This window comes from Micromonospora sp. ATCC 39149 (assembly GCF_000158815.1).
Taxonomy (GTDB): domain Bacteria; phylum Actinomycetota; class Actinomycetes; order Mycobacteriales; family Micromonosporaceae; genus Micromonospora.
Genome location: NZ_GG657738.1, coordinates 2,577,349 through 2,618,117 on the forward strand (window position 1 = coordinate 2,577,349; position 40,769 = coordinate 2,618,117).

Consider the following 40,769-nt stretch of genomic DNA (forward strand, 5'->3'; position numbering starts at 1 on the left):
GGCCTCCGGGACGACCGCCGCCGCCAGGCCCATCGGCGCGGTCGGGACGGGCGGGGCCACCGACGCGACCGCGACCGGCGGCGTCACCACAACGATCGAGGCCGGCGGGCCCACGGGAGCCGGCGGGGTGGCCCGCGCCGGCGACGTGAACTCCCCGGACGACGCGGCCACCACCGCCGGTTCCCGCGCCGCCGACGGCGGGGGCCCTACGGATCCGGCCGCCGTCGCCGAAGCGGCGGGCACGCCGGACCCGGCGGGCTCCACCACCGAAGTGCCCACTCCCGCGCGCACGAAGGCGACCGGTGCGACAGGTGCCACGGAGAAGACCGCTGCGGCGGACGCCACGACGGCACCGGATGCTGCGGATCGCGCCGAGGCACCGACCGCCGCGCCGCCCCCTGGCCGGCCCGGCCCGCTGCCCAGCGACGCAACCCACCCGGTTGGCGACGTGACGCAGCCCGACGGGCCGACGTCGGCCCCGGCGGGCGGCCCCGCGTGGGACTGGTCCCTGCCACCCGCGGGCGACGTGACGCAGCCCGACCGGCCGACGTCGGCCCCGGCGGGCGGCCCCGCGTGGGACTGGTCCCTGCCACCCGCGCCGGACGGCCAGCCGAACGCCGGGACGGCACCGCGCCCCCGCCCCCGGTTGTCCCTGCCCGATCTCGACCGGGCGTCGAGCTGGGACGCGTTCGGCAACGCCACCCGGCGGGCCGTCTCCCCGGCTTCGGAGCGCCGCGCACCGGGCGGGACACGACCCGTGTACGGCGAGCCGCAGGCCCCGGGCGACGCGCAGGCCCCGGGCGACGCGCAGACCCCCGGCGACGCGCAGGCCCCCCTGGGCAAGACGCAGACGCCCGCCGAGACGCCGGCTCCGCACGGCGGGCCGGGCGGGCCGCGGACGACCGGCGACGGTGCGGGCGGCGACGGTGCGGCCGACGACACCCCCCGCGCGCCCGGTGCCGCCCCGGAAGGTGCCGGTACCGGGCCGGAGGAGCCCGCCGCCGGCCGGTCCCGGCTGCTGCGGACCCTGTTCCGGCGCAACCGGACGCGGACGGCCGAAAAGACCGCCACGGCGGCGGAGTGGGACGACCGCCGGGAGCAGGAACCGCTGCCGGCGCAGGACGAGGAGTACGTCGACTGGGTCACCGGCCTCGCCCGCCCCGTGCCGGGCGAGGACGGTGGGTCGGGGGACGCCGAGCGGCACTCGCTGCGGCCCTCCGGCCGTCACCACCGGGACTGACCGCCCCGGTGGTGTCCCGCCATGTCGGCGACGTGGCGGCATCGATCCCGTAGGACGCTGCCAGGTCGCCGACATGGCCTGCCGTCGACCTGCCGCCAGCCGGGCCAGACCGAGCCGCCCCCGGCCGGTCAGGCCAGGGGCAGGTCAGGCCCCCAGTCGGTCAGGCCAGCGCAAGGTCAGGCCAGCGGTAGGTACACCCGGCCGCCGGAGGAGACGAATTCCTCCGACTTGTCCCGCATGCCGCGCGCCGCGTACTCCTTCAGCTCCTGGGTGATCTTCATGGAGCAGAACTTCGGGCCGCACATCGAGCAGAAGTGCGCCGTCTTCGCCGGCTCCGCCGGCAGGGTCGCGTCGTGGTACGACCGCGCCGTCTCCGGGTCCAGCGAGAGGTTGAACTGGTCCTCCCAGCGGAACTCGAACCGCGCCTTCGACAGCGCGTCGTCCCAGGTCTGTGCCCCGGGGTGGCCTTTGGCCAGGTCCGCCGCGTGGGCCGCGATCTTGTACGCGATCACCCCGGCCTTCACGTCGTCCCGGTCCGGCAGCCCCAGGTGCTCCTTGGGGGTGACGTAGCAGAGCATCGCGGTGCCGAACATGCCGATCATGGCAGCGCCGATCGCCGACGTGATGTGGTCGTACGCGGGCGCGATGTCGGTGGTCAGCGGGCCGAGGGTGTAGAACGGGGCCTCGTGGCACCACTCCTGCTGGAGGTCCACGTTCTCCTTGATTTTGTGCATCGGCACGTGGCCGGGGCCCTCGATCATCACCTGCACGTCGTACTCCCAGGCGATCTTCGTCAACTCGCCGAGAGTGCGCAGCTCGGCGAACTGGGCCTCGTCGTTGGCGTCGGCGATGGACCCCGGGCGCAGCCCGTCGCCGAGGGAGAACGTCACGTCGTAGCGGGCGAGGATCGCGCACAGCTCGCGGAAGTTGGTGTACAGGAAGTTCTCCTCGTGGTGCGCCAGGCACCAGGCCGCCATGATCGAGCCGCCCCGGGACACGATGCCGGTCACCCGGTCCACGGCCAGCGGCACGTACGGCAGCAGCACCCCGGCGTGCACCGTCATGTAGTCGACGCCCTGCTCGGCCTGCTCGATCACCGTCTCGCGGAACACCTCCCAGCTCAGCTTCACCGGGTCGCCGCCGACCTTCTCCAGGGCCTGGTAGATGGGCACGGTCCCGATCGGCACCGGCGAGTTGCGCACGATCGCCTCGCGGGTTTCGTGGATCCGCTTGCCGGTGGACAGGTCCATCACGGTGTCCGCGCCCCACCGGGTGGCCCAGGTCAGCTTCTCCACCTCCTCGGCGACGGAGGAGGTGACGGCCGAGGTGCCGATGTTGGCGTTCACCTTCACCAGGAACGCCTTGCCGATGATCGCCGGCTCGCACTCCGGGTGGTTGACGTTGAGCGGCAGCACCGCCCGCCCGGCCGCGATCTCGTCCCGGACCAGCTCCGGGGCCACGCCCTCCCGGATCGCCACGAACTCCATCTCCGGAGTGACGACCCCGGCCCGCGCGTACGCGAGCTGCGTCGGCCGCTTGCCGTCCACGCCCGCGAGGGGGGTGCCCGCCCCCCGGGCCGGTGCCACGTCTCCCCGGGCGGCGATCCACGGCCCGCGCAGCGGGGGCAGCCCCACCTCCGGGTCGGAACCCGGGCCGGAGGTGTCGTAGAGCCGGACCGGCGGATTGTCGCCGGCCAGGTCGACCTCGGCGAACGGCACCCGGATGTCCGGCCGGGACCCCTCGACGTAGACCTTGCGTCGTGCCTGCATGACTGCCTCCCAGATGGTGGTCAGGACCAGCCGAAGTGGTCCAGCGGACCGCGTCCGGCGCCCAGTTCCCAGTCCCGCGCGCCGGTCAGCGCGCGGGTGACGTACTCCTTGGCGGCCCCGACGGCCGCCGGCACCGCGTCCCCGGCCGCCAGCCGGACGGCGATCGCCGCCGAGAACGAGCAGCCGGTGCCGTGGCTGTGCCGGGTCCGCACCCGGGGGGCACGCAGCAGGGTGACGGTCCCCCCGCCGGCCAGCACGTCGACCGACTCGCCCGCCGCGTCCACGTCGCCGCCGGTGACCACCACGTGCGCCGGGCCGCCGGCGACGAGGGCCTCGGCGGCGGCGACCATCTCCTCCACCGTGGTCACCGGACGCCCGGTGAGGGCCGCGGCCTCCGCGCAGTTCGGCGTCGCCACCTCGGCGTACGGCAGCAGCCGCTCGACCGCCTCGACCACGCCGAGCCGGTGCCCGCTGGTGGCGACGAGCACCGGGTCGACGACGAGGTGTGGCAGTCGCCCCGCCCGCGCCGCGTCGGCGACCGCGTCGGCGACGGCCGGGGTGCCGAGCATGCCGGTCTTCACTGCCCGCACCCGGAAGTCGCCGAGCACGCTGTCGAGCTGCTCGGTGACCGTGCGCGGCGGAAGCGGCAGTACGGCGTCCACGCCCCGGGTGTTCTGTGCGGTGACGGCGGTGAGCACACTGGTGCCGTACGCGCCGAGCGCCGCGAAGACCTTGAGGTCGGCCTGGATGCCGGCTCCCCCGCCGGAGTCGGACCCGGCGATAGTGAGCACGGTCGTGGGGGTCACCGGTCGCCTGCCGTGGCGGTCGCTCGGTCTTCGGGGGTTGCGGTCGCGGGCCGCGGCGGAAGGATCTCCTCGTAGGCCGCCGTCAGGGTGGCGGCTGCCTCGGCCGGGTCCCCGGCGCGCATGATCGCGCCGAGGACCGCCACGCCCACGGCGCCCGCGTCGACGCAGGCGCGCACCTGGGCGGGAGTCTCGACGCCGCCGAGGGCGAGGACCGGCACGGTGCTGGCCCGGATCAGTTCGCCGAGTCCCTGCGGCCCCAGGTGCGGGCCGTAGCCGGGCTTCGACCTGCTCGGGTACACCGGGGAGAGGGTCACGTAGTCCTCGGTGGTCAGTCGCGCCAGCTCGGCCGCGTCGTGGCAGGACCGGCCGACGAGGCTGCGGCGGGGTGGCGGCGGGTACGGGCCGGCGGCCGGCAGGTGCACGGCGTCGCCGCCGAGCGGGTCGGGGCCGGCGACGACCAGGGTGCCGCCGGCCTCGGCGAGGATCGGGCGCAGGTCGGCGGCGAGCGCGGCCCGCTCGGCGCGAGGCAGGTCCTTCTCCCGCAGCACCACCCAGCGCACTCCCCCGGCCACGGGCACCTTCCACCACCTTGCGCGAGGGCCCCCCGGGCCGCCCACCGATCGGTCAGCACCACCACTCCGGCCCGGGGTCACAGGTCCGGCCTGCCCTCGTCGGGGGTGGAGGCGAGGGCGTGGAACCGGCGGGGGATGCGGCCCGCGCCGGCCGCGAGGCGCCCGGCCGCGACCGCGTACCGCATGGCGGTGGCCATCGCGACCGGGTCGGCGGCCCGGGTGACGGCGCTGGCCAGCAGCACCGCGTCGCAGCCCAGCTCCATGGCGAGCGCCGCGTCGGAGGCGGTGCCGATCCCCGCGTCGAGGATCACCGGCACGTCGACGCCCTGCCGGATCAGGCGGATGTGGTGGGGGTTGTTCACGCCGAGGCCGGAGCCGATCGGCGCGCCGGCCGGCATCACCGCCGCGCACCCGACGTCGGCGAGCCGCCGGGCCAGGATCGGGTCGTCCGACGTGTACGGCAGCACGGTGAACCCGTCCGCGACCAGCGTCTCGGCGGCGCGCAGCAGCTCCACCCCGTCGGGCAGCAGCGTGCGCTCGTCGCCGATCACCTCCAGCTTCACCCAGTCCGTGTCGAACGCCTCGCGGGCCAGGTGGGCCACCTTCACCGCCTCGCCGGCCGTGTAGCAGCCGGCCGTGTTCGGCAACAGCCGCACCCCGCACCGCTCCAGCAGGTCGAGCAGCCCGCCACCCATGCCGGGGGCGGTGTCGACGCGGCGTAGTGCGAGGGTGACCAGTTCGGTGCCGGACGCTCGGATCGCCTGCTCCAGCGCGTGCAGACTGGCCGCGCCCCCGGTGCCGAGAATCAGCCGGGACTCGAACGTCACACCGCCCAGCTCGAACGGGGAACCGTCATGGGACATGCCGGTCACCCGCCCTGGGCGGCGCTGAGCACCTCGACGCGGTCGCCGTCGCGCAGCAGCGTCGCCGGCCACCCGCCGCGCGGCACCACCTCGCCGTTGACCGCGACGGCGAGGCCGCGCCGCTGGTCGGTGACCAGGCCGACCAGGTCGGCCACGGTCGCGCCGGCGGGCAGCGTACGCCCGGCGCCGTTCACCGTCAGTTCCATGTGTGCTCCTCCTCGGACGCGACCGGGACGCGGTCGTCAGCCGTACGGGACGGGTCAGCCGTGCCGGCGGCGGCGCGCCGGGCCGGCGCTGGCCGCGAACCGCTCGGGGGTGAAGGGGGCGAGCAGCGGGTCCGCCGCTCCGGAGACGATCAGCTCGGTGACCAGGTCGGCGGTGACCGGGGTGAGCACGATGCCGTGCCGGTGGTGGCCGGTGGCGGCGAGCACGCCGGGCCGGCCCGGCAGCGGCCCGAGGATCGGAGCGTTGTCGGGGGTGCCGGGACGCAGCCCGGCGGTCGCCTCGACCAGGTCGTACTCGGCCAGCTCGGGGACGAGGTCGACGGCGGCGCGGAGCAGCCGCAGCACCGCACCGGCGGTGACGTCGGTGTCGGCGCGCTCCTCGACGGTCGCACCGACCACCACCTCGCCGCTGTCGCGGGGCACCAGGTAGACGGGCTCGCCGTCGGCGTACCCCCGGATCACGTGCCGGAAGCCCGGCGGACCGCCGTCGGGCGCGCGGAGCCGGAGGACCTGGCCCTTGACCGGCCGGACCGGTAGCCCGGTGAGCGCGGCGGCCCCGCAGCCGGCGGCGACGACGGTGACCCGGGCGTCCAGCTCGGACAGCGCCCGCACCGAACCGGTGACCAAGGTCGCGCCGGCCCGTTCGGCGGCGGTCCGCAGCGCGGTCACCAGCCGCCGTGGATCGACCTGGTGGTCGCCGGGGGCGACCGCGCCGCCGCGCACCCTGGGGGCGAGCGCCGGCTCGCGGTCGCGCAGCTCCGACGGACGCAGCGGGGTGATGGGCAGCCCCAGCTCCCGCTGGTACGACCACAGCCGCCGCGCCTCGGCGAGGTCGTCGCCGGTGAGCCCGACGACGAGGGTGCCCTCGGTGCGGTACCCGAAGCCGGTGCCGGCGGCCTCGGTCAGCTCGGCGGCGAACGCGGGCCAGCGGGCGGCGGAGGCGGCGAGCAGCCCGGTCAGCTCGTGCTCGCCGAAGTACGCCTCGGCGACCGGCGACAGCATCCCGGCGGCGACGCGTGACGCGCCCGACCCGGGGGCCGGATCGTGCACGACGACGCGCAGCCCACGCGCCGCGCACCGCCACGCCACCGCTAGCCCGACGACCCCGCCTCCCACCACCGCCACATCGGTAAGGAAGGGCCCCCTGTTAACGCTTTCGGTAGAGGAAGGGCCCCCTGTTAACACGTCAGCGCCCCGAGCAGCTCGGCGGTGACCCGCGCCGGGTCGACGGCGGCGGAGAGCGCCCCGACCACCGCCACCCCGTACGCCCCGGCGGCGCGCAGCGCCGGGACGCCTGCGGCGGTCACCCCGCCGATGGCGATCACCGGCACCGCCACGGCCCGGGCCACGGCGCGTACCCCGGCGGGGCCGATCGGGTCCGGCAGGCCGGCCTTCGTGTCGGTGGCGTGGCAGGGGCCGACGCCGAGGTAGCTGGCTCCGGCGGCCTCCGCCTCGGCGGCCGGCCCCGGCGCGCGGGCGGTCGCGCCGAGCACGGCGGTGGGGCCGAGGACCCGGCGGGCCGCCGCGACCGGCAGGTCGTCCGCGCCGACGTGCCCGCCGGCGGCGCCGACCGCGAGCGCCACGTGCAGCCGGTCGTTGACCAGGCACGTCGCCCCGTACGGGGCGCACAGCGCGACCACCCGGCCGGCCAGGTCGTACGCCTCGCGGTCGGTGGCGTCGTCGGTGACGCGGACCTGGACGACCAGCTCGGCGCGGGCCACCGGCAGGGCGGCACGCAGTACGGCGAGCGGGTCCCGCCCCGGTCGGGTGTCGGTGATCAGATGCAGTCGCCCAAGGGAAGGCACGGCAACTCTCCTCCCTGCGCCGGCATTACCCGGATCAGGTTCGACGGTCGGGGGCTCCAGCCCCCCTCTCAGCCCGGTACACCGGGCTCCCGTGGGTTACGTCCGTGTCACCGTACGACGGATCGGTCGGTTCGCCAAGGGGCCCAGCGGTGGCCCGGACCACGGGTCCGCCGGCCCGTTGCGCCACTCGTCCCATTCCTCCACTTCCGCCGGATAGGCCAATCACCGATATCGAATCGTTACACGTCGACGCCTTGCCGGAAACGAACCTAGCGGCGCTAATTTGTTTATTCGATCGACATAATTTGATGCGCGGCCTCGGCGTGGCCCGGCACCGATCCGACCGGGCGCGGTCTGCGGCGAAGTCGCCCCTGCCCACCACTGTCCAGCTCGGACAAAGGAGCATTGAGTGTCTCCGTCCCGCCGCCGCCGCAAACCTCGCGGCATCCTCAGCACCGCCCTCCTCACCCTGTCCCTCGTCGCCACCGGCCTGGTCGCCGGCACCGCCGCCCAGGCCGCACCGGTCGCGGCAGCACCGGTCGCGGCAGCAGCGCCCGCCCAGGCAGCCGCAGCCGATCCGTTCTCGGTGCTCGTCTTCTCCAAGACCGCCGGGTTCCGGCACGACTCCATCCCCGCCGGCATCGCCGCCATCCAGAAGCTCGGCGCCGACAACGGCTTCACCGTCGACGCCACCGAGGACGGCGGGGCGTTCACCGACGCCAACCTCGCGAAGTACCGCGCCGTGATCTGGCTGTCGACCACCGGGGACGTCCTCGCCGCCGATCAGCAGGCCGCGTTCGAGCGCTACATCCAGGGCGGCGGCGGGTACGTGGGCATCCACGCCGCCTCCGACACCGAGTACAGCTGGTCCTGGTACGGCGACCTGGTCGGCGCGTACTTCGCCAGCCACCCCACCAACCAGCAGGCCACCATCAAGGTGGAGGACCACGCGCACCCGTCCACCGCCACGCTGCCGGACAAGTGGTCCCGCTACGACGAGTGGTACAACTTCCAGTCCAACCCGCGCGGCGACGTGCACGTGCTGGCCAGCCTCGACGAGACCAGCTACACCCCGGGCTCCGGCGCGATGGGTGCCGACCACCCGACCGCCTGGTGCCACGACTTCGACGGCGGCCGGGCCTGGTACACCGGCGGCGGCCACACGCAGCAGTCGTTCGCGGAACCGGAGTTCCTCGCCCACCTGCTCGGCGGCATCCGCACGGCGGCCGGCGTCGAGCGGGCCGACTGCGGCGCCTCGAAGACGTCGAGCTTCGAGAAGGTGACGCTGGACAGCAACACCAACAACCCGATGGAGCTGGACATCGCTCCGGACGGCCGGGTCTTCTACGCCGAGCGCGACGGCCGGGTGCAGATCATCAAGCCGAACACCGGCAACACGGTCACCGCGACCCGGCTGGACGTCTTCACCGGCAACGAGGACGGCCTGATCGGTCTCCGCCTCGACCCGGACTTCGCCACCAACAAGTGGATCTACCTGTACTACGCGCCGGCCAGTGGCGGCCCCCGCAACTACCTGTCCCGGTTCACCGTCACCGGTGACACCATCGACAAGGCCAGCGAGAAGGTCGTCCTCCAGGTCGACACGCAGCGCAACACCTGCTGCCACGCGGGCGGCAGCATGACCTTCGACTCTGCCGGCAACCTGTACCTGGCCACCGGTGACAACACCAACCCGTTCGAGTCCGACGCGTACACCCCGATCGACGAGCGGCCCGGTCGGCAGGACTACGACGCGCAGCGCACCGCCGGCAACACCAACGACCTGCGCGGCAAGGTGATCCGGATCCACCCGGAGGACGACGGGACGTACACCATCCCGGCGGGGAACCTGTTCGCGCCGGGCACCGCGAAGACCCGGCCGGAGATCTACGGCATGGGTTTCCGCAACCCCTTCCGCATCGGCGTCGACCCGAAGACCGACGTGCTCTACGTCGCCGACTACGGGCCGGACGCGGGCGCGAACAACCCGAACCGGGGCCCCGAGGGCACGGTCGAGTGGAACATCGTCGACCGGCCGGGCAACTACGGCTGGCCGTACTGCGCCGGGGCGAACTACGCGTACAACGACTACCAGTTCCCGTCGGGCCCGTCCGGGGCGAAGTTCGACTGCGCCGCGCCGGTCAACAACTCCCCCAACAACACCGGCCTGACCAACCTGCCCCCGGCGATTCCCGCCACGGTCGACTACGACTACTCGGGCAACCCGCGCTTCCCCGAGATCGGTGGCGGCGGCGCCCCGATGGGCGGCCCGGTCTACCGGTACGACGCCGACAACCCGTCGAAGACCAAGTGGCCGGCGTACTACGACGGCAAGGCGATGGTCGGCGAGTGGAACCAGTCGAAGATGTACACGATGCAGGTCAGCGCGGACGGCAAGTCGCTGATCGACATCAACCAGGTGCTGACCGGGATGGGCATGGTCCGCCCGATGGACTTCGAGTTCGGGCCCGACGGCGCGCTGTACCTGATCGAGTGGGGCAGCGGCTTCGGCGGCAACAACGACAACTCCGGGGTCTACCGGATCGACTACACCGCCGGTGACCGGGCCCCGATCGCCGAGGCCAGCGCGACGCCCACCTCCGGGCCCGCGCCACTGACCGTGAGCTTCTCCAGCGCCGGCTCCCGCGACCCGGACGGCGGCGTCCTCACGTACTTCTGGGACTTCGGCGACGGGCACACCTCCGCCGAGAAGAACCCCACCCACACGTACGACGAACCGGGCAACTACACCGCCCAACTCACCGTCACCAACCCCGCCGGCCGTACCGCCGTGGCGAACGTGCCGATCACGGTCGGCAACACCGCCCCGACGGTGACCATCGAGTTCCCGCCGAACGGCGGCTTCTTCGAGTGGGGCGACCAGGTCAAGTACGCGATCGAGGTGACCGACCCGGAGGACGACGAGATCGACTGTAACCGGGTCCGGCTCCAGGTGCTGCTCGGCCACGACGAGCACGCCCACCCGCTGGAGCAGCACACCGGCTGCACCGGCATCGTGCAGACCTCGCTGGCGTCCGGGCACGGCGCGGAGGCCAACGTCTTCGCGGTCTTCGAGGCGACGTACACCGACGACGGCGGTGTCGGCGGTGCCGGCGCGCTGACCGGCCGGGCGATCGAGCAGTTGCAGCCCAAGCGCAAGCAGGCCGAGTACTTCGCCGCCACCGGCCGGGCCCCCGGCAGCACCGGCGGCGGCGACCCGGGCGTGCAGAAGGAGACGGGCTCCGACACCGCCGGCGGCGGCCAGAACATCGGCTTCGTCGAGGACGGCGACTGGTGGTCGATCGCCCCGGCCAGCCTGACCGGGATCGACTCGATCCGGTTCCGGGCGGCCTCGTCCGTCCAGGGCGGGCGGATCGAGGTCCGCGCGGGCACCGTCGACGGCCCGCTGGTCGCGTCCGCGAACGTGCCCGGCACCGGCGGCTGGCAGCAGTACGTCGACGTGACCGCTCCGGTCACCGGAACGGCTGAGGGCACGCTGTACTTCCTCGCGAAGGACCCGGCCGGCGGCACCGGCTCGCTGTTCAACGTCAACTGGATGGACTTCCTCGGCCGCGGCGTCACCGAAAACGCGCCGCCGCAGGTCAGCGCCACGGCGACGCCGACCACCGGCACCGCGCCGGTCACCGTCGCCTTCGACGGGACAGCCACCGACGCCGAGGGCGACACCCCGCTGACGTACGCCTGGGACTTCGGCGACGGCGGGACGGCGTCGACCCTCGACGCCACCCACACGTACACCGTGCCGGGCAACTTCACCGCCACCCTGACGGTGACCGACGCCCGGGGCGCGAAGGCGTACGTGAACGTCCCGGTGAAAATCGAGGCGCCGAACACGTCCTGCTTCGGGGCGCGCTCGGACGACTTCCTCGGCACCAGCCTCGACAAGAGCCGCTGGGCCGTGGTCCGGGAGAACCAGCTCTACTCGATCGCCGGCGGGTCGCTGCGGCTGCCCACCTCTCCCGGTGACCTGTACGGCACCCGTAACGACGCCACCAACCTGGTCCTCCAGCCCGCGCCCAGCGGGGCCTGGCAGGCCACCACGAAGGTCACCGTGCCTGTCACCGCCGACTACCAGCAGGCCGGCCTGATGGTGTACGGCGACGACGACAACTACGCCAAGCTGGACCTGGTGTACGGCGGCAACCGCAAGGTGGAGTTCCTTCGGGAGACGGCCGGTTCGCCGCGCAACGAGGCGGCCGACAGCGCCGCCGCGCCCGCTGGCGACACCATCTGGCTGCGGGTGACCAGCGACGGGACGAACCTGACGGCGGAGTTCTCCGCCAACGGGTCGACGTTCACCCCGGTCGGCCGGTCCGCCGCGCTCGCCGGGATCACCAACCCCCGGATCGGGCTGTTCGCCCTCAACGGCGGCACCACCGCCCCCGTGGTGAACGCGGTGTTCGACTGGTTCCAGGTTGCGCCGGACGCCCCGGCCGAGCCGGTCGACCCGTCGGACGAGTTCAACGGCACCACGCTGGACAAGTGCCGGTGGAACGCGGTGCTGCGGGAGGACCCGGCCGCGTACCGGGTTACCGGCGGCGAGTTGCGGATCGACGTGCCGTCCGGTGACATCTACGGCACCGGCAACACCGGGCCGACGAACTTCATCCTCCAGACCGCGCCGGCCGGCGACTGGACCCTGGAGACGAAGGTCGACGGCAGCCTGCTGGCCGAGCAGTACCAACAGGCCGGTCTGATCGTCCACGCCGACGACGACAACTACGTCAAGTTCGACTTCATCGTGGACAACCAGGCCGGTCAGGCGATCTCCCGGCGGATCGAGTTCCGCAGCGAGGTCGGCGGGGCCATACAGGACCCACAGCCGCAGGTCACCAACCTGACCTCGGCGGTGTGGCACCTGCGGGTGGCGCGCACCGGGAACGAGTTCACCGCGTCGTACTCGGCCGACGGGCAGAAGTGGACGACACTCGGGACGGTGAGCAACACCGTCGTCGGGGCCACCCCGAAGGTGGGTCTGTTCACCCTCGGGGGGAACGCGGCCACCTCGAAGACCGCGTCGTTCGACTACTTCCGGCTCGGCACCGCAGCGGTCGACACGACCGCGCCGGTGACGACGGCGACGGTCTCCGGCACCCCGACCGAGGGCTGGCACACCGCGCCGGTCACCGTCACGCTCGCGGCGGCCGACGAGGCCGACGGCAGTGGGGTGGCGACCACCGAGTACCAGCTCGACGGGGCCACCGCGTGGACCGCGTACACGTCGCCGGTGCAGGTCAGCGGTGACGGGGCGCACGAGTTGCGGTTCCGGTCGACCGACTCCGCCGGCAACGTGGAGGCCACCAAGACGGTCGCTGTGAAGATCGACGCCACGGCGCCGGTCAGCTCGGCGGCGTTCGCCCCGGCGAACGACGACGGCTGGCACGCCGGCACGGTTCCGGTGGTGCTCACCTCCACCGACGCCGGTTCCGGGGTGAAGCTGCTGGAGTTCTCGCTCGACGGCGGGGCGTGGACGGCGTACACCGCGCCGGTCGAGGTGACCGGGAACGGCAGCCACGAGCTGCTCTACCGGGCCACCGACACCGCCGGCAACGCCGAGGCGCTGAAGTCGGCGGTGGTGAAGATCGACGGTGAGAAGCCGACGCTGCTGGTCTCCGGCGTCGCCGACGGCCAGCTCTACGGCGACAGCCAGGACGTGCGGATCTCCTGGGAGGCGGTCGACCCGACCTCCGGCGTCAAGACGACGACCGGCAAGTTGGACGGCAAGTCGTACGCCAACCAGACCCTGCAGGCCATGTACGAGCTGCCGCTCGGCATGCACGAGCTGACCGTGACCGCGACCGACAAGGCGGGCAACTCCACCACCTCGACGGTCCGGTTCTTCGTCACCACCTCGTTCCGGGACATGCAGAACCTGCTGGACCGGTTCAAGGCGACCGGGCGGCTGTCGACGAAGGCGCACAAGGATCTGTCGAGCAAGCTGTCCGCGGCCCGGCAGGCCGAGGCGGCCGGCAACGACGCGAAGGCGATCAAGCTGCTGAAGGAGTTCCGCACGCTCGTGGCGAAGCCGGGCCTGATCGGTGAGGCGGAGGTCCGTGACGTCCTCACCCGGGACGCCGACTCCATGATCGTCCGGCTCGGCGGCACGGCCAGCAAGGCCGGGGTCAAGGCCAACGGCGGCACGTCGCTCAAGGGCACGGGCCGGCTCGGCGACGATCCCACCCGGATCAGCCGGGGTCGCTCCCTGTAACGGAAGCGGGGCCGCTCCCGCCGTCCACGACGGCGGGAGCGGCCCCACCCGAACCGAACGAGTGGAGCACGTGCGATGCGTACCCTCAGGATTCTCACCGCCACGCTCGTCGCGGCGTGCCTGGTGGCGCTGCCGACGGCCCCGGCGGCGGCGCACAACGGAAAACTCAAGCTGACGGTGGCCGGCGACGGGGCCGGCGGGGTCACCGTGCAGGCCACCCACGCCGACGGCCACCGGCTCGACCAGCCGGTGCGGTTGGTCCTCACCGCCGAGGGTGAGGGCGACCGGAAGGCCGGGCCGCTGCAACTCGAACCGGCCGCGGAGGGGCAGGGCTTCTACTCCAGCGGCCCGGTGCTCTCCCCCGGCCGCTGGCGGGTGACGGTCACCGCGCCCGCCCCGTACAAGACGTCGGCGATGGCGACCGTGCAGGCCCGGCCCGCCCAGTCGCCGCCCGCGCCACGGCCCGTCGCCGTGCAGGCCGGCCCGGACGAGCGGGACCGGTCGGGCGTCGGGTGGTGGACGTACGCGGCCGGCGGGCTCGTCGCCGGCGCGCTGCTGGCGGCGGTGCCGCTGCTGCTCGTGCGGCGACGCCGGCCGGCCGGCCCCGGGGAGCCGACGGCCTGACCGGCCGAGAGTCGGACGAGGGACGTCGGGGGCGGGCTGCCCCGGCGTCCCTCGTCGTTCGGCTGTGGCAGGGTATCGACGCGTTCGTCGAGCCGGGTGAGCGCCGCCTCGAGGTGGGCGGGCCATGGCACCTCAGAGGACGGCGTCGAGCGCGTCCAGGTCGTCGTCGCCGGGCTGCCACGTGCCGGCCTCGGCGTTGGCGCGCACCTGCTCCGGGGTGGTGGCCCCGGCAATGACCGAGGCCACCGCGGGCCGGGCGGCCAGCCCGCCGATCGCCACCTGGAGCATGGTGAGTCCCCGCTCGGCGGCGTACGCTTCGACCGCCTCGATGGTGTCCCACGGCGCGGCAGCGAGGCGTTCGGCGTACCGGCCACCGCCGGAGAGCCGGCTGCCGGTCGGGGCGGCCTCGCCACGCTTGTACTTGCCGGTGAGCAGGCCGTTCGCGAGCGGGAAGAACGGCAGCATACCCAGGCCGAAGCGCTCGCAGGCGGGAATGACCTCGGCCTCGACGCCCCGCTCCAGCAGCGAGTAGTGGTTCTGTGCGCTGACGAACCGGGCCCGACCGCTGGACGAGGAGACCCAGTCGGCGTCGGCGATCTGCCACCCGGCGAAGTTGGAGTTGCCCAGGTAGCGCACCTTACCGGCGCGCACCAGGTCGTCGAGGGCGGCGAGGGTCTCGTCGATCGGGGTGCTCGGGTCGGGCTCGTGCATCTGGTACAGGTCGATGTGGTCGGTGCCGAGCCGCCGCAGCGACGCCTCGACCGCGCGGGCGATGTAGCGCCGGGAGCCCCGGGCCCCGAAGTCCGCCCCGTTGAGCCCGTGCATGTCCATGCCGAACTTGGTAGCCAGCACCACCTCGTCCCGGCGGCCCTTGAGCGCCTGGCCGAGCAACTCCTCGGAGGTGCCCTGCGGCTCGCCGTAGATGTCGGCGGTGTCGAACAGGGTGATGCCGGCGTCGAGCGCCGCGTCGACCACCGCCCGGGTGCCGTCGAGGTCGAGCTTGCGGCCGAAGTTGTTGCAGCCGACGCCGACCACGGACACCACGAGCCCGGAATCGCCCAACCGGCGGTACGTCATCTCAGTCACGCGATCAACCCTATGCCAGGCGTTAGGAGGGGCCCCTGTACAACGCTGTTCGTTAACAGGGGCCCCTCCTTACACGTCCCAGACCGGCTCGGGGGTCTCGACGACCTCGCCGTCCTTGCCGAACAGCAGGAAGCGGTCGAAGGATCGGGTGAACCAGCGGTCGTGGGTCACCGCGATCACCGTGCCCGAGAACGCCGCGAGGCCGGCCTCCAGCGCCTCCGCGCTGGCCAGGTCCAGGTTGTCGGTCGGCTCGTCGAGCAGCAGCAGCGTCGCCCCGGACAGCTCCAGCAGCAGGACCAGGAAGCGGGCCTGCTGGCCGCCGGAGAGGGTGCCGAAGCGCTGGTCGCCCTGCCCGGCCAACTCGTACCGGCTCAGTGCGGCCATCGCCGCGTGCCGGTCCATCCCGGCCCGGTGGTCGTCCCCGCGCCACAGGACCTCGACCAGCGTCTTGGCCATCAGCTCGGGCCGGTCGTGGGTCTGCGAGAAGTGGCCGGGGCGTACCCGCGCGCCGAGCCGGACCACCCCGTCGTGCGCCACCGGGGCCAGCGCGGCGGCCCCGTCGACCGGGCCGTTGGCCGGGTCCGGGTCGGTGCCGCCCCGGGCCAGCAGTCGCAGGAAGTGCGATTTGCCGGTGCCGTTGGCCCCGAGCACCGCGAGCCGATCGCCGTACCAGATCTCCAGGTCGAACGGGTAGGTCAGGCCGTCGAGCTCAAGCTGCTCGGCGATCACCGCGCGCTTGCCGGTGCGCCCGCCGGTCAGGCGCATCCGAATGTCCTGGTCCTTCGGTGGTACGGGCGGCGGCCCGGCCTCCTCGAACTTGCGCAGCCGGGTCTGCGCGGCCTGGTACCGCGACGCCAGCCCGTCGTTGTACGCGGCCTTCTGCTTGTACATCAGCACCAGCTCGCGCAGCTTCTGGTGCTCCTCGTCCCAGCGGCGGCGCAGTTCGTCGAGGCGGGCGTGCCGGGCCACCCGCGCGTCGTGCCAGCTCGCGAAGCCCCCCGGGTGCACCCAGGCGCTGCCACCCTCCACGGCGACCACCCGGTCGGCGGTGCGGGCCAGCAGCTCCCGGTCGTGCGAGACGTAGAGCACCGACTTCGACGACTCGCGCAGCCGGTCCTCCAGCCACCGCTTGCCCGGCACGTCGAGGAAGTTGTCCGGCTCGTCGAGCAGCAGCACCTCGTCGGGGCCGCGCAGCAGCAGTTCGAGGGCGAAGCGCTTCTGCTGGCCGCCGGAGAGGGTACGCACCGGGCGGTCCCGGGCGGTGTCCCAGGGCAGGTGGAGCACGGTCGTGGCGACGGTGTCAAAAAGGACCTCGGCGTCGTAACCGCCGCTCTCGCCCCAGGCGGCGAGCGCGTCAGCGTAAGCGAGCTGCGCCTTGGCGGCGGCGTTGCCGTACTTGCCGCGCACCTCGGCCGCACGCATGGCCGCTTCGGTCTCGGCGAGTCGGCGGCCGGCCTCGCGCAGCGCCGGCGGCCCGAGCGACAGGGCCAGGTCGGCGAGGGTGGTGTCGTCGCCGATCATGCCGATGAACTGGCGCATCACGCCGAGGCCACCGGACCGGGCGATTCCGCCCGAGCGCACCGGCAGATCGCCGGCGACCATCCGCAACAGCGTCGTCTTGCCCGCGCCGTTCGGCCCGACCAGGGCGACCTTGGTGCCCTCACCGACCCGGAACGACACATCGGCGAAGAGCTCCCGACCGTCAGGGAGAATGTGCCCGACGGCTCCCACGTCCACGTATCCCACGCCGGCATCCTGCCCGAGCGGGCCGGGCGGGCGACACCCGATTACCGGGGCGATCGCTCGACCATCGGGCCGCCCCCGATCAGCGGGTGACCCGCAGCACCCGGTAGCCCTTCTGGCTGGCGTGCCGCCGCACCTGCCAACCCCGCTCCACCAGCCAGCGGTGCAGCGAGTCGCCGCCGAGGTGGCGGGCGACCACCAGCCAGGCCACGCCGTCCGGGGCGAGCCGGGGCAGCCAGCGCAGCAGCAGCTCGTGCAGGCCCTCCTTGCCGATCCGGATCGGCGGGTTGGACCAGAGCTGGGCGAACGTCACATCGGCCGGCACGTCGTCCGGGGCGGCGACCCGGATCCGGTCGGCGGCGCCGACCCGCTCGGCGTTGGCCGCGGCGAGCGCCCGGGCCCGTTCGTTAACGTCGACGGCCCAGACGATGGCCGCCGGGGCGCTGCCGGCCAGCACGCAGGCGATCGGGCCGAAGCCGCACCCCAGGTCCAGCAGGGGGCCGGCGGCGTCGGGTGCCGGCAGGTCCGCCTTGCGCAGGAGGACGGCGGTGCCCGGGTCGAGGCGGTCGGCGGAGAAGACCCCGCCGGCCGAGGTCAGCGTGTAGTCGCGCCCGGCAGCGGTGAACTCGACCTCCCGGGGGCGGGCGGCGGTTCCGGGTTCAGCGGAGAAGTAGTGGTCGCCGGTCACGCCCGGCATTCTCGCACTGACGGGCGGACAGCCCGGCGCGGCCCGGACAGCCGGCCCGCGCCGGGCTCGCCGCAGGCGGGGCGGGCCGCGCCGCAGTTTCGGGGTATTACCCCCTAAAGGGATAATAGCCCCTACTCTGGGTGACATGGTGTATCGGTACGAGTCCGATGAGGACGCTTTCGAGGGGCACCCCCGCCCCGGGTCGGACCTGTCGGTGGCCTGGGGCCACCCGCCCGCCCGCACCGGGCCCGCGCCGTCCCGGTTCCCGACGCCGTCGCTGCCCCGGACCAGCCGGATCGCGCTGCCCGCGTCCGCTCCGCCCCCGCCGCCGGCCACCGCGCCGCCGCCGGCCGCCCCCCGCCCCGCCCCGTCGGCGGGGTACGCCACCATGCAGCCGCTGCACCTGCCCCGGTCCCGACGGGCCCCGGACAACCGCAACGGCGGCCGGCTCTGGCAGGTGATGTTCGGCGGCGCGGCGGTCCTGGCGTTGTTCGCCCTCTGCGGGCTCGGCGGTGCCGCGCTGCTGGCCGACCGGGCCTCCGAACCCCAGGTCGCGCCGAGCCCGCCGGCCGCCGCCCCGTCGCCATCGACGACCGTACGGCAGGACATCGACTCCCGGGACACCGACGCGGCGCCGCTGACGGCCAAGGAGGTCTTCCCCGGCCAGAACGTCACGGTCGGCGACGGCGAGGAGCCGTACGAGGTGCTCAAGAGCCAGTCCAGCGGAAGCTGCGTGGTCGCCGCCGCCGGCGAGGTCGCGGACCTGCTCGTCCGGCTCGGCTGCAACCAGGTGGTCCGGGCGAGCCTACGCTCCCCCGACGGCGACCACCTGCTCACCGCCGGGCTGTTCAACCTGACCGACAAGGCCACCGCCCAGCGCGTCCGGGACCGCCTCCGGCAACTGCTCGACGAGCGGCAGGGCCGGTTCCGTGGCCTACCGGCCGGCGACGGCACCGAGGCGCTGACCGAGGCACCGGCCCGGGTCGGCTGGCAGGTACGCGGCCACTACCTCGCGTACTGCCTCGTGGTCCGCGCCGACGGCGAACCGGTGAAGGCCGCCGACCCGAAGGTGCGCGAGATCCTCTTCGACCTGATCGAGCTGCACCTCACCAAGGGCGTGCTGGAACGCCGGGCAACCGGTGGCACCGCCGGCCAGCCGACGACCAGCCCCAACGACCGCGAAGAGGGCGACGCCGAGAACGACTGACGGGCGCGGCGCTGGGCCCTCCCGTGAGGAGCCCGCGTTCAGCCCCCGGTGGGGACGCGGAGCCGGCGGGTCAGGTCGGCGCGGCGGGCGTACTCGGCGGGGTCGTCGGGATAGCCGACGGCGACCAGCGTGAGCCCGTGCGCCGGGGCCACCGTCACCTCGCTGGACCGCTCCCGCCGGGTGAGCAGGCTGCCCGGCCAGTCCACCGGGCGTCGCCCGTCCCCCGCCACCAACATCGCACCGACCAGGCTGCGCACCATTGCCTGACAGAACGCGTCGGCTTGCACGGTGGCGACCAGGAGGCCGCCCGGGTCGCGCCGCCAGTCCAGCCGGGTCACCTCCCTCAGCGTGGTGGCGTTCTCCTTCCGCCGGCAGTACGCGGCGAAGTCGTGCTCCCCCACCAGCCCCGCCGCGGCGGCGTTGAGCAGGGCCGGGTCGAGCGGCTTCGGCCAGGCCAGCACCTCGTGCCGGCGCAGCGGCTCGGCGCCGAAGGGTGCGTCGGTCACCCGATACTCGTAGCGGCGGAAGGTGGCCGAGAACCGGGCGTCGAAGTCCGCCGGCACCTCGGTCATCGCCCGCACCCGCACGTCGGTGGGGAGCAGCCGGGCCAGCCGGCGCAGCAGCCGGCCCTCGTGCTCGCGCCACACGGCGGCGGGCAGGTCGAGGTGGCAGACCTGACCGGTGGCATGCACCCCGGCGTCGGTCCGCCCGGCCACGGTCAGCCCGGTCGCCACCCCCGCACCGAGGACCAGATCAAGTGTCCCGGTGAGCACGCCGGCCACCGTCCGCCGGGCCGGCTGGGCCGCCCAGCCGGAGAAATTGGTGCCGTCGTATGCGACGGTCAGCCGCAGCCTGACCCGCTCGTCCACCTCGTACCTCCTCACGGTTCGGGCCCGGCACCCCAGGAAGGGATGCCGGGCCCGACGATGCTGCCGCTGCTCAGGCCTTGTTCTCGGTGCCTTCGGCGGCCTCGTCGCTGTCCTCGCGGGCAGCGGCGGTGTCACCGGACGCCGACACCGGCGCCTCGGAGTCCTGGTCGGCCTGGGCCGGCTCCGGAGTCTCCTCGGCCGGTGCCAGCGCCTCGACCTTGTCCTGCTGCGCGGCCTTGCGGGCGGCGGTCTTCTTGTTCGCCTTCGGCTCGGCGACCTGAAGCTCCTCGACCAGCTCGATGATCGCCATCGGAGCGGCGTCACCCTTGCGCGGACCGGTCTTCACGATCCGGGTGTAGCCGCCCGGCCGGTTGGCGTACCGGGGCGCGATCTGGTCGAACAGGGTGTAGACCACGTCCTTGTCCTTGACGACGCCCAGCACCCGGCGGCGGGAGGCGAGGTCGCCCCGCTTGGCCTTGGTGATGAGCTGCTCGGCCAGCGGACGCAGCCGCCGGGCCTTCGTCTCGGTGGTCTGGATCTTGCCGTGCTGGAACAGCGCGGTGGCCAGGTTGGCCAGCATCAGCCGCTCGTGCGCGGGGCTGCCGCCGAGGCGGGGGCCCTTGGTGGGCGTGGGCATGCTTGGTGCTCCTCAGGTGTGGCGGCAGCGGGGACTAGAGCTGCTCGGTCTCGCGGTAGTCGTCGGTGTCGTAGTCGGCCTCACCGAAGGCGTCCACGACGTGCGCCGGGTCGAAGTTCGGGGCCGAGTCCTTCAGCCCCAGACCCATCCCGGCCAGCTTCATCTTGACCTCGTCGATCGACTTCTGGCCGAAGTTGCGGATGTCGAGGAGGTCGGCCTCGGTGCGCCCGATCAGCTCACCGACGGAGTTGATGCCCTCGCGCTTGAGGCAGTTGTAGGAGCGGACGGTGAGGTCCAGCTCCTCGATCGGCAGGGCCAGGTCCGCCGCCAGCTGGGCGTCCTGCGGGGAAGGCCCGATGTCGATGCCCTCGGCGGTCTCGTCCAGCTCCCGGGCCAGCCCGAAGAGCTCCACAAGCGTCGAACCGGCAGAGGCCAGCGCGGTGCGCGGGCCCATCGACGGCTTGGTCTCGACGTCGATGATCAGCCGGTCGAAGTCGGTCCGCTGCTCGACCCGGGTCGCCTCGACGCGGTACGTCACCTTCAGCACCGGCGAGTAGATCGAGTCGACCGGAATCCGGCCGATCTCGGCGCCGGCCTGCTTGTTCTGCGCCGCCGTCACGTAGCCGCGACCCCGCTCGACGGTCAGCTCCATGTCGAGCCGGCCCTTGCCGTTGAGGGTGGCGAGCTTCAGGTCCGGGTTGTGCACCGAAACGCCGGCCGGGGGCTGGATGTCGCCCGCGGTCACGTCGCCCGGGCCCTGCTTGCGCAGGTACATGCTGACCGGCTCGTCGTGCTCGGAGCTGACGCACAGCTCCTTGATGTTCATGACGAGCTCGACCACGTCCTCCTTGACGCCGGGGATCGTGGTGAACTCGTGCAGCACGCCGTCGATCTTGATGGAGGTGACCGCCGCACCCGGGATCGACGACAGCAGCGTGCGCCGCAGCGAGTTGCCCAGGGTGTACCCGAAGCCCGGCTCCAGCGGCTCGATGGTGAACCGGGAGCGGGTCTCGTTGATCGACTCTTCGGACAGAGACGGTCGCTGGCTGATGAGCATGTCTTCTCTTCTCTTCCGGGACGCCCGCTATTTGACGTCCACGACACAAACCGTTCCGGTGGTCCGCCCCGCAGGGCGGACCACCGCAACGAGCCCGACTACTTGGAGTAGAGCTCGACGATCAGCTGCTCCTGGACCTGGGTGTCGATCACCTGGCGAGCCGGGAGCGAGTGCACGAGCACCTTCATCTGGCTCGGGATGGCCTCCAGCCACGCCGGAACCGTCCTGGAGCCGGCCTCGGCCTGCGCCACGATGAACGGGGTGAGCTCCTTGCTCTTGCCCCGGACCTCGATGATGTCGTGCTCCTTGACGCGGTACGACGGGATGTCGACCTTCTTGCCGTTCACCGTGAAGTGACCGTGCTTGACCAGCTGGCGCGCCATGTCCCGGGACTTGGCGTAGCCGGCCCGGTAGACCACGTTGTCCAGCCGCGACTCGAGGATCTGCAGGAGGACCTCACCGGTCTTGGCCTGCTTGGCCACGGCCTCCTCGTAGTAGCCGCGGAACTGCTTCTCCAGCACGCCGTACACGCGGCGAGCCTTCTGCTTCTCACGGAGCTGGAGCAGGTACTCCGTCTCCTTCGTGCGGCCGCGGCCGTGCTGCCCGGGCGGGAACGGCCGGGACTCGAACGGGCACTTCGGGCCATCGCACTTGCTGCCCTTGAGGAACAGCTTCATCTTCTCCCGCCGGCAACGGCGGCAGTCAGCACCGGTGTAACGAGCCATCTCTCTCTAACCTCTCAGACCCGGCGACGCTTCGGCGGACGGCACCCGTTGTGCGGCTGCGGTGTCACGTCGGAGATCTGACCGACCTCCAGCCCGACGGCCTGCAGCGAACGGATGGCGGTCTCCCGGCCGGAGCCGGGGCCCTTGACGAACACGTCGACCTTGCGCATGCCGTGCTCCATCGCCCGACGCGCGGCGGCCTCGGCGGCCAACTGCGCGGCGAACGGGGTCGACTTGCGGGAGCCCTTGAAGCCCACCTGGCCGGCGGAGGCCCAGGAGATGACCGCACCGGTCGGGTCCGTGATGGACACGATGGTGTTGTTGAAGGTGCTCTTGATGTGCGCCTGCCCGTGGGCGACGTTCTTGCGTTCCTTGCGCCGGACCTTCTTGACGGCGGCTCCGGCACGAGCCTTCGGTGGCATAAGTCTGTGCGCTCCTGTATTGGTTCTCGATCGGCTGCTGGTCTTCGCCCGTTGATTACGTAGACACCGGTTCCGGTTGGAGCCTGGCCTACCTCGGCGGCGAACGACCAGAATTCCGGTTTAAGAACTACTTCTTGCCGGGCTTCTTCTTGCCGGCGACGGTCCGCTTCGGGCCCTTGCGGGTGCGGGCGTTGGTCCGCGTCCGCTGGCCACGCACCGGGAGACCACGGCGGTGGCGGATACCGGCGTAGCAGCCGATCTCGACCTTGCGGCGGATGTCAGCGGCGACCTCGCGGCGCAGGTCGCCTTCAACCTTGTAGTTGGCCTCGATGTGATCGCGGAGCTGAACCAGCTCCTCGTCCGTGAGGTCCCGAGCGCGCTTGTCCGGCGAGATGCCGGTGGCGGCGAGCGTCTCCAGGGCACGGGTGCGGCCGACCCCGAAGATGTAGGTGAGCGCGATCTCCATCCGCTTCTCGCGGGGGAGGTCCACGCCGACTAGACGAGCCATGTGCGGGCGTACTCCTTGTGGTGTTCTGGCGGAGGTCTGCACCCGTCCCACCCCACTCCGGTCGCCCGACCGGCGCCGTGGCGCCGGGAGGTTCGACCGCTGCCCGAGCGGGCCCCGGCCTCCGACCGGGGGTCAACCACGCAGGGGTACGCGACGCGCACCGCTCGCGGCTGGGACGAGCTGATGATGTGTTGGGTGGATCTGCGGTGCCGGGACCGGACCGACCGGCCGTGGATCACGGTCGGCCGGGCTGGATCAGCCCTGGCGCTGCTTGTGGCGCGGGTCGCTACAGATGACCATGACCCGGCCGTGCCGGCGGATAACCCGGCACTTGTTGCAGATCCTCTTGACGCTCGGGTTGACCTTCACGGTTGCCTTACTTCCCATCTGGCCCAGGGGCGCGACGACGCGCGACGCCGGACGTCGAAGACGGACACGGGACTATCCGGCCGTCGTCAGGTCGCTTACTTGTAGCGGTAGACGATGCGCCCGCGGGTCAGGTCGTACGGCGAGAGTTCGACGACGACGCGGTCCTCCGGCAGGATGCGGATGTAGTGCTGACGCATCTTGCCACTGATGTGAGCCAGCACCTTGTGACCGTTCGCGAGCTCCACCCGGAACATGGCGTTCGGCAGGGGCTCGATGACCCGACCCTCGATCTCGATGGCTCCGTCTTTTTTCGGCATGTCCTCCGCTGTCCTGACTTCGGTTACTCCGGACGGCCCACAACGTCTTACACGGGCTCCCGACGTTGATCGGGTGCCCGCGCCAGCCGCGGCTCCGGCCCCACCGAAGCGCGGGTGGGCATGCCGGAGTGGACGCTGTGCGCCGATCAGAAAGTCTACGCCCGCCTGCGTGCCGTCGCCAAACCGGCCACCCACGCAGTCACCCGACCGGAGTATTTCCCACCCCGCCCACCGCTCGGAGTGACCCAGATCACCCGTTGGGCCGCGCGCATCCCGCCCCGCACCCAGGCACCCCACCGCCGGCCGTCAGCCGCCCGTACGAGGGCATTCGAGCCCCGCCGGTGCGCGCCCCGGCCCCGCGCGGACGATCCCGCCGGGTGACACCCCGAGGCGGTCGGCGGTCAGGCCGCCGGGGAGCCGGCGGGCTGGCGGGCGGTGACCAGGTCACCCAGACGCGCCCGACCGCCGTCGAACGCGGTCAGCACCCAGACCCCGTCCGGCAGCAGCGCCATCGAGTGCTCGACGTGCACCGCCATCGAGCCGTCCCGGGTGACGACGGTCCAGCCGTCGGCGAGCTCGACCGTGCGCGGCGAGCCCATGGTGATCATCGGCTCGATGGCCAGCGCCAGGCCCGGCACGAGCCGAGGTCCCTTGCCGGGCCGGCCATGGTTGAGCACGTGCGGGTCCTGGTGCATCTCGGTGCCGATGCCGTGCCCGCCGTATCCGTCGACGATGCCGTACCGGCCCCCCTTGCGGACCGCGTTCTCCACCGCGTGCGAGATGTCGGTGAGCCGTCCCCGACCGTTGGCCGCCCCGCGCGCCGCCGCGGCGATCCCGGCCCACATCGCGTCCTCGGCCACGGCGGCCATCTTCAGCAAGGCCGGGTCGACCTCTCCCACGCCGACGGTGATCGCCGCGTCGCCGTGCCAGCCGTCGAGCACCGCGCCGCAGTCGATCGAGATCAGGTCACCCTCCCGGAGCACCTGGCCCGGCGAGGGGATCGCGTGCACCACCTGCTCGTTGACCGAGGAGCAGATCGAGGCCGGGAAGCCGTGGTAGCCCTTGAACGACGGGGCGGCCCCCGCCTCCCGGATCGTCGACTCGGCGATCGCGTCCAGGTCGGCGGTGCTGACCCCGGGGGCCACCGCCTCCCGCATCCGACGCAGCGCCTCGGCCACCACGAGGCCGGCGGCGCGCATCTTCTCGATCTGGTCGGGGGTCTTCAGCTGGATGTCCAGCTGGGGACGACGCATGGAGCCGTTACCTTTCGTCGCGCGGAGCGGCGGGGCACGTCGGACGTGCCCCGCTGCTCGCACTCTATCCGCCGGAGCCCCGGCGTTCGTCAGCCGCCGTACGAGCGGAGGGCGTCGATGGCGCGGACGGTCACGTCCTCCACCGGGCCGGTGGCGTCGATCCCCACCAGCTTGCCCTGGGCGCCGTAGTAGTCGACCAGCGGCGCGGTCTTCTCGGCGTACTCCCGCAGCCGGGCGGCGATGGTCTCCGGCTTGTCGTCATCGCGCTGGAACAGGTCGGCGCCGCAGCGGTCGCAGATGCCGTCCCGGGTGGTCGCGTCGAACTCGACGTGCCAGATCTTGCCGCAGCCCCGGCAGGTGCGCCGGCCCGACAGCCGCCGGATCACCTCGTCGTCGTCGACGACCAGCTCCAGTACCAGGTCCAGGGCGGTGCCCAGGTCGGCGAGGAGCTTGTCCAACGCGGCGGCCTGCGGCGTGGTGCGGGGGAACCCGTCGAGCAGGAAGCCCTCCGAGGCATCCGGCTCGGCGAGCCGATCCCGGACCATGTTGATGGTCACCTCGTCCGGGACCAGCTTGCCCGCGTCCATGTAGCGCTTCGCCTCGACACCCAACGGCGTGCCCTGGGAGACGTTCGCCCGGAAGATGTCACCGGTCGAGATCTTCGGCACCGAGAGGTGAGCAGCGATGAACTCCGCCTGTGTGCCCTTGCCCGCCCCCGGCGGGCCAACCAGAACGAGTCGCATCTACCGCAGGAACCCTTCGTAGTTCCGCTGCATGAGTTGGCTCTCGATCTGCTTCACGGTCTCCAGACCGACGCCGACCATGATGAGCACAGCGGTGCCGCCGAACGGGAAGTTCTGGAACTGCTCACTGTTGAGCCAGATGAAGAAGAAGTTCGGCAGGACCGAGACGATGCCCAGGTAGAGCGCGCCCGGCAGGGTGATCCGGCTGAGGATGAAGTCGAGGTAGTCGGCGGTCGGCTTGCCGGGGCGGATGCCCGGCACGAAGCCGCCGTACTTCTTCATGTTGTCCGCGACCTCGGTCGGGTTGAACGTGATCGACACGTAGAAGTACGTGAAGAAAATGATCAGCAGGAAGTAGATCGCGATGTGCAGCGGGCTCGACGGGTCGACCACGTTGTTCTGGATCCAGGCCTGGGTCTTGCCCGGGTTCGTCTGGTCGAAGAACTGGAGCGCCAGCTGCGGCAGGTAGAGCAGCGACGAGCCGAAGATGACCGGGATGACACCCGCCTGGTTGACCTTCAGCGGGATGTAGGTCGACGTGCCGCCGTACATCCGCCGGCCGATCATCCGCTTGGCGTACTGCACCGGGATCCGACGCTGCGCCTGCTCGATGAAGGTGACCGCGGTGATGACCACCAGGACCAGCGCCAGCACCAGGAAGAACTTGCCCCAACCCTGCTGGGTCTTGATCCGCCAGCCCTCGCTGGGGAGGCGGGCCGCGATCGAGGTGAAGATCAGCACCGACATGCCGTTGCCGACGCCCCGGTCGGTGATCAGCTCGCCGAGCCACATCACCATGCCGGTGCCGGCGGTCATCGTCATCACCAGGATGGTCAGCGTCAGCCAGTCCGGGATACCGGTGCCCTCGGGGACGATCGGGAACTGGTCGCACTGGTTGTTGAAGAGCTGCCCGGAGCGGGCCAGCGCCACGAACGCCGACGACTGGAGGATGCCCAGGCCGAGGGTGAGGTAGCGGGTGTACTGGGTGATCTTCGCCTGGCCGGCCTGGCCCTCCTTGCGGAGCTGCTCCAGCCGCGGGATGACCACAGTGAGCAGTTGCAGGATGATCGACGCCGTGATGTAGGGCATGATGCCCAGCGCGAAGACCGAGAGCTGCAGCAGCGCCCCGCCGGAGAAGAGGTCCAGCAGGTTCAGCACCCCGGTGTTCGCGCCCTGGATGGTGTCGAGGCACTTCTGGACGTTGCCGTACGAGACACCGGGACTGGGCAGGGTGGCGCCGAGCCGGTAGACCGCGATGATGCCTACCGTGAACAGCAGCTTCTTGCGCAGGTCAGGCGTACGGAACGCACTGAGAAAGGCGGACAGCAACTTCTTCCTCCTGCGCGAGGCGGGCCGCCGGTGGTGGTCCCTGGCGGATCGGGGTGGGTGCCGGGCGAGCGCCCGATATCCATAGCTGGGATGGGAGCCTAACAGCCCCGTCCCGGTCCGGGCAGGTGTGCCCGGCTACATAAATCGAATCCGATATTACCCGGCACGCACGTCCGGGGTAGACCGAGACGCCCGCCCAGCCACGAAGAACTGAGCGGGCGCCACGGGTACGGCCTACAGCTCGGTGACGGAGCCACCCGCAGCGGCGATCTTCTCCTTGGCCGACGCGCTGAACGCGTGCGCCGACACCTGGAGGGACACCCCGCTCAGGTCACCGGTGCCGAGCACCTTGACCGGGTGGCCCTTGCGGACCGCGCCGGCCTCGACCAGCTCCTGCGGGCCGACCTGGCCGCCGTTCGGGAACAGCTCGGCAAGCCGGTCCAGGTTGACCACCTGGAAGACCACCTTGAACTTGTTCTTGAAGCCCTTCATCTTCGGCAGGCGCATGTGGATGGGCATCTGCCCGCCCTCGAACGCCGCCGAGATGTTCTTGCGGGCCTTCGAGCCCTTGGTACCGCGGCCGGCGGTCTTGCCCTTGGAGCCCTCACCGCGACCCACGCGGGTCTTCGCGGTCTTGGCACCGGGCGCCGGGCGCAGGTGGTGAACCTTGATCGTCATTACTCGACCTCCTCGACCTTCACGAGGTGGTTGACCGCGAAGATCATGCCGCGAATCTCCGGCCGGTCCTCCTTGACCACCACGTCGTTGATCCGCTTGAGACCGAGCGAACGCAGCGAGTCACGCTGGTTCTGCTTGGTCCCGATCTCGGACCGGACCTGGGTGACCTTCAGGCGAGCCATCAGGACGCCACCCCCGCCCGCGACGCGAGCATCGCGGCCGGCGCGACGTCCTCGACCGGCAGGCCACGACGGGCCGCGACGGCCTCCGGGGACTCCAGCCCCTTCAGCGCCGCCACCGTGGCGTGCACGATGTTGATCGGGTTGGACGAGCCGAGGCTCTTGGAGAGCACGTCGTGGATGCCCGCGCACTCCAGCACGGCACGCACCGGACCCCCGGCGATGACACCCGTACCGGCGGAGGCCGGCTTGAGCAGCACCACGCCGGCGGCGGCCTCACCCGTCACCGGGTGCGGGATCGAGGAAGCGATCCGCGGCACCTTGAAGAAGTGCTTCTTGGCCTCCTCGACGCCCTTGGCGATCGCCGCGGGCACCTCCTTGGCCTTTCCGTAGCCCACACCGACGGTGCCGTCGCCGTCGCCCACGATCACCAGGGCGGTGAAGCTGAAGCGACGACCACCCTTCACGACCTTGGCGACGCGGTTGATCGCGACGACCCGCTCGAGGTGCGGGGTCTTCTCGACGGGCGCGTTTCCGCGGCCGCCCTCACGGCGGTTGTCGCGGCGACCACCCTCGTTGCCACCGGACCCGCCGCCACGGCGCTGTTGACCTGGCATCAGCAGCCTTCCTTCTCTCTCGTGACGGGGTTTCTAGAACTCGAGCCCGGCTTCGCGGGCGGCGTCGGCAAGCGCGGCGACCCGCCCCGCGTACCGGTTGCCACCGCGGTCGAAGACGACCTTCGAGACGCCGGCGGCCTTGGCCCGCTCGGCGAGCAGGGCGCCGACCTTGCCGGCCAGGGCGCTCTTGTCGCCCTCGGTGCCGCGCAGCGACGCGTCCAGGGTCGAGGCCGACGCCAGGGTGTGACCCTTGGTGTCGTCCACCACCTGAGCGACGATGTGGCGCAGCGACCGGGTGACGACCAGGCGGGGACGCTCGGCGGTGCCGCTGACGTTCTTGCGGACCCGGAAGTGTCGACGCGCACGGCCGACGGCGCGCTTGGCGGCGACGCCGCGGCGACGCTTGAGCAGCGTGGCGCTCACTTCTTACCTGCCTTTCTCACGGCCTCGCGGCCGGCGGATGACCTCGCCCTGGTGCTGACGGCCGCGATCACTTCTTGCCCGCCTTACCGGCCTTGCGGCGGATGACCTCGCCCTGGTACTTGACGCCCTTGCCCTTGTAGGGCTCCGGCGGGCGGATCTTCCGGATGTTCGCGGCGACCTCACCGACGAGCTGCTTGTCGATGCCGGCCACGTGGAACACGGTCGGCTTCTCCACCGTGAAGGTGATGCCGTCCGGCGCGGGAACCAGCACCGGGTGCGAGAACCCGAGCGCGAACTCCAGGTCCTTGCCCTTGGCCGTGACCCGGTAACCGGTGCCGGCGATCTCCAGGCTCTTGCGGTGGCCCTCGGTCACGCCGACGATCATGTTGGCGACCAGGGTCCGGCTCAGGCCGTGCAGCTCCTTGGCCTTGCGCTCGTCGTTCGGCCGGTTCACCTGGAGCTGGCCGTCCTCGGCCCGCTCGGCGGTGATCGGCTCGGCGAGCGTCAGCGTGAGCTCGCCCTTCGGGCCCTTGACCTTGACGGTCTGGCCGTCGATCGTGATGTCGACGCCGGCGGGCACCGGGATCGACTTACGTCCAATACGCGACATTTCTACCTGTCTCCCGTTACCAGACGAAGGCGAGGACTTCCCCGCCAACGCTCCGCTTGCGGGCCTGCCGGTCGGTGAGCAGCCCCTGGGACGTCGAAATGATCGCCACGCCCAGCCCGCCGAGCACCCGCGGGAGCCCGTCCGACTTGGCGTACACCCGGAGACCGGGCTTGGACACGCGCTTGATGCCGGCCAGGCTCCGCTCGCGGTTCTGGCCGTACTTCAGCTCGACGACCAGTCGCTTGCCGACGGCGCCCTCCTCGGGCTCCTCGACCGACCAGGTGGCGATGTAGCCCTCGGTCTTCAGGACCTCGGCGATGTTCGCCTTGATCTTGGAGTAGGGCATCGTCACCCGGTCGTGGTACGCCTGGTTGGCGTTACGCAGACGCGTGAGCATGTCTGCGATCGGGTCGGTCATCGTCATGGATTTCGTCAGCCTTTCTCGCCGGGGTTCCCGGGGCGGTCAGCCCCGGGCCTACGGCGAAGAGCAATACGTAGTCGGTGCAAGGGGGCCCCGGCCGGTAGCCGGGGCGCGGTCGCCCTTACCAGGAAGCCTTGGACACGCCCGGCAGCTCACCGCGGTGGGCCATCTCCCGGATGCAGACCCGGCAGAGACCGAACTTGCGGTAGACCGCCTTGGGACGCCCGCACCGCTGGCAGCGGGTGTACGCGCGAACCGAGAACTTCGGCTTCGCGGCCGCCTTGAGGATCAGCGCCTTCTTGGCCATCTCAGTTCTCCTTGAACGGGAAGCCCAGGAGCTTGAGCAGCGCCCGGCCCTCGTCGTCGGTCGTGGCGGTCGTGACCACCGTGATGTCCATGCCCCGCTGGCGATCGATCTTGTCCTGGTCGATCTCGTGGAACACCGACTGCTCGGTCAGGCCGAACGTGTAGTTGCCATGCCCGTCGAGCTTGCGCCCGTCCAGACCGCGGAAGTCACGGATACGCGGCAGCGCGATGGAGAGCAGCCGGTCCAGGAACTCCCACATCCGGTCGCCGCGCAGGGTGACCTTCGCGCCGATCGGCATGCCCTCGCGGAGCTTGAACTGCGCGATGGACTTGGTCGCCCGCCGCACCTGCGGCTTCTGGCCGGTGATGGTGGCCAGGTCCCGGACGGCGCCGTCGATCAGCTTGGCGTCCCGGGCAGCCTCGCCGACACCCATGTTCACGACGATCTTGACCAGCCGCGGCACCTGCATGGGGTTGCCGTAGCTGTGCTGCTCCTGCAGCTTGGCCACGATCTCGTTGCGGTACCGCTCCTTGAGGCGCGGCATGGTCTTGGTTTCGGTAGCCGTGGTCATCACAGGTCCTTACCGGTGCTACGCGCGATGCGGACCTTCTGGCCGTTGTCGTCGATGCGGTATCCGACGCGGGTCGGGTTCCCGTCGGAGTCCACGACCATCACGTTGGAGACGTGGATCGGGGCTTCCTGGGTGACGATGCCGCCGGTCTTGGCGCCACGCTGGGTGGTGCTGATGCGGGTGTGCTTCTTGACCCGGTTCACGCCCTCGACCAGGACCTTGTCCTGCCTCGGGTAGGCCGCGATGACCTTGCCCTTGGCACCCTTGTCCTTGCCGGCGATGACGACGACCGTGTCGCCCTTCTTGACCTTCACGGTCACAACACCTCCGGCGCGAGGGAAATGATCTTCATGAACCGCTTGTCCCGCAGCTCCCGACCCACCGGGCCGAAGATACGGGTACCGCGCGGGTCCCCACCGTCCTTGATGATGACGGCGGCGTTCTCGTCGAAGCGGATGTACGAGCCGTCCGGCCGCCGCTTCTCCTTGGCCGTGCGGACGACGACGGCCTTGACGACGTCGCCCTTCTTCACACCGGCACCCGGGATCGCGTCCTTGACCGTGGCCACGATGACGTCGCCGATGCTCGCGTAGCGCCGACCGGAGCCACCGAGAACCCGGATGCACAGGATCTCCCGGGCACCCGTGTTGTCGGCGACGCGCAGTCGCGACTCCTGCTGAATCACGTCTATCTCCTATGTCTGCCGGTTCTCCGGCCGCCTGCCGCAGCCGGAGCCTGGCGGAACCTGCGCCCGACTGACGCCGGGCGAGCTCGAGCCTTCGCTACTTGGCCTTTTCCAGGATCTCCACGAGCCGCCACCGCTTGGTGGCGGACAGCGGCCGGGTCTCCATGATCAGGACCCGGTCGCCGATGCCGGCGGCGTTCTGCTCGTCGTGCACCTTCAGCTTGCTGGTCCGGCGCATGATCTTGCCGTACAGCGCGTGCTTGACCCGGTCCTCGACCTCGACGACGACGGTCTTGTCCATCTTGTCGCTGACGACGAGCCCCTCACGCACCTTCCGGCGGGCCCGCGCTTCGGCGGTGGTGGTCGCGTTCTCGCTCATGATGCAGTCACCTCAGTCGGCGCGGCCGAGAGACCCAGCTCGCGCTCACGCATGATCGTGTAGATCCGGGCGATCTCCCGACGGATGACCTGCAGCCGCCGGTTGTTGTCCAGCTGCCCGGTTGCGGCCTGCACGCGGAGGTTGAACAGCTCCGCCTTGGCCTCGCGCAGCTTCGTGACCAGCTCCTCCTCGGAGAGCTCACGCAGCTCGGAGGCCTTAACGCCCGCTGCCATCAGGATTCACCCACTTCGCGCGTAACAATGCGGCACTTCATCGGGAGCTTGTGGATCGCGCGACGCATCGCTTCTCGCGCGATCGGCTCGTTGGGGAAGGACATCTCGAACAGGATCCGCCCCGGCTTGACGTTGGCGACCCACCACTCGGGCGAGCCCTTGCCGGAACCCATCCGGGTCTCGGCCGGCTTCTTGGTCAGGGCCTGGTCCGGGAAGATCGAGATCCAGACCTTGCCGCCACGCTTGATGTGGCGGGTCATCGCGATACGCGCCGACTCGATCTGCCGGTTGGTCACGTACGCCGGCTCGAGAGCCTGGATCCCGAACTCGCCGAACACCACGCGGTTGCCACCCTTGGACGCACCGTGGCGGTCCGGGTGGTGCGGCTTGCGGAAGCCCTTCGGGGGCTTGCGCGGCATCAGCATCTGTCAGCCCTCCTGCTGCGTTTCTGCCGGAGTCGAAGCGGCCGACGCGACCGCACCAGCATCGATCGGCTCGCCACTCGGCGTCTCGGCCTGCTGCGCGATCGTGGTCGCGGCAGCCCGACCGGCCTCGGTGCCACCGGCGGTCGTGCCGGACGAGCCGGACCGACCACGGCGCGGCCGCTCGGGGCGGTCGCCGCGCTCACGGCGCGGGCGCGACGGAGCCTCGGCCGGGGTTTCCCGACCCGGCACCGCGTCGCCCTTGTAGATCCAGACCTTCACGCCGATTCGGCCGAAGGTGGTACGGGCCTCGAAGAAGCCGTACTCGATGTTGGCCCGCAGCGTGTGCAGCGGGACCCGACCCTCGCGGTAGAACTCGGTGCGGCTCATCTCGGCACCGCCGAGGCGACCCGAGACCTGAACCCGGATGCCCTTGCAGACCGGGTTCTTCATCGCCGACTGCATCGCCTTGCGCATCGCCCGACGGAAGCTGACCCGGCTGGAAAGCTGCTCGGCGACACCCTGGGCGACCAGCTGAGCATCCGACTCGGGGTTCTTCACCTCGATGATGTTCAGCTGAACCTGCTTGCCGGTGAGCTTCTCCAGCTCGCCGCGGATCCGGTCGGCCTCCGCGCCCTTGCGGCCGATGACGATGCCCGGCCGCGCGGTGTGGATGTCGACGCGGACCCGGTCCCGGGTGCGCTCGATGTCGACCTTGGAGATGCCGGCCCGCTCAAGACCCTTGGACATCATCCGGCGAATCTTGACGTCCTCGCCGATGTAGTCCTTGTAGAGCTTGTCCGCGAACCAGCGGGACTTCCAGTCGGTCGAGATGCCGAGCCGGAACCCAGTGGGGTGAACCTTCTGACCCATTACTCGGCGCCCTCCGTCTTGCTCTCCGTCTCGGCAGCCGCGGCCTGCTGCGCCGGGGCGGCCTTCTTCGCCGCCGGCTTCTTCGGCGCGGCCGGCGCGACCGCCTCGACCGCCACCGTGATGTGGCAGGTCCGCTTGCGGATCCGGTACGCCCGGCCCTGCGCCCGCGGCCGGAACCGCTTCATGGTCGGGCCCTCGTCGACGAACGCCTCGCTGACGAGCAGCGCATCGGGGTCCAGCCGCTCGTTGTTCTCCGCGTTGGCGATCGCGCTAGCGAGCACCTTGTACACCTGCTCGCTCGCAGCCTGCGGCGCGAACTGCAGCACCGTGAGCGCCTCCTTCGCGGGCAGGCCGCGGACGAGGTTGACCACCCGGCGCGCCTTCATCGGCGAGATGCGCACATGCCGCGCAACCGCCCGCGCGCCCGGAAGCACCGGAGCGTCGCCCTTTCCTGGCATCGCTGTAACCCCTTGTTCCTCTATCCGTATGCCCGCGGCGTCAGCGCCGGCGGCTCTTCCGGTCGTCCTTCTCGTGACCCTTGAACGTGCGGGTCAGCGCGAACTCGCCGAGCTTGTGCCCGACCATCGCCTCGGTGACGAACACCGGGACGTGCTTGCGTCCGTCGTGCACGGCGATCGTGTGGCCGAGCATCTCGGGGATGATCGTCGAGCGCCGCGACCAGGTCTTGATGACGTTCTTCGAACCCTTGTCGTTCTGCGTCTCCACCTTCTTGAGCAGGTGGTCGTCGACGAACGGGCCCTTCTTCAGGCTGCGAGGCATGTCTTATCTCCCTCAGCCGCGCTTACGCGTGGCGTAGCGGCGGCGGACGATCAGTCGGTCGCTCGGCTGGCCCTTACGACGGGTGCGGCCCTCGGGCTTACCCTGCGGGTTGACCGGGTGGCGACCACCGGAGGTCTTGCCCTCACCACCACCGTGCGGGTGGTCGACCGGGTTCATGGCGACGCCACGGACGGTCGGGCGCCTGCCCTTCCACCGCATCCGGCCGGCCTTGCCCCAGTTGATGTTCGACTGGTCGGCGTTGCCGATCTCGCCGATGCTGGCGCGGCAGCGCACGTCGACCCGCCGGATCTCGCCGGACGGCATGCGGAGGGTCGCGTACGCGCCCTCCCGGCCGAGCAGCTGGATGCCGACGCCGGCCGAGCGGGCCAGCTTGGCCCCGCCACCCGGACGCAGCTCCACGTTGTGGATCGTCGTACCGACCGGGATGTTGCGCAGCGGCAGGTTGTTGCCCGGCTTGATGTCGGCACCCGGACCGGACTCGACCGCGTCGCCCTGCTTCAGGTCCTTCGGCGCGAGGATGTAGCGCTTCTCGCCGTCGGCGTAGTGCAGCAGCGCGATGCGTGCGGTGCGGTTCGGGTCGTACTCGATGTGCGCGACCTTCGCCGGGATGCCGTCCTTGTCGACCCGCTTGAAGTCGATCAGACGGTACTGGCGCTTGTGGCCGCCACCGTGGTGCCGCGTGGTGATCCGGCCGTGGGCGTTACGCCCGCCCTTCTTCGGCAGCGGAGCCAGCAGCGACTTCTCGGGCGTCGACCGGGTGATCTCGGCGAAGTCGGCAACGCTCGAGCCACGCCGGCCCGGCGTCGTCGGCTTGTACTTACGGATAGCCATTGTCTACACCCCTCAGCTGACCGGGCCGCCGAAGGCCTCGATACGGTCACCGTCAGCCAGCTTCACGATCGCCCGCTTGGTGGCCTTGCGCTGACCGAAGCCGGTCTTGGTGCGCTTGCGCTTGCCCTCGCGGTTGAGCGTGTTGACCGTCAGGACGCGGACGTTGAAGATCTGCTGGATAGCGATCTTGATCTCGGTCTTGTTGGCGTCCGGGTGCACCAGGAAGGTGTACCAGTTCCGGTTCAGCTCGCTGTAGCTCTTCTCCGAGACGACCGGCGCGATAATGACGTCACGCGGATCGGCGATCGTGCTCACTTGTCACCCTCCTCGGTGGTCCCGGCCGGGACACCCAGGAACTCGTCCAGGGCGTCCTTGGTGAAGACCACGTCGTCGGCCACCAACACGTCGTACGTGTTGAGCTGGCCGGCCTCGATCAGGTGCACCCGCGGCTCGTTGCGCAGCGACACCCAGTTCAGCTCGTCGGAGCTGCTCAGCACGACCAGGACCCGGGGGGCCTCGGTCAGCTTGGCCAGCGTGGCCAGGGCGGCCTTCGTCGACGGCTTCTCGCCCGAGACGAACGCCTCGACGACGTGCACCTGGCCGGCGCGGGCCCGGTCGGAGAGGGCGCCACGCAGGGCGGCGGCCTTCATCTTCTTCGGGGTCCGCTGGCTGTAGTCGCGCGGCACCGGGCCGTGGACCACGCCACCGCCGGCGAACTGCGGCGCGCGGATCGAACCCTGACGGGCCCGGCCGGTGCCCTTCTGCTTGTACGGCTTCTTGCCGCCACCGGCGACCTCGCCGCGGGTCTTGGCCTTGTGCGTGCCCTGCCGGGCCGCCGCGAGCTGGGCCACCACGACCTGGTGCATCAGCGCGATGTTGGCCTGGACGTCGAAGATGCCGGCCGGCAGCTCGACGGAGCCGCTCTTGGCACCTTCGACGTTGAGGACGTCAACGGTGGTCACTTGGCCACACCGCCCTTCTTCACCTTGTCCTTGGCCTTGGCCGCGGTGCGGACCAGAACCAGCGCGCCCTTCGGGCCGGGAATGGCACCACGGACGAGCAGCAGGTTGTTCTCGGTGTCGATCGCCTGGACGGTCAGGTTCTGGACCGTGTAGCGCACGCCACCCATCCGGCCCGCCATCCGGGTGCCCTTGAAGACGCGGCCCGGGGTGGCGCAGGCGCCGATCGAACCCGGCGAGCGGTGCTTGCGCTCGACACCGTGGCTGGCGCGCAGACCGTGGAAGCCGTGCCGCTTCATCGGGCCGGCGTAGCCCTTGCCCTTGGTCTTGCCGGTGACGTCGATGGTGACGCCGGCCGGGAACTGCTCGACCGTGACCTCCTGGCCCAGCGAGTAGTCCGCGGCGTCCGTGGTGCGCAGCTCGACGATGTGCCGGCGCGGTGCCACGTCCGCCTTCGCGTAGTGCCCGCTGACCGGCTTCTTGACCTTGCGCGGGTCGATGGTGCCGTACGCGAGCTGGACTGCGGAGTAACCGTCCTTCTCGGCGCTACGAACCTGGCTGACGACGCACGGGCCGGCCTGAACCACGGTCACGGGTACAACCTTGTTGTTGTCCCAGACCTGGGTCATGCCGAGCTTGGCGCCCAGGATCCCCTTGACTTGCCTGTCCATTTGTCCGGTCCCTACAGCTTGATCTCGATGTCGACGCCAGCCGGCAGGTCGAGGCGCATGAGCGAGTCGACCGTCTTCGGAGTCGGGTCGATGATGTCGATCAGCCGCTTGTGCGTACGCATCTCGAAGTGCTCGCGCGAGTCCTTGTACTTGTGCGGCGAGCGGATAACGCAGAAACGGTTGATCTCCGTGGGCAGCGGCACCGGGCCAGCGACCTGCGCCCCGGTACGCGTCACCGTCTCGACGATCTTCCGAGCCGAGGAGTCGACGACCTCGTGGTCATAGGCCTTGAGCCGGATGCGGATCTTCTGTCCCGCCATGGTGGCTTCTGTTCCTTCTCTCGATGCCGCTGTGTTGCGGGCGCCTGCACCGGCTGGTGCAGGCCCACTTCCGCCGACCCCCGCGGTCGGGCGTGTCGCGCCCTCGGGCCAGGCTCCGCCCCGGGACCCCGGAGCTCTGCTGACCATGCGGTGGGTCAATGGCGCCGATCGCGTGACCGCGACCCGAACGCCGTGCGAGGGTGGTTGGCCGCCAGGGGCAGACCAACCACCCTACGCGCGACTGTTCAACGACCCGGAGGTCCAGCGGATGCCGGACGCAGGCGAAGAACTGCCGTTACGCAACCTGACTAGTATGCCGCACGACCGGCGGCCACGCTAATCGGGGTTACCCAGCTCACTTGACGATCTTGGTGACGCGACCCGCGCCGACCGTACGGCCACCCTCCCGAATCGCGAACTTGAGGTTTTCCTCCATCGCGATGGGCTGGATCAGCTTCACGGTCATCGTGGTGTTGTCGCCCGGCATGACCATCTCGGTGCCCTCGGGCAGCGTGACGACGCCGGTGACGTCCGTGGTCCGGAAGTAGAACTGCGGACGGTAGTTCAAAAAAGAAAAAGGGTGTGCCGGCCGCCCTCCTCCTTGGAGAGGATGTAGACCGTAGCCTCGAACTCCGTGTGCGGGGTCGTGGTGCCCGGCTTGACGACCACCATGCCGCGCTCGACGTCCTCGCGCTTGATGCCGCGCAGCAGCAGACCGACGTTCTCACCCGCGCGGGCCTCGTCGAGCAGCTTGCGGAACATCTCGATGCCGGTGCAGACCGTCTTCTGCGACTTCTCGCGGATACCGACGATCTCCACCTCCTCGTTCGGCTTGAGGATGCCGCGCTCCGCGCGACCGGTGACGACGGTGCCACGACCGGTGATCGTGAAGACGTCCTCGATCGGCATCAGGAACGGCTTCTCGGTCTCGCGCTCCGGCTGCGGGATCGCGGTGTCGACAGCGTTCATCAGGTCCAGGAGCCGGCCGGTCCACTCGGGGTCACCCTCGAGGGCCTTCAGCGCCGAGACCCGGACGACCGGAAGGTCGTCACCCGGGTACTCCTGCGAGGAGAGCAGCTCGCGCACCTCGAGCTCGACGAGCTCCAGGAGCTCCTCGTCGTCGACCATGTCGCTCTTGTTGAGCGCCACGACGATGTACGGCACACCGACCTGACGGGCCAGCAGCACGTGCTCGCGGGTCTGCGGCATCGGGCCGTCGGTCGCCGCCACCACCAGGATCGCGCCGTCCATCTGCGCGGCACCGGTGATCATGTTCTTGATGTAGTCGGCGTGCCCGGGGCAGTCGACGTGCGCGTAGTGCCGCGCCTCGGTCTGGTACTCGACGTGCGCGATGGAGATCGTGATGCCGCGGGCCTTCTCCTCCGGCGCCTTGTCGATCTCGTCGAACGGCGTGTACGGGTTCAGGTCCGGAAACTGGTCGTGCAGGACCTTGGTGATGGCCGCCGTCAGCGTCGTCTTACCGTGGTCGATGTGACCAATGGTGCCGATGTTGACGTGCGGCTTAGTCCGCTCGAACTTCGCCTTCGCCACTGGTGTCCTCCTGTGGACTTCTTGGTTCGTTCGCCCCGGCGCGCCAGGTAGGCGCTTAGGACTCTGTCGACAGCCTTTCCGGCCTTGCGACCGGAGAGCTTTTGTGGGTTCTGCGGCGATGAAGCCTACAGACCCGGTCTCACACAACCCGACCGAGGTGGCCGCGGGCGGGAGTTCCCTCCCGCGACCCGCCCCGGTTCATCGGATCAGCTCAGGCGAGCGTCACTCACCAGTCGCCTTGGCGATGATCTCCTTGGCCACCGAGGCCGGAATCTCGGCATAGGAGTCGAACTGCATGCTGTAGCTAGCCCGGCCCTGGGTCTTCGACCGCAGGTCGCCGACGTAGCCGAACATCTCCGACAACGGCACCAGCGCCCTCACGATGCGGGTGCCGCTGCGCTCCTCCATCGCCTGGATGATGCCACGGCGGGAGTTGAGGTCGCCGATGACGTCACCCATGTTCTCCTCGGGAGTGGTGACCTCAACGGACATCACCGGTTCGAGCAGCGCCGGGTCGGCCTTGCGGGCCGCCTCCTTCAGCGCCATCGAGCCAGCGATCTTGAACGCCATCTCGGACGAGTCGACCTCGTGGTACTGACCGTCCACCAGCGTCAGCTTGACACCCACCAGCGGGAAGCCCGCGAGGATGCCGTACTGCATGGCGTCCTGGGCGCCGGCGTCCACCGACGGGATGAACTCCCGAGGGATGCGGCCACCGGTGACGGCGTTCGCGAACTCGTAGGTCGGCGAGTCGTTGTCCAGCGGCAGCGGCTCCAGGCTGATGATGACCCGGGCGTACTGGCCGGAACCACCGGTCTGCTTCTTGTGGGTGAACTCGACCTTCTCCACCTTACGGCGGATGGTCTCGCGGTACGCCACCTGCGGCTTGCCGATGTTCGCCTCGACGTTGAACTCGCGGCGCATCCGGTCGACCAGAATGTCCAGGTGCAGCTCGCCCATGCCGGAGATGACCGTCTGGCCGGTCTCGTCGTCCAGCTTGACGCGGAAGGTCGGGTCCTCCTCGGCCAGCCGCTGGATGGCGGTGCTGAGCTTCTCCTGGTCGGCCTTGGTCTTCGGCTCGATGGCGACCTCGATGACCGGCTCCGGGAAGGTCATCGACTCCAGGATGACCGGGTTCGCCGGGTCACACAGGGTGTCACCGGTGGTGGTCTGCTTGAGACCCTGCACCGCGATGATGTCGCCAGCCTGGGCCGAGCCGCGCTCTTCCCGCTTGTTGGCGTGCATCTGGTAGATCTTGCCGATCCGCTCCTTGCGGTCCTTGGTGGAGTTGACCACCTGGGACCCGGACTCGACCACGCCGGAGTAGACCCGGACGTAGGTGAGCTTACCGAGGTGCTTGTCGGTCTGGATCTTGAAGGCGAGACCGGAGAACGGCTCCGCCTTCGACGGCTTCCGCTGCAGCGGCGTCTCACCGTCGGTCGCGGTGCCCTCGATGGCCGGGATGTCCAGCGGCGACGGCAGGAAGTCGACCACGGCGTCGAGCATGGGCTGGACGCCCTTGTTCTTGAACGCCGAGCCGCAGAGCACCGGGTTGGCCTTGCTGGCGATCGTGGCCCGCCGGATGGCGGCCTTGATCTCCTCGACGGAGATCTCCTCGCCCTCCAGGTACTTCTCCATGATCGCGTCGTCGACGTCGGCCAGGGTCTCCATCAGCTTCTCGCGCCACTCGGCGGCGTCGTCGGCGAGGTCGGCCGGGATCTCCTCGATCGCGTAGTCCTCACCCTTCTGGGTCTCCCCGCGCCAGGTGAGGGCACGCATGCCGATCAGATCGACGACACCGATGTGGTCGCCCTCGAGCCCGATCGGGATCTGGAGCACCAGCGGGGTGGCGTTGAGCCGGTCGATCATCATCTGGACGCAGCGGAAGAAGTCCGCGCCGGTCCGGTCGAGCTTGTTGACGAAGCACATCCGCGGGACGTCGTACTTGTCGGCCTGACGCCAGACGTTCTCCGTCTGCGGCTCCACGCCGGCCACGCCGTCGTAGACCGCGACCGCACCGTCCAGCACCCGCAGCGACCGCTCGACCTCGACCGTGAAGTCGACGTGACCGGGCGTGTCGATGATCTGGATCGTGTGGCCCTTCCACTCACACTTGGTAGCAGCGGAGGTGATGGTGATACCACGCTCCTGCT

The 40,769-nt window shown here is 70.9% G+C and carries 45 protein-coding genes, 3 pseudogenes and 1 riboswitch; of the genes and pseudogenes, 4 read left to right on the forward strand and 44 right to left on the reverse strand.

The features are described 5' to 3' along the window. Positions 1–1,240, forward strand: a pseudogene (locus tag MCAG_RS10770) (hypothetical protein); the annotation flags it as partial. A gap of 176 nt (positions 1,241–1,416) precedes the next feature. On the opposite strand, the gene thiC reads toward MCAG_RS10770, so the two are convergent. The 7 genes and pseudogenes from thiC to MCAG_RS10805 form a co-directional block, all read right to left on the reverse strand. Beyond that, a complete protein-coding gene (gene thiC, locus MCAG_RS10775) occupies positions 1,417–3,009 on the reverse strand; it encodes a phosphomethylpyrimidine synthase ThiC (protein WP_007072994.1) in 1,593 nt (530 codons plus the stop codon). Positions 3,010–3,029: 20 nt separating this feature from the next. Further along, positions 3,030–3,815 (reverse strand): bifunctional hydroxymethylpyrimidine kinase/phosphomethylpyrimidine kinase, encoded by a 786-nt coding sequence (gene thiD, locus MCAG_RS10780; RefSeq protein ID WP_007072995.1) that lies wholly within the window; start codon positions 3,813–3,815, stop codon positions 3,030–3,032. Then, positions 3,812–4,452 (reverse strand): annotated as a pseudogene (locus MCAG_RS10785) (thiamine phosphate synthase). Before MCAG_RS10785 ends, thiD begins: the two are co-directional and overlap by 4 nt. A gap of 12 nt (positions 4,453–4,464) precedes the next feature. Further along, on the reverse strand, positions 4,465–5,250 hold the full coding sequence (locus MCAG_RS10790) for a thiazole synthase (protein ID WP_007072997.1): 786 nt from the start codon (positions 5,248–5,250) through the stop codon (positions 4,465–4,467). 5 nt (positions 5,251–5,255) lie between these two features. After that, a complete protein-coding gene (gene thiS / locus MCAG_RS10795) occupies positions 5,256–5,456 on the reverse strand; it encodes a sulfur carrier protein ThiS (protein ID WP_007072998.1) in 201 nt (66 codons plus the stop codon). A gap of 54 nt (positions 5,457–5,510) precedes the next feature. Beyond that, on the reverse strand, positions 5,511–6,659 hold the full coding sequence (gene thiO, locus MCAG_RS10800; protein ID WP_007072999.1) for a glycine oxidase ThiO: 1,149 nt from the start codon (positions 6,657–6,659) through the stop codon (positions 5,511–5,513). Next, positions 6,653–7,279, reverse strand: a complete 627-nt coding sequence (locus tag MCAG_RS10805; RefSeq protein ID WP_007073000.1) for a thiamine phosphate synthase — start codon at positions 7,277–7,279, stop codon at positions 6,653–6,655. The genes thiO and MCAG_RS10805 overlap by 7 nt, the downstream gene beginning before the upstream one ends. Beyond that, a riboswitch (TPP riboswitch) is annotated at positions 7,274–7,381 on the reverse strand. Its footprint overlaps the gene before it by 6 nt. A gap of 307 nt (positions 7,382–7,688) precedes the next feature. On the opposite strand from MCAG_RS10805, the gene MCAG_RS10810 reads away from it, so the two are divergent. Both MCAG_RS10810 and MCAG_RS10815 read left to right on the forward strand, forming a co-directional pair. Continuing rightward, positions 7,689–13,508, forward strand: coding sequence for a ThuA domain-containing protein (locus MCAG_RS10810; RefSeq protein ID WP_007073001.1), 5,820 nt, complete (start codon positions 7,689–7,691; stop codon positions 13,506–13,508). Between the two features lie 75 nt (positions 13,509–13,583). Continuing rightward, positions 13,584–14,132 (forward strand): hypothetical protein, encoded by a 549-nt coding sequence (locus tag MCAG_RS10815; RefSeq protein WP_007073002.1) that lies wholly within the window; start codon positions 13,584–13,586, stop codon positions 14,130–14,132. A gap of 132 nt (positions 14,133–14,264) precedes the next feature. Here MCAG_RS10815 and MCAG_RS10820 read toward each other — a convergent pair whose 3' ends face one another. From MCAG_RS10820 to MCAG_RS10830, 3 genes are all read right to left on the reverse strand, one after another. Then, on the reverse strand, positions 14,265–15,209 hold the full coding sequence (locus MCAG_RS10820; RefSeq protein ID WP_036373079.1) for an aldo/keto reductase: 945 nt from the start codon (positions 15,207–15,209) through the stop codon (positions 14,265–14,267). 78 nt (positions 15,210–15,287) lie between these two features. Further along, entirely contained in the window at positions 15,288–16,964 is a 1,677-nt protein-coding gene (locus tag MCAG_RS10825; RefSeq protein ID WP_007073004.1) for an ABC-F family ATP-binding cassette domain-containing protein, read from the reverse strand. Positions 16,965–17,043: 79 nt separating this feature from the next. Beyond that, positions 17,044–17,649: a class I SAM-dependent methyltransferase gene (locus tag MCAG_RS10830; RefSeq protein WP_036373081.1), complete on the reverse strand. Its 606-nt coding sequence runs from the start codon at positions 17,647–17,649 to the stop codon at positions 17,044–17,046. 145 nt (positions 17,650–17,794) lie between these two features. Between MCAG_RS10830 and MCAG_RS10835 the strand changes: the two genes are divergently transcribed. Continuing rightward, positions 17,795–18,856 (forward strand): hypothetical protein, encoded by a 1,062-nt coding sequence (locus MCAG_RS10835; RefSeq protein ID WP_007073006.1) that lies wholly within the window; start codon positions 17,795–17,797, stop codon positions 18,854–18,856. Positions 18,857–18,894: 38 nt separating this feature from the next. Here MCAG_RS10835 and truA read toward each other — a convergent pair whose 3' ends face one another. From truA to fusA, 34 genes and pseudogenes are all read right to left on the reverse strand, one after another. Continuing rightward, a complete protein-coding gene (truA, locus tag MCAG_RS10840) occupies positions 18,895–19,725 on the reverse strand; it encodes a tRNA pseudouridine(38-40) synthase TruA (protein WP_007073007.1) in 831 nt (276 codons plus the stop codon). Between the two features lie 70 nt (positions 19,726–19,795). After that, positions 19,796–20,362 carry a 50S ribosomal protein L17 gene (gene rplQ, locus MCAG_RS10845; RefSeq protein WP_007073008.1) on the reverse strand — a complete coding sequence of 189 codons (567 nt, stop codon included), beginning with the start codon at positions 20,360–20,362 and terminating at the stop codon, positions 19,796–19,798. Positions 20,363–20,396: 34 nt separating this feature from the next. After that, positions 20,397–21,419, reverse strand: coding sequence for a DNA-directed RNA polymerase subunit alpha (locus MCAG_RS10850; protein WP_007073009.1), 1,023 nt, complete (start codon positions 21,417–21,419; stop codon positions 20,397–20,399). A 98-nt stretch (positions 21,420–21,517) separates the two neighbouring features. Continuing rightward, entirely contained in the window at positions 21,518–22,144 is a 627-nt protein-coding gene (rpsD, locus tag MCAG_RS10855) for a 30S ribosomal protein S4 (RefSeq protein WP_007073010.1), read from the reverse strand. A 14-nt stretch (positions 22,145–22,158) separates the two neighbouring features. Continuing rightward, positions 22,159–22,566 carry a 30S ribosomal protein S11 gene (rpsK, locus tag MCAG_RS10860; protein ID WP_007073011.1) on the reverse strand — a complete coding sequence of 136 codons (408 nt, stop codon included), beginning with the start codon at positions 22,564–22,566 and terminating at the stop codon, positions 22,159–22,161. Between the two features lie 127 nt (positions 22,567–22,693). Further along, positions 22,694–23,074: a 30S ribosomal protein S13 gene (gene rpsM / locus MCAG_RS10865; RefSeq protein WP_007073012.1), complete on the reverse strand. Its 381-nt coding sequence runs from the start codon at positions 23,072–23,074 to the stop codon at positions 22,694–22,696. Between the two features lie 255 nt (positions 23,075–23,329). After that, a complete protein-coding gene (gene rpmJ / locus MCAG_RS30610; RefSeq protein WP_076466651.1) occupies positions 23,330–23,443 on the reverse strand; it encodes a 50S ribosomal protein L36 in 114 nt (37 codons plus the stop codon). Between the two features lie 95 nt (positions 23,444–23,538). Continuing rightward, positions 23,539–23,760, reverse strand: coding sequence for a translation initiation factor IF-1 (gene infA, locus MCAG_RS10870; RefSeq protein ID WP_007073013.1), 222 nt, complete (start codon positions 23,758–23,760; stop codon positions 23,539–23,541). A 401-nt stretch (positions 23,761–24,161) separates the two neighbouring features. Continuing rightward, positions 24,162–25,013 carry a type I methionyl aminopeptidase gene (gene map / locus MCAG_RS10875; RefSeq protein ID WP_036373084.1) on the reverse strand — a complete coding sequence of 284 codons (852 nt, stop codon included), beginning with the start codon at positions 25,011–25,013 and terminating at the stop codon, positions 24,162–24,164. 89 nt (positions 25,014–25,102) lie between these two features. Further along, positions 25,103–25,756: an adenylate kinase gene (locus tag MCAG_RS10880; RefSeq protein WP_007073015.1), complete on the reverse strand. Its 654-nt coding sequence runs from the start codon at positions 25,754–25,756 to the stop codon at positions 25,103–25,105. Further along, entirely contained in the window at positions 25,757–27,085 is a 1,329-nt protein-coding gene (gene secY, locus MCAG_RS10885) for a preprotein translocase subunit SecY (protein ID WP_007073016.1), read from the reverse strand. Between the two features lie 234 nt (positions 27,086–27,319). Further along, complete coding sequence (gene rplO / locus MCAG_RS10890) at positions 27,320–27,763, reverse strand: 50S ribosomal protein L15 (RefSeq protein ID WP_007073017.1); 444 nt, start codon at positions 27,761–27,763, stop codon at positions 27,320–27,322. After that, the gene (gene rpmD / locus MCAG_RS10895; protein WP_007073018.1) at positions 27,763–27,945 is read right to left on the reverse strand and encodes a 50S ribosomal protein L30; all 183 of its coding nucleotides are present in this window, start codon (positions 27,943–27,945) and stop codon (positions 27,763–27,765) included. The genes rplO and rpmD overlap by 1 nt, the downstream gene beginning before the upstream one ends. Then, positions 27,945–28,559, reverse strand: coding sequence for a 30S ribosomal protein S5 (gene rpsE / locus MCAG_RS10900; protein WP_007073019.1), 615 nt, complete (start codon positions 28,557–28,559; stop codon positions 27,945–27,947). The genes rpmD and rpsE overlap by 1 nt, the downstream gene beginning before the upstream one ends. A gap of 33 nt (positions 28,560–28,592) precedes the next feature. Beyond that, a complete protein-coding gene (rplR, locus tag MCAG_RS10905; RefSeq protein WP_369751361.1) occupies positions 28,593–28,970 on the reverse strand; it encodes a 50S ribosomal protein L18 in 378 nt (125 codons plus the stop codon). 79 nt (positions 28,971–29,049) lie between these two features. Beyond that, the gene (rplF, locus tag MCAG_RS10910; protein WP_007073021.1) at positions 29,050–29,592 is read right to left on the reverse strand and encodes a 50S ribosomal protein L6; all 543 of its coding nucleotides are present in this window, start codon (positions 29,590–29,592) and stop codon (positions 29,050–29,052) included. 16 nt (positions 29,593–29,608) lie between these two features. After that, positions 29,609–30,016 carry a 30S ribosomal protein S8 gene (rpsH, locus tag MCAG_RS10915; protein ID WP_007073022.1) on the reverse strand — a complete coding sequence of 136 codons (408 nt, stop codon included), beginning with the start codon at positions 30,014–30,016 and terminating at the stop codon, positions 29,609–29,611. Between the two features lie 118 nt (positions 30,017–30,134). Further along, positions 30,135–30,320, reverse strand: a complete 186-nt coding sequence (locus MCAG_RS10920; RefSeq protein ID WP_007073023.1) for a type Z 30S ribosomal protein S14 — start codon at positions 30,318–30,320, stop codon at positions 30,135–30,137. 1 nt (position 30,321) lies between these two features. Further along, positions 30,322–30,891 carry a 50S ribosomal protein L5 gene (gene rplE / locus MCAG_RS10925; protein WP_007073024.1) on the reverse strand — a complete coding sequence of 190 codons (570 nt, stop codon included), beginning with the start codon at positions 30,889–30,891 and terminating at the stop codon, positions 30,322–30,324. Beyond that, complete coding sequence (rplX, locus tag MCAG_RS10930; protein ID WP_007073025.1) at positions 30,891–31,211, reverse strand: 50S ribosomal protein L24; 321 nt, start codon at positions 31,209–31,211, stop codon at positions 30,891–30,893. Before rplX ends, rplE begins: the two co-directional genes overlap by 1 nt. Further along, the gene (gene rplN, locus MCAG_RS10935) at positions 31,208–31,576 is read right to left on the reverse strand and encodes a 50S ribosomal protein L14 (RefSeq protein WP_007073026.1); all 369 of its coding nucleotides are present in this window, start codon (positions 31,574–31,576) and stop codon (positions 31,208–31,210) included. The genes rplX and rplN overlap by 4 nt, the downstream gene beginning before the upstream one ends. Before the next feature lie 97 nt (positions 31,577–31,673). Further along, the gene (gene rpsQ, locus MCAG_RS10940; protein ID WP_007073027.1) at positions 31,674–31,955 is read right to left on the reverse strand and encodes a 30S ribosomal protein S17; all 282 of its coding nucleotides are present in this window, start codon (positions 31,953–31,955) and stop codon (positions 31,674–31,676) included. Continuing rightward, positions 31,952–32,188 (reverse strand): 50S ribosomal protein L29, encoded by a 237-nt coding sequence (gene rpmC / locus MCAG_RS10945; RefSeq protein ID WP_007073028.1) that lies wholly within the window; start codon positions 32,186–32,188, stop codon positions 31,952–31,954. Before rpmC ends, rpsQ begins: the two co-directional genes overlap by 4 nt. Beyond that, entirely contained in the window at positions 32,188–32,613 is a 426-nt protein-coding gene (gene rplP / locus MCAG_RS10950; protein ID WP_007073029.1) for a 50S ribosomal protein L16, read from the reverse strand. The genes rpmC and rplP overlap by 1 nt, the downstream gene beginning before the upstream one ends. Before the next feature lie 3 nt (positions 32,614–32,616). Continuing rightward, positions 32,617–33,483, reverse strand: a complete 867-nt coding sequence (rpsC, locus tag MCAG_RS10955) for a 30S ribosomal protein S3 (RefSeq protein ID WP_007073030.1) — start codon at positions 33,481–33,483, stop codon at positions 32,617–32,619. After that, positions 33,483–33,941, reverse strand: a complete 459-nt coding sequence (gene rplV / locus MCAG_RS10960) for a 50S ribosomal protein L22 (protein ID WP_007073031.1) — start codon at positions 33,939–33,941, stop codon at positions 33,483–33,485. Before rplV ends, rpsC begins: the two co-directional genes overlap by 1 nt. 40 nt (positions 33,942–33,981) lie before the next feature. Then, positions 33,982–34,263 (reverse strand): 30S ribosomal protein S19, encoded by a 282-nt coding sequence (gene rpsS / locus MCAG_RS10965; protein WP_007073032.1) that lies wholly within the window; start codon positions 34,261–34,263, stop codon positions 33,982–33,984. 12 nt (positions 34,264–34,275) lie between these two features. Further along, positions 34,276–35,115 carry a 50S ribosomal protein L2 gene (gene rplB, locus MCAG_RS10970; protein WP_007073033.1) on the reverse strand — a complete coding sequence of 280 codons (840 nt, stop codon included), beginning with the start codon at positions 35,113–35,115 and terminating at the stop codon, positions 34,276–34,278. A 12-nt stretch (positions 35,116–35,127) separates the two neighbouring features. Further along, on the reverse strand, positions 35,128–35,430 hold the full coding sequence (gene rplW / locus MCAG_RS10975) for a 50S ribosomal protein L23 (RefSeq protein WP_007073034.1): 303 nt from the start codon (positions 35,428–35,430) through the stop codon (positions 35,128–35,130). After that, positions 35,427–36,077: a 50S ribosomal protein L4 gene (gene rplD / locus MCAG_RS10980; protein WP_007073035.1), complete on the reverse strand. Its 651-nt coding sequence runs from the start codon at positions 36,075–36,077 to the stop codon at positions 35,427–35,429. The genes rplW and rplD overlap by 4 nt, the downstream gene beginning before the upstream one ends. Beyond that, positions 36,074–36,745: a 50S ribosomal protein L3 gene (gene rplC / locus MCAG_RS10985; RefSeq protein ID WP_007073036.1), complete on the reverse strand. Its 672-nt coding sequence runs from the start codon at positions 36,743–36,745 to the stop codon at positions 36,074–36,076. The genes rplD and rplC overlap by 4 nt, the downstream gene beginning before the upstream one ends. Positions 36,746–36,756: 11 nt before the next feature. Next, on the reverse strand, positions 36,757–37,065 hold the full coding sequence (gene rpsJ / locus MCAG_RS10990; protein ID WP_007073037.1) for a 30S ribosomal protein S10: 309 nt from the start codon (positions 37,063–37,065) through the stop codon (positions 36,757–36,759). Between the two features lie 355 nt (positions 37,066–37,420). Further along, positions 37,421–38,616: pseudogene (tuf, locus tag MCAG_RS10995) on the reverse strand (elongation factor Tu). A 222-nt stretch (positions 38,617–38,838) separates the two neighbouring features. Continuing rightward, positions 38,839–40,769 (reverse strand): elongation factor G (gene fusA / locus MCAG_RS11000; RefSeq protein ID WP_007073040.1); only part of this gene is annotated, 1,931 nt, incomplete at its 5' end.

Bases quoted from the DNA above. Each gene is read 5' to 3' on its own strand.
- thiC (WP_007072994.1), bottom strand. From the start codon at position 3,009: ATGCAGGCACGACGCAAGGTCTACGTCGAGGGGTCCCGGCCGGACATC.
- MCAG_RS10790 (WP_007072997.1), bottom strand. From the start codon at position 5,250: ATGTCCCATGACGGTTCCCCGTTCGAGCTGGGCGGTGTGACGTTCGAG.
- thiS (WP_007072998.1), bottom strand. From the start codon at position 5,456: ATGGAACTGACGGTGAACGGCGCCGGGCGTACGCTGCCCGCCGGCGCG.
- MCAG_RS10815 (WP_007073002.1), top strand. From the start codon at position 13,584: ATGCGTACCCTCAGGATTCTCACCGCCACGCTCGTCGCGGCGTGCCTG.
- MCAG_RS10820 (WP_036373079.1), bottom strand. From the start codon at position 15,209: ATGACGTACCGCCGGTTGGGCGATTCCGGGCTCGTGGTGTCCGTGGTC.
- MCAG_RS10835 (WP_007073006.1), top strand. From the start codon at position 17,795: ATGGTGTATCGGTACGAGTCCGATGAGGACGCTTTCGAGGGGCACCCC.
- rplQ (WP_007073008.1), bottom strand. From the start codon at position 20,362: ATGCCCACGCCCACCAAGGGCCCCCGCCTCGGCGGCAGCCCCGCGCAC.
- MCAG_RS10850 (WP_007073009.1), bottom strand. From the start codon at position 21,419: ATGCTCATCAGCCAGCGACCGTCTCTGTCCGAAGAGTCGATCAACGAG.
- rpsD (WP_007073010.1), bottom strand. From the start codon at position 22,144: ATGGCTCGTTACACCGGTGCTGACTGCCGCCGTTGCCGGCGGGAGAAG.
- rpsK (WP_007073011.1), bottom strand. From the start codon at position 22,566: ATGCCACCGAAGGCTCGTGCCGGAGCCGCCGTCAAGAAGGTCCGGCGC.
- rpsM (WP_007073012.1), bottom strand. From the start codon at position 23,074: ATGGCTCGTCTAGTCGGCGTGGACCTCCCCCGCGAGAAGCGGATGGAG.
- infA (WP_007073013.1), bottom strand. From the start codon at position 23,760: ATGCCGAAAAAAGACGGAGCCATCGAGATCGAGGGTCGGGTCATCGAG.
- map (WP_036373084.1), bottom strand. From the start codon at position 25,013: ATGCGTCGTCCCCAGCTGGACATCCAGCTGAAGACCCCCGACCAGATC.
- MCAG_RS10880 (WP_007073015.1), bottom strand. From the start codon at position 25,756: ATGCGACTCGTTCTGGTTGGCCCGCCGGGGGCGGGCAAGGGCACACAG.
- rplO (WP_007073017.1), bottom strand. From the start codon at position 27,763: ATGACGATCAAGGTTCACCACCTGCGCCCGGCGCCCGGTGCCAAGACC.
- rpmD (WP_007073018.1), bottom strand. From the start codon at position 27,945: ATGGCTCGCCTGAAGGTCACCCAGGTCCGGTCCGAGATCGGGACCAAG.
- rpsE (WP_007073019.1), bottom strand. From the start codon at position 28,559: ATGCCAGGTCAACAGCGCCGTGGCGGCGGGTCCGGTGGCAACGAGGGT.
- rplF (WP_007073021.1), bottom strand. From the start codon at position 29,592: ATGTCGCGTATTGGACGTAAGTCGATCCCGGTGCCCGCCGGCGTCGAC.
- rpsH (WP_007073022.1), bottom strand. From the start codon at position 30,016: ATGACGATGACCGACCCGATCGCAGACATGCTCACGCGTCTGCGTAAC.
- MCAG_RS10920 (WP_007073023.1), bottom strand. From the start codon at position 30,320: ATGGCCAAGAAGGCGCTGATCCTCAAGGCGGCCGCGAAGCCGAAGTTC.
- rplE (WP_007073024.1), bottom strand. From the start codon at position 30,891: ATGACCACGGCTACCGAAACCAAGACCATGCCGCGCCTCAAGGAGCGG.
- rpsQ (WP_007073027.1), bottom strand. From the start codon at position 31,955: ATGAGCGAGAACGCGACCACCACCGCCGAAGCGCGGGCCCGCCGGAAG.
- rpmC (WP_007073028.1), bottom strand. From the start codon at position 32,188: ATGGCAGCGGGCGTTAAGGCCTCCGAGCTGCGTGAGCTCTCCGAGGAG.
- rplP (WP_007073029.1), bottom strand. From the start codon at position 32,613: ATGCTGATGCCGCGCAAGCCCCCGAAGGGCTTCCGCAAGCCGCACCAC.
- rpsC (WP_007073030.1), bottom strand. From the start codon at position 33,483: ATGGGTCAGAAGGTTCACCCCACTGGGTTCCGGCTCGGCATCTCGACC.
- rplV (WP_007073031.1), bottom strand. From the start codon at position 33,941: ATGCCAGGAAAGGGCGACGCTCCGGTGCTTCCGGGCGCGCGGGCGGTT.
- rpsS (WP_007073032.1), bottom strand. From the start codon at position 34,263: ATGCCTCGCAGCCTGAAGAAGGGCCCGTTCGTCGACGACCACCTGCTC.
- rplB (WP_007073033.1), bottom strand. From the start codon at position 35,115: ATGGCTATCCGTAAGTACAAGCCGACGACGCCGGGCCGGCGTGGCTCG.
- rplC (WP_007073036.1), bottom strand. From the start codon at position 36,745: ATGGACAGGCAAGTCAAGGGGATCCTGGGCGCCAAGCTCGGCATGACC.
- rpsJ (WP_007073037.1), bottom strand. From the start codon at position 37,065: ATGGCGGGACAGAAGATCCGCATCCGGCTCAAGGCCTATGACCACGAG.